This is a genomic window from Streptomyces sp. NPDC104831, from assembly GCF_055583025.1.
This window is the reverse complement of sequence record NZ_JBVJOT010000017.1, coordinates 23,372-77,803: the sequence shown is the minus strand read 5'-3', so window position 1 is coordinate 77,803 and position 54,432 is coordinate 23,372. Positions and strand designations below refer to the sequence as shown.

At 75.9% G+C, this 54,432-nt stretch carries 51 protein-coding genes (1 of these 51 running past the window's edge); 17 read left to right on the top strand and 34 right to left on the bottom strand.

Annotation, left to right across the window (positions count from 1 at the left end):
* Positions 1-850, bottom strand: the 5' portion of a protein-coding gene (locus tag ACZ63H_RS14505) for a DNA-binding protein NsdB (RefSeq protein ID WP_469864791.1). The gene continues 647 nt to the left of window position 1, outside the view; the window shows 850 of its 1,497 coding nt (coding positions 1-850); its start codon is at positions 848-850; the stop codon falls past the left edge of the window.
* A gap of 333 nt (positions 851-1,183) precedes the next feature.
* On the opposite strand from ACZ63H_RS14505, the gene ACZ63H_RS14500 reads away from it, so the two are divergent.
* Both ACZ63H_RS14500 and ACZ63H_RS14495 read left to right on the top strand, forming a co-directional pair.
* A complete protein-coding gene (locus ACZ63H_RS14500) occupies positions 1,184-2,332 on the top strand; it encodes an aminoglycoside phosphotransferase family protein (protein ID WP_469864789.1) in 1,149 nt (382 codons plus the stop codon).
* A 250-nt stretch (positions 2,333-2,582) separates the two neighbouring features.
* Positions 2,583-4,553, top strand: a complete 1,971-nt coding sequence (locus tag ACZ63H_RS14495; RefSeq protein ID WP_469864787.1) for an N-acetylmuramoyl-L-alanine amidase — start codon at positions 2,583-2,585, stop codon at positions 4,551-4,553.
* A 15-nt stretch (positions 4,554-4,568) separates the two neighbouring features.
* Here the strand turns inward: ACZ63H_RS14495 and ACZ63H_RS14490 are convergent, their stop codons facing one another.
* From ACZ63H_RS14490 to ACZ63H_RS14470, 5 genes are all read right to left on the bottom strand, one after another.
* A complete protein-coding gene (locus tag ACZ63H_RS14490) occupies positions 4,569-5,066 on the bottom strand; it encodes a hypothetical protein (protein ID WP_467941571.1) in 498 nt (165 codons plus the stop codon).
* A 58-nt stretch (positions 5,067-5,124) separates the two neighbouring features.
* Positions 5,125-6,555 carry a 3-hydroxybutyrate oligomer hydrolase family protein gene (locus ACZ63H_RS14485; RefSeq protein ID WP_469864785.1) on the bottom strand — a complete coding sequence of 477 codons (1,431 nt, stop codon included), beginning with the start codon at positions 6,553-6,555 and terminating at the stop codon, positions 5,125-5,127.
* Between the two features lie 139 nt (positions 6,556-6,694).
* Complete coding sequence (locus ACZ63H_RS14480; RefSeq protein ID WP_469864783.1) at positions 6,695-7,951, bottom strand: extracellular catalytic domain type 1 short-chain-length polyhydroxyalkanoate depolymerase; 1,257 nt, start codon at positions 7,949-7,951, stop codon at positions 6,695-6,697.
* Positions 7,952-8,126: 175 nt separating this feature from the next.
* Complete coding sequence (locus tag ACZ63H_RS14475; RefSeq protein ID WP_469864781.1) at positions 8,127-9,050, bottom strand: universal stress protein; 924 nt, start codon at positions 9,048-9,050, stop codon at positions 8,127-8,129.
* A 116-nt stretch (positions 9,051-9,166) separates the two neighbouring features.
* Positions 9,167-9,409 carry a DUF397 domain-containing protein gene (locus tag ACZ63H_RS14470; protein ID WP_030783943.1) on the bottom strand — a complete coding sequence of 81 codons (243 nt, stop codon included), beginning with the start codon at positions 9,407-9,409 and terminating at the stop codon, positions 9,167-9,169.
* A 706-nt stretch (positions 9,410-10,115) separates the two neighbouring features.
* Here ACZ63H_RS14470 and paaK point away from each other — a divergent pair.
* Complete coding sequence (gene paaK / locus ACZ63H_RS14465; RefSeq protein WP_469864779.1) at positions 10,116-11,420, top strand: phenylacetate--CoA ligase PaaK; 1,305 nt, start codon at positions 10,116-10,118, stop codon at positions 11,418-11,420.
* Positions 11,421-11,454: 34 nt separating this feature from the next.
* Here paaK and ACZ63H_RS14460 read toward each other — a convergent pair whose 3' ends face one another.
* Complete coding sequence (locus ACZ63H_RS14460) at positions 11,455-12,687, bottom strand: MFS transporter (protein ID WP_469864777.1); 1,233 nt, start codon at positions 12,685-12,687, stop codon at positions 11,455-11,457.
* 80 nt (positions 12,688-12,767) lie between these two features.
* Between ACZ63H_RS14460 and ACZ63H_RS14455 the strand changes: the two genes are divergently transcribed.
* Positions 12,768-13,331 (top strand): CGNR zinc finger domain-containing protein, encoded by a 564-nt coding sequence (locus ACZ63H_RS14455; protein WP_469864775.1) that lies wholly within the window; start codon positions 12,768-12,770, stop codon positions 13,329-13,331.
* Between the two features lie 55 nt (positions 13,332-13,386).
* Positions 13,387-13,719 (top strand): ArsR/SmtB family transcription factor, encoded by a 333-nt coding sequence (locus ACZ63H_RS14450; protein WP_469864773.1) that lies wholly within the window; start codon positions 13,387-13,389, stop codon positions 13,717-13,719.
* Positions 13,720-13,745: 26 nt separating this feature from the next.
* Here the strand turns inward: ACZ63H_RS14450 and ACZ63H_RS14445 are convergent, their stop codons facing one another.
* A complete protein-coding gene (locus ACZ63H_RS14445) occupies positions 13,746-15,242 on the bottom strand; it encodes an acyl-CoA synthetase (protein ID WP_469864771.1) in 1,497 nt (498 codons plus the stop codon).
* A gap of 240 nt (positions 15,243-15,482) precedes the next feature.
* Between ACZ63H_RS14445 and ACZ63H_RS14440 the strand changes: the two genes are divergently transcribed.
* The gene (locus tag ACZ63H_RS14440; protein ID WP_469864769.1) at positions 15,483-17,273 is read left to right on the top strand and encodes a serine hydrolase domain-containing protein; all 1,791 of its coding nucleotides are present in this window, start codon (positions 15,483-15,485) and stop codon (positions 17,271-17,273) included.
* Here the strand turns inward: ACZ63H_RS14440 and ACZ63H_RS14435 are convergent.
* The 3 genes from ACZ63H_RS14435 to ACZ63H_RS14425 form a co-directional block, all read right to left on the bottom strand.
* Positions 17,239-18,855 (bottom strand): phytoene desaturase family protein, encoded by a 1,617-nt coding sequence (locus ACZ63H_RS14435; protein WP_469864767.1) that lies wholly within the window; start codon positions 18,853-18,855, stop codon positions 17,239-17,241. The two genes, ACZ63H_RS14440 and ACZ63H_RS14435, sit on opposite strands and share 35 nt — an antisense overlap.
* 67 nt (positions 18,856-18,922) lie before the next feature.
* On the bottom strand, positions 18,923-19,762 hold the full coding sequence (locus tag ACZ63H_RS14430; protein WP_469864765.1) for an oxygenase MpaB family protein: 840 nt from the start codon (positions 19,760-19,762) through the stop codon (positions 18,923-18,925).
* Between the two features lie 202 nt (positions 19,763-19,964).
* Positions 19,965-20,336 (bottom strand): four-helix bundle copper-binding protein, encoded by a 372-nt coding sequence (locus ACZ63H_RS14425; protein ID WP_467935528.1) that lies wholly within the window; start codon positions 20,334-20,336, stop codon positions 19,965-19,967.
* Between the two features lie 151 nt (positions 20,337-20,487).
* Here ACZ63H_RS14425 and ACZ63H_RS14420 point away from each other — a divergent pair, with 151 nt between their 5' ends.
* A complete protein-coding gene (locus tag ACZ63H_RS14420; protein ID WP_469864763.1) occupies positions 20,488-20,853 on the top strand; it encodes a DUF6479 family protein in 366 nt (121 codons plus the stop codon).
* 144 nt (positions 20,854-20,997) lie between these two features.
* Here the strand turns inward: ACZ63H_RS14420 and ACZ63H_RS14415 are convergent, their stop codons facing one another.
* The 14 genes from ACZ63H_RS14415 to ACZ63H_RS14350 form a co-directional block, all read right to left on the bottom strand.
* Complete coding sequence (locus ACZ63H_RS14415) at positions 20,998-21,189, bottom strand: hypothetical protein (protein WP_469864761.1); 192 nt, start codon at positions 21,187-21,189, stop codon at positions 20,998-21,000.
* 84 nt (positions 21,190-21,273) lie between these two features.
* Complete coding sequence (locus ACZ63H_RS14410) at positions 21,274-22,524, bottom strand: ANTAR domain-containing protein (protein ID WP_469864759.1); 1,251 nt, start codon at positions 22,522-22,524, stop codon at positions 21,274-21,276.
* 268 nt (positions 22,525-22,792) lie between these two features.
* Entirely contained in the window at positions 22,793-23,704 is a 912-nt protein-coding gene (locus tag ACZ63H_RS14405; RefSeq protein ID WP_469864757.1) for a glycosyltransferase family 2 protein, read from the bottom strand.
* A complete protein-coding gene (locus ACZ63H_RS14400) occupies positions 23,701-24,642 on the bottom strand; it encodes a glycosyltransferase family 2 protein (protein ID WP_469864755.1) in 942 nt (313 codons plus the stop codon). The genes ACZ63H_RS14405 and ACZ63H_RS14400 overlap by 4 nt, the downstream gene beginning before the upstream one ends.
* Positions 24,632-25,621, bottom strand: a complete 990-nt coding sequence (locus ACZ63H_RS14395; RefSeq protein ID WP_469864753.1) for a glycosyltransferase family 9 protein — start codon at positions 25,619-25,621, stop codon at positions 24,632-24,634. Before ACZ63H_RS14395 ends, ACZ63H_RS14400 begins: the two co-directional genes overlap by 11 nt.
* A gap of 188 nt (positions 25,622-25,809) precedes the next feature.
* Positions 25,810-27,237 carry a PfkB family carbohydrate kinase gene (locus ACZ63H_RS14390; protein WP_469864751.1) on the bottom strand — a complete coding sequence of 476 codons (1,428 nt, stop codon included), beginning with the start codon at positions 27,235-27,237 and terminating at the stop codon, positions 25,810-25,812.
* On the bottom strand, positions 27,234-27,950 hold the full coding sequence (locus tag ACZ63H_RS14385) for a D-sedoheptulose-7-phosphate isomerase (protein WP_469864749.1): 717 nt from the start codon (positions 27,948-27,950) through the stop codon (positions 27,234-27,236). Before ACZ63H_RS14385 ends, ACZ63H_RS14390 begins: the two co-directional genes overlap by 4 nt.
* On the bottom strand, positions 27,947-29,179 hold the full coding sequence (locus tag ACZ63H_RS14380; RefSeq protein WP_469864747.1) for a glycosyltransferase: 1,233 nt from the start codon (positions 29,177-29,179) through the stop codon (positions 27,947-27,949). The genes ACZ63H_RS14385 and ACZ63H_RS14380 overlap by 4 nt, the downstream gene beginning before the upstream one ends.
* A complete protein-coding gene (locus ACZ63H_RS14375; protein ID WP_469864746.1) occupies positions 29,176-30,138 on the bottom strand; it encodes a glycosyltransferase in 963 nt (320 codons plus the stop codon). The genes ACZ63H_RS14380 and ACZ63H_RS14375 overlap by 4 nt, the downstream gene beginning before the upstream one ends.
* On the bottom strand, positions 30,135-31,145 hold the full coding sequence (locus ACZ63H_RS14370) for a glycosyltransferase family 9 protein (RefSeq protein ID WP_469864744.1): 1,011 nt from the start codon (positions 31,143-31,145) through the stop codon (positions 30,135-30,137). Before ACZ63H_RS14370 ends, ACZ63H_RS14375 begins: the two co-directional genes overlap by 4 nt.
* Positions 31,142-31,684 carry a D-glycero-alpha-D-manno-heptose-1,7-bisphosphate 7-phosphatase gene (locus ACZ63H_RS14365; RefSeq protein ID WP_469864742.1) on the bottom strand — a complete coding sequence of 181 codons (543 nt, stop codon included), beginning with the start codon at positions 31,682-31,684 and terminating at the stop codon, positions 31,142-31,144. Before ACZ63H_RS14365 ends, ACZ63H_RS14370 begins: the two co-directional genes overlap by 4 nt.
* Positions 31,681-32,679 (bottom strand): glycosyltransferase family 2 protein, encoded by a 999-nt coding sequence (locus tag ACZ63H_RS14360; protein ID WP_469864740.1) that lies wholly within the window; start codon positions 32,677-32,679, stop codon positions 31,681-31,683. The genes ACZ63H_RS14365 and ACZ63H_RS14360 overlap by 4 nt, the downstream gene beginning before the upstream one ends.
* Positions 32,676-34,310: a carbamoyltransferase family protein gene (locus ACZ63H_RS14355; protein ID WP_469864738.1), complete on the bottom strand. Its 1,635-nt coding sequence runs from the start codon at positions 34,308-34,310 to the stop codon at positions 32,676-32,678. Before ACZ63H_RS14355 ends, ACZ63H_RS14360 begins: the two co-directional genes overlap by 4 nt.
* 28 nt (positions 34,311-34,338) lie before the next feature.
* The gene (locus ACZ63H_RS14350; RefSeq protein ID WP_469864736.1) at positions 34,339-35,346 is read right to left on the bottom strand and encodes an NAD-dependent epimerase/dehydratase family protein; all 1,008 of its coding nucleotides are present in this window, start codon (positions 35,344-35,346) and stop codon (positions 34,339-34,341) included.
* Positions 35,347-35,675: 329 nt separating this feature from the next.
* Here ACZ63H_RS14350 and ACZ63H_RS14345 point away from each other — a divergent pair, with 329 nt between their 5' ends.
* Together ACZ63H_RS14345 and ACZ63H_RS14340 are read left to right on the top strand one after the other, a co-directional pair.
* The gene (locus tag ACZ63H_RS14345) at positions 35,676-36,569 is read left to right on the top strand and encodes a polysaccharide pyruvyl transferase family protein (protein WP_469864734.1); all 894 of its coding nucleotides are present in this window, start codon (positions 35,676-35,678) and stop codon (positions 36,567-36,569) included.
* A 128-nt stretch (positions 36,570-36,697) separates the two neighbouring features.
* Positions 36,698-37,261 (top strand): hemerythrin domain-containing protein, encoded by a 564-nt coding sequence (locus ACZ63H_RS14340; RefSeq protein ID WP_469864732.1) that lies wholly within the window; start codon positions 36,698-36,700, stop codon positions 37,259-37,261.
* Positions 37,262-37,444: 183 nt separating this feature from the next.
* Here the strand turns inward: ACZ63H_RS14340 and ACZ63H_RS14335 are convergent, their stop codons facing one another.
* Both ACZ63H_RS14335 and ACZ63H_RS14330 read right to left on the bottom strand, forming a co-directional pair.
* Positions 37,445-37,789: a DUF3040 domain-containing protein gene (locus tag ACZ63H_RS14335; RefSeq protein WP_469864730.1), complete on the bottom strand. Its 345-nt coding sequence runs from the start codon at positions 37,787-37,789 to the stop codon at positions 37,445-37,447.
* A gap of 377 nt (positions 37,790-38,166) precedes the next feature.
* A complete protein-coding gene (locus ACZ63H_RS14330; protein WP_467935503.1) occupies positions 38,167-38,619 on the bottom strand; it encodes a phospholipase in 453 nt (150 codons plus the stop codon).
* A 341-nt stretch (positions 38,620-38,960) separates the two neighbouring features.
* Here ACZ63H_RS14330 and dhaK point away from each other — a divergent pair, with 341 nt between their 5' ends.
* From dhaK to ACZ63H_RS14315, 3 genes are all read left to right on the top strand, one after another.
* Positions 38,961-39,953: a dihydroxyacetone kinase subunit DhaK gene (dhaK, locus tag ACZ63H_RS14325; RefSeq protein WP_469864728.1), complete on the top strand. Its 993-nt coding sequence runs from the start codon at positions 38,961-38,963 to the stop codon at positions 39,951-39,953.
* A gap of 67 nt (positions 39,954-40,020) precedes the next feature.
* The gene (gene dhaL, locus ACZ63H_RS14320) at positions 40,021-40,629 is read left to right on the top strand and encodes a dihydroxyacetone kinase subunit DhaL (RefSeq protein ID WP_469864727.1); all 609 of its coding nucleotides are present in this window, start codon (positions 40,021-40,023) and stop codon (positions 40,627-40,629) included.
* On the top strand, positions 40,622-41,032 hold the full coding sequence (locus ACZ63H_RS14315) for a PTS sugar transporter subunit IIA domain-containing protein (protein WP_469864726.1): 411 nt from the start codon (positions 40,622-40,624) through the stop codon (positions 41,030-41,032). The genes dhaL and ACZ63H_RS14315 overlap by 8 nt, the downstream gene beginning before the upstream one ends.
* 241 nt (positions 41,033-41,273) lie before the next feature.
* Here ACZ63H_RS14315 and ACZ63H_RS14310 read toward each other — a convergent pair whose 3' ends face one another.
* Positions 41,274-42,134 carry a glycoside hydrolase family 75 protein gene (locus ACZ63H_RS14310; protein ID WP_469864724.1) on the bottom strand — a complete coding sequence of 287 codons (861 nt, stop codon included), beginning with the start codon at positions 42,132-42,134 and terminating at the stop codon, positions 41,274-41,276.
* A gap of 458 nt (positions 42,135-42,592) precedes the next feature.
* Here ACZ63H_RS14310 and ACZ63H_RS14305 point away from each other — a divergent pair, with 458 nt between their 5' ends.
* Both ACZ63H_RS14305 and ACZ63H_RS14300 read left to right on the top strand, forming a co-directional pair.
* On the top strand, positions 42,593-43,564 hold the full coding sequence (locus tag ACZ63H_RS14305; protein WP_469864722.1) for a fibronectin type III domain-containing protein: 972 nt from the start codon (positions 42,593-42,595) through the stop codon (positions 43,562-43,564).
* 222 nt (positions 43,565-43,786) lie between these two features.
* Positions 43,787-44,359 carry a hypothetical protein gene (locus ACZ63H_RS14300; RefSeq protein ID WP_469864720.1) on the top strand — a complete coding sequence of 191 codons (573 nt, stop codon included), beginning with the start codon at positions 43,787-43,789 and terminating at the stop codon, positions 44,357-44,359.
* Positions 44,360-44,453: 94 nt separating this feature from the next.
* On the opposite strand, the gene ACZ63H_RS14295 is transcribed toward ACZ63H_RS14300, so the two are convergent.
* Entirely contained in the window at positions 44,454-45,032 is a 579-nt protein-coding gene (locus tag ACZ63H_RS14295; protein WP_469864718.1) for a PadR family transcriptional regulator, read from the bottom strand.
* A 31-nt stretch (positions 45,033-45,063) separates the two neighbouring features.
* Positions 45,064-47,079, bottom strand: coding sequence for an oxidoreductase (locus tag ACZ63H_RS14290; protein ID WP_469864716.1), 2,016 nt, complete (start codon positions 47,077-47,079; stop codon positions 45,064-45,066).
* Positions 47,080-47,225: 146 nt separating this feature from the next.
* Here ACZ63H_RS14290 and ACZ63H_RS14285 point away from each other — a divergent pair, with 146 nt between their 5' ends.
* On the top strand, positions 47,226-47,642 hold the full coding sequence (locus ACZ63H_RS14285; RefSeq protein WP_469864714.1) for a tautomerase family protein: 417 nt from the start codon (positions 47,226-47,228) through the stop codon (positions 47,640-47,642).
* A 1-nt stretch (position 47,643) separates the two neighbouring features.
* On the opposite strand, the gene ACZ63H_RS14280 is transcribed toward ACZ63H_RS14285, so the two are convergent.
* Both ACZ63H_RS14280 and ACZ63H_RS14275 read right to left on the bottom strand, forming a co-directional pair.
* Positions 47,644-48,015, bottom strand: a complete 372-nt coding sequence (locus tag ACZ63H_RS14280; protein WP_469864712.1) for a hypothetical protein — start codon at positions 48,013-48,015, stop codon at positions 47,644-47,646.
* A 119-nt stretch (positions 48,016-48,134) separates the two neighbouring features.
* A complete protein-coding gene (locus tag ACZ63H_RS14275) occupies positions 48,135-49,016 on the bottom strand; it encodes a hypothetical protein (RefSeq protein WP_469864710.1) in 882 nt (293 codons plus the stop codon).
* A 319-nt stretch (positions 49,017-49,335) separates the two neighbouring features.
* Here ACZ63H_RS14275 and ACZ63H_RS14270 point away from each other — a divergent pair, with 319 nt between their 5' ends.
* Positions 49,336-51,414 carry a SpoIIE family protein phosphatase gene (locus ACZ63H_RS14270; RefSeq protein WP_469864709.1) on the top strand — a complete coding sequence of 693 codons (2,079 nt, stop codon included), beginning with the start codon at positions 49,336-49,338 and terminating at the stop codon, positions 51,412-51,414.
* Positions 51,415-51,456: 42 nt separating this feature from the next.
* Here the strand turns inward: ACZ63H_RS14270 and ACZ63H_RS14265 are convergent, their stop codons facing one another.
* Together ACZ63H_RS14265 and ACZ63H_RS14260 are read right to left on the bottom strand one after the other, a co-directional pair.
* Positions 51,457-52,284 carry a putative protein N(5)-glutamine methyltransferase gene (locus ACZ63H_RS14265; protein ID WP_469864707.1) on the bottom strand — a complete coding sequence of 276 codons (828 nt, stop codon included), beginning with the start codon at positions 52,282-52,284 and terminating at the stop codon, positions 51,457-51,459.
* A gap of 209 nt (positions 52,285-52,493) precedes the next feature.
* Positions 52,494-53,630 (bottom strand): ABC-2 transporter permease, encoded by a 1,137-nt coding sequence (locus ACZ63H_RS14260; RefSeq protein WP_469864705.1) that lies wholly within the window; start codon positions 53,628-53,630, stop codon positions 52,494-52,496.
* Between the two features lie 126 nt (positions 53,631-53,756).
* On the opposite strand from ACZ63H_RS14260, the gene ACZ63H_RS14255 reads away from it, so the two are divergent.
* Positions 53,757-54,155, top strand: coding sequence for a MarR family winged helix-turn-helix transcriptional regulator (locus tag ACZ63H_RS14255; protein WP_469864898.1), 399 nt, complete (start codon positions 53,757-53,759; stop codon positions 54,153-54,155).
* Positions 54,156-54,432: the final 277 nt, after the last annotated feature.

Genomic DNA, 54,432 nt, shown 5'->3' with positions numbered 1-54,432 from the left:
CCTCCCCGGCACGCGGCCGGTCACCGCCCTCCCGGGCGGCGTGCGCGGCGATCATGAAGTACTTCTGCGCCGTGGGCTCCAGGCCGACGTCGTGCGACATCCAGCCCGCCAGGACGGCGAGGTTGGCGGCGACGCCCCACAGGCGCCGCTGGAGGTGGGGCGGATGGTGGTAGGCGAGCATGCCGCCCACCTCGTTGAGCTGGCCCACCACCGCCTTGCGCTGGAGTCCGCCGCCGCGGGCCGCGTCCCAGGCCCGGAACACCTCGACCGAGCGCTCCAGCGCCTCGATCTCCTGGGATCCGACGGGAGCGGCCTCGTACCGGTCGAACCCGGCCGGGTCGGCGTGCAAAGGGTCGTCGAGAACAGGGGCATCGGCCCTCAGGGCCGGATCGGTGTGCAGCCAGTCGTGCATGGCACCGCTGAGTGTGGATCCCGTGGCGAGCGCGGCACCCGCGCCCACCAAGCCGCGTCGGTTGAGCATGAGGTCCATTCCCGTGAATTCGGTGAGGACCGCGGCGGTCCGCTCGGGCGGCCAGGACAGGCCGTCGGGATGTTCCTCGATCCCGTCGCCCTGCCGTCTCCCCGCACGCCCCTGCCGTACCAGACCGAGGTCCTCGATGGTCACGACACGGCCGAGACGCTCGGTGAACAGGGCCGCCAGCACCCGCGGCACGGGATCGCGCGGGATCTCTCCCATGTCGATCCACCGCCGCACCCGGGAGGTGTCGGTCGCCAGCTGGAGGTGGCCCATGGCCGCCGCCTGCCGGTTGACCTGCCTCGCGAGTTCGCCCTTCGTCCAGCCGGCCAGGCCGAACAGGTCCGCAAGGCGGGTGTTGGGTCGTCCGCTCACGTCAAGCCCCCAGGTTCTCGGCTGAGTTGACACTAGCCGGGTGCTGGTTGCCGGGCGACTATTCGCCACGGTTCGCCAGGGTCCGCCAGATGGTGTGCCACCGGCCATCGGGTGTCAGGTAGGAAAGCGCCACCCCGGCCCGGTCCGCCACCTCCCGGTGACGGCCGTCCGGTCGCACAGGCCGGGCACATTCCCCAGGGTGTGCCCCAAGGACCGGGCCGGGTGGGCGCACGCTCCCGAACCACGCTCACGGGGCACGCCCCCGCGAGCACGCGTTCGGCGTGCGGACGTACAGGCAGGCACAGCAGGCACACGAAGGGATCTGTCTCTCCCATGTACGCAGCATCGTCCTCCGTGTCCGCCCCGGTCCGGCCGCTGCGCTCCCGTCCCGCGGGCGGCGGGCCGTACCTGGACCCGGTGGCGCGTCCGGGCGTCCCCGTGCCGGGGGTGGTCCGGCCCCGGCGGGTCCCGGGCCGGCCGGGGACCCAGCCGCTCAGCGGGCGGCTGGACCTGTCCGGCCCGCAGGGCGCACGGCTGCGGACCGCGCTCGCCTCGGTGCACCGGATCTGCCCGGAGTTCGCCCCGGTGCAGGTGCTGCGGCAGGGCGGGCGGTCGGTCCTCCTGGTGGGGACGACGGGACGCGGGACGGCGGTCGCCAAGTGCCTCCTGGACCACTCGCCCGCCTGGGTGGAGCGGAGCCGTCAGGAAATAGCCGCTTACCGCTCGTTCGTCCGGCACCGGCCGCCGGTGCGGGTGCCGAGGCTGATCGCGGCGGATCCGGACAACTGCACGCTGGTGATCGAACGGCTGCCGGGCCGCCCGGTGGCGTCGCAGCGGCATCCGGTGGAGGCGCCGCCGCGCGCGGACGTCCGGGCCGCGCTCGGCACGATCTGCCGGGTGAACGCCTGGCGGCCCCCGGCGGGCACCTTCGACATGCCGCTGGACTACGCCGCCCGGATCTCCCGGTACCACGAGCTGGGTCTGCTCACCGACCGGGACCTCGGCGACCTGCAGAAGCTGCTGCACGGCATCGCCCACGAGGTGGGCCGGCACGGCATGCTCCAGTTCTGCCACGGCGACGCCCAGCTGTCCAACATCCTGCTGTCCCCGGCCGGTCCGGCGCTGGTGGACTGGGAGCACGCGGGCTGGTACCTGCCGGGCTACGACCTGGCGACGCTGTGGCTGGCCCTCGGGGACGCCGCTCCGGTGGCCCGGCGGCACATCAGCCAGCTCGCCCAGTCGGCGGGCCCGGCCTCCCGGGACGCCTTCCTGGTGAACCTGATGCTGCTGCTGACCCGGGAGATCCGCACCGTGGAGACGGCCGTGCAGCGTTCGATGCGGGAGGCGGCCCCGCCCGCCCCCGGTGTGACACAGCCGGGTGCCATGTCGTCGGGCGAGGAACAGCGGCTGCTGCTGCGGCGGTTGCACGACGACTGTCAGCTGGCCCGCAAGGCGGTGCGCGCGGCGGTCGGCACCCGCTGACGGCACGAAAGGTCCGCGGTGCGCCCCGAGCGGTGGCGCACCGCGGACCTTTCGTGCCGGCCGGGGCGGTGGCCAGTGGTGTACGCCAGTGACGCCCCGCAGGCCCAAACCGCGCTCTCGCGAAACCCGTCGCGAACCCACCACTACGTGGGAAGTCACCTAGCTGTCGGCCTCATTGACGGAACGTCGGCCAGCCGGTACCACTGACCCAGCCCGGCGCCGCACGTCCCGCCCCTCACTGGAGGCCGCCTTGCGAGGACCCGCCACCGCTCCCCCGGCCCCGGCCGGCCCCGGACGCCCGCTGCGGGCCGTCGTCCCGCTCGCCTCCGCCGCCCTGCTGCTGTCCCTGCTCGGCGCGGCCCCCGCCCATCCCGCCCCGGACGCCTCCGCGCACCGCCTGCAACAGGCCTTCGCCACCGCGGCGGCCGACTACGGCGTACCGCAGAGCGTGCTGCTGGCCGTCTCCTACCTCCAGTCCCGCTGGGACCGGCACGGCGGCGCGCCCAGCGTGACCGGCGGCTACGGCCCGATGCACCTCACCGACACCCGCACCGCGCTCGCCGCCGCGGAGCACTTCGCCCACGGCACGGAGGACGCCCGCGGCGACACCGCCCGTCCCGCGCCGCACCCCACGGCCGGGGCGCCGGCGTCCTCGGCGGTCCCGGCGCGGCTGCGGACGCTGCCGCGGGCCGCGGAGCTGACCGGTATCCCGGCCGCGCGGCTGCGCCAGGACCCGGCGGCGAACGTGGCCGGCGGCGCCGCACTGCTCGCCGCCGCGCAGAAGGAGCTGGGCGCACCGGCGAGCGCCGACCCGGCCGACTGGTACGGCGCGGTGGCCCGGTTCTCCGGTGCCGACGACACGGCCACCGCCGCCGCGTACGCCGACGACGTGTACGACGTGCTGCGCGGCGGCGAGGAACGGGTCACGGACGACGGCCAGCTGGTCACCCTGGCCGCCCGGCCCCGGGTGCGCCCGGACACCGGGCGGCTGCGGGCGGCGGGCCTGCGCACCCTGCCCGCGGACGGGACCGAGTGCCCCCGGTCGGTCGCGTGCACCTCGGTCCCGGCGCCCTACGAGCAGTTCGGGAACGACGACTACGGCAACCACGACCTCGGCGACCGCCCGGCGTCCCAGCGGATCAAGTACATCGTCATCCATGACACGGAGGGTTCCTGGGAAGGGGTCATGAACCTGATCCAGGACCCCACCTATGTGTCGTGGAACTACACGATTCGCTCCACCGACGGGTTGATCGCCCAGCATGTGAAGGCGAAGGACGTGGCGTGGCACGCCGGCAACTGGGATGTCAACGCCCGGTCCATCGGCATCGAGCACGAGGGGTTCCTCGCCGCTCCGGACGCCTGGTACACGGAGGAGATGTACCGCTCCTCGGCGCGGCTGGTGCGGTACCTGGCCAGGACGTACGGCATCCCGCTGGACCGGCAGCACGTCCTGGGCCACGACAACGTGCCCGGGCCGACCGCCTCCACCGTTCCGGGGATGCACACGGACCCCGGCCCGTACTGGGACTGGCGGCACTACTTCCGGCTGCTGGGCCGGCCGCTGCGGCCCACGGCCGGGCCGCGCTCGGGCGTGCTGACGGTGCTGCCGGACTACGACGCGAACCGGCCCGTGTACACCGGCTGCGCCGCCAAGGGCGAGCCCTGCCCCGCGCACGGCTCCGGCGAGGTGCGGCTGTACACGGACCACGACGAGAACGCGCCGCTGGTCAGGGACATCGGTCTGAGGACGGAGCCGACCGACGGGGTGAACGACCTGTCCTCGCGGGTCTCCACCGGCCAGCAGTACGCGCTGGCCGGCCGCTGGGGCGACTGGACGGCCATCTGGTACCTCGGGCAGAGGGCCTGGTTCCGCAACCCGGCGGGCGAGCGCACGGCGGTGCCCGCGAGGGGCCTGGTGGTGACCCCGCGCGAGGGTCTGGCGAGCGTTCCGGTGTACGGCCGTGCCTACCCGGAGAAGGCGGCCTATCCGGCGGGTGTCCCCGCCCAGTCGGTGGTGCCGCTGCCGTACACGGTCCCGGCCGGGCAGCGGTACGTGATCGGTGACGAGGTGCCGGGCGAGTACTACTACGCGGTCACCTTCACCCCGGACGGGCACCGGGTGGTGACGGGCGAGGACCGGTACTACGAGATCCAGTACGGCCACCGGGTCGCCTTCGTCCGGGCCGCGGACGTGACGGTGGAGGACGGGGCCCGCTAGGCCGGCCGGTGGGTGTCAGCCCTGCTGGAACAGTTCCGCCGGGAGCGGCTTCAGCAGGGCGTACAGGTCGTCGGTGATGGGCCGGTCCCAGGCGGCGATGGTCACGAGGACGCCGTCGCTGCGGTCGAACTGCACGCAGGAGATCCGGCTCTCCGAGAGCTTCAGCCGCCGCACGATGAGGAGGTTGTCGCCCTGGAGGACCGGGGTGTCCTCGGTGCCGACCACGGTGACGTCCTCGTCGTTCTCCAGCGCCAGCAGCAGCTGGCCGACCTCGAAGGGGATCTCGTCCTCGGCGACGTCGCGGGCCGGGGAGCCCTCCGGGAGATTGCCGATGATCATGGCGGGGCCGCGTCCGCCGAACAGGTCGTAGCGCAGGAAGACGCCCTGGCAGGTGCCGTCGGGGGCGGGCAGCAGGCCCGCGCCGAGATTGCCGGGCCAGTCGCCCGGGTCCATGGCCAGCACGTCGAAGTCGGGTCCGGCAGGGGTCGCGCTGCGGCGGCGGAGGAACGACATGCGGCCATGGTACGTGCCCATGCTCCGGTGGGTGACCCGTGGGCGGCCGGGTGACCGGCTAGCGCAGGGGGCAGTTGCCGAGCAGGGCGGCGGGGTCCGCGCCGGCCGGGCGGGCTACCGTGCGGTCGGCGGGCGGGCGGCCCGTTCCGGCGAGCCAGCGCTCCAGGGCGGTGAAGGCGGCGCGGTGGCAGGGCACCATCGGGCGGAGCCGGCCGGGGAAGGCGTCGACGAGGGAGTCGGTGTGGGTGCCGTCCTCGATGCGGTAGTAGCGCAGCAGGGCGCCGCGGCCGGCCTCGTGGACCATGCGGGCGTAGACGTCGGAGTCCCGGCTGATCGGCAGCAGGACGTCGAGGGTGCCCTGGAGGGTGATCAGGGGCTTGCCGATGCGGCCGGTGAGGGCGATGCGGCCGACCGCGCGGTGGACGGCGGCGGGCCGGCCGGCGTAGGCGTAGTCGGCGTCGCAGGCGGGGGTGCCGGAGGCGCAGTACGGGGTGCCCGCCTCGGTGGTGCCGTCGTAGCCGGGATCGAGTTCCTCCCGGTAGAGGCGCTGGGTGAGGTCCCAGTAGACCTGGTGGTGGTACGGCCACAGGAACTCGGAGCCGGCCGGGAACCCGGCCCGGTGCAGGGCGGCCGTGGCCTCGGCGGCCCGGGGACCGCCGGCGGCGACGTCGGGGTAGTGGCGCAGGGCGGCCGGCAGGAAGGTGAGCGGATGGGGGCCGTCGGCGCGCCAGAGGGTGCCTTCCCAGTCGACGCCGCCGTCGTACAGCTCGGGGTGGTTCTCCAGCTGCCAGCGCACCAGGTAGCCGCCGTTGGACAGGCCGGTGGCGAGGGTGCGGGCGGGGGGCCGGTGGTAGCGCTGGGTGACGACGGCGCGGGCGGCGCGGGTGAGCTGGGTGAGGCGGGTGTTCCATTCGGCGATGGCGTCGCCGGGCCGGCGGCCGTCGCGGAAGAAGGCCGTGCCGGTGTTGCCCTTGTCGGTGGCGGCGTAGGCGTAGCCGCGGGCGAGGACCCAGTCGGCGATGGCCCGGTCGTTCGCGTACTGCTCGCGGTTGCCGGGGGTGCCCGCGACCACCAGGCCGCCGTTCCAGTGGTCGGGCAGCCGGATCACGAACTGGGAGTCGTGGTGCCAGCCGTGGTTGGTGTTGGTGGTGGAGGTGTCCGGGAAGTAGCCGTCGATCTGGAGGCCGGGGACGCCGGTGGGCGTGGGCAGGTCCTTGGGGGTGAGGCCGGCGTAGTCGGCGGGGTCGGTGTGGCCGGAGGCGACGGTCCCGGCGGTGGTCAGCTCGTCCAGGCAGTCGGTCCGCTGGCGGGCGGCGCCGGGGACGCGCACCGGGGCGTGCCCGGCGCAGTGGGTGTCCGGGCCGCCGGGGCGGGCGGGCGCCGCGCCGGCCGGGGTGGCCGGGCCGGCCAGGAGCGCGCAGACGGCGGCGAGCGACAGGGCGCCGAGCGGCACGCGCCGGGCGCGGTGTTGTGTGCGGTGCGGAAACATACGGCTCCTCCGGCGGGTTGGGGACGCGCTGGAGGCTAGGGGTGGTGTGGGGGCTGCGGACATGTGCGGGGCCGCCATGATGACGGCCCGTTCGCCGGTGCCGGCCACCATGGCGGTGGTGGTGGAGGGTGACGTGTGGTCAGGGGCAGCCGGTGTCGGCGAGGGTGAAGTAGCCCGCGGGTGATTCCTTCAGCGTGTGGGTGACGAAGGTGTTGTACAGGCCCATGTTCTGGCCGGAGCCGACGGCGTGGGTGTAGCCGCCGGTGGTGGTGGCCCGTCCCGCCAGGACGTGGGCGTAGTTGCTCGCTGTCCAGCAGGCGGCGGTGCCGGGGTCGCCCGGGTCGGGGTCGCCGGGGTCGGGGTCGCCCGGTCCGGTGGTGTCCAGGCCGAAGAAGCGGGCGATCCAGCGGCTGGAGCAGATGGAGTCGAGGAAGTAGGGGGCGCCGGTGCCGCCGCACTGCTCGCCGCCGGTGCCGGGGTCGACCGGGGTGCCGTGGCCGATGCCGGGGACCCGGTCGACCTCGACGGCCACGGTGCCGTCGGCGGCCAGGTACTGGTCCTGCCGGGTGGCGTCCGGTCCGATGGCCGTGGTCCGGGTGGGCGTCTGGGACAGTCCGTGCAGGGCCGTCCACTGGTCGCGCAGTTCGGTGGCGTTGCGCGGTACGACGGTGGTGTCCCGGTCGCCGTACCAGATGGCCGTGCGCGGCCAGGGCCCGGTGTACGAGGGGTGGGCGTCGCGCACCCGCTGGGCCCAGTCGGCGGGGCTCCGGTCGACGCCGGGGTTCATGCAGGTGTAGGGGCTGTTGTCCCTGGTGCAGTCGTAGGGCAGGCCGGCGACGATCGCGCCCGCGGCGAAGACGTCGGGGTAGGTGGCGAGCATGACGGCGGTCATGGCGCCGCCGGCGGACAGGCCGGTGACGTGGACGCGGCCCGGGTCGGCGCCGTAGGCGGTGACGGCGTGGCTCACCATCTGCCGGACGGACAGCGCCTCGCCCTGGCCGCGCCGGTTGTCGCCGGACTGGAACCAGTTGAAGCACTTGTTCACGTTGTTGGCGGTGCCGGTCTCGGCGAGCACCAGCAGGAAGCCGTCCTGGTCGGCCAGGTGGGGCAGTCCGGAGTTGTCGGCGTAGACCTGGGCGTTCTGGGTGCAGCCGTGCAGGGCCACCACCACGGGCGGGTGGGCCGGCAGGGTGGCGGGCCGGTACACGTACATGGTGAGGGCGCCGGGGTTGGATCCGAAGTCGCCCACCCTGGTGAGGGTGACGGCGGCGCCGGCCCGGGGCGCGGGGGCGGCGAGCACGGTGCCGAGGACGACGGCGAGGACGGCGAGCAGGCGGGGCAGCAGGCGGGCGCGGGGGCCCGCTCCGGGTGCCCCGGGCTGCGGGGGCAGGGGCATGGCGGCTCCTTCGGTGGACACACGGGCCCCGGCCGGTCCCGGGCGCGGGCCGCGCCGGGAACGGCGGGGTGGCGGAACCCTAGGTTCGGGTGTGTCCGGGCACCATGGCGTCGCGCCCCACAGCCGGCGGAGCGGCAGTCGGCACCGGGGGGATTGCGGAGCGCGATGTGGTCTGTTAAGGCGCCGTTTCCCGGTCTTCTTCCGGGTGCGGGGCCGGTGGTACGACCGCGACGGGGCTCGCCGCGTGCAGGAGTACGGCCTGGGTGACCGAGCCCATCATGCGGGCCGGGGCGAGCAGCCGCCGGCGGTGCCGGCCGACGACGACCAGTTCGGCGTCCTTGGAGGCGGCGACCAGATGGCCGGCCGCGTCGCCGGGCAGCGCCTCGGCGTCGGCCCGGACTTCGGGGTGCCGTTCGCGGTGCGGGGCGAGGAAGCCGTCGGCGAGGGCGAGGGTCTCGTGCGCCACGGCCTCCTCGTCGACCAGGGGCGGCACCGGCTGGCCGGGCGCGGACCAGGTCTGCACGGGCCACGGGTAGGCGGCGATCACCTGGAGTCGGGCGCCGCGCAGGGCGGCCTCGGCGAAGGCGAAGGCGAGGGTGCCGTCGTCGGGGCTGTCGGCGTGCAGTCCGACGACCACCCGGGGCCCGGGTTCGGCGGGTCCCTGCCCGTGCACCTCGCGGCCGGGTGGGGGCACGACGACCACGGGGCACCGGGCGTCCCGGGCGGCGGCGAGCCCGTTGGAGCCGAGCAGCAGGCTGGCGAAGCCGCCGCGTCCCCGGGAGCCGAGCACCAGCAGCCGGGCGTCGTCGCCCAGTTCGGGCAGGACGGCACCGGGTACGCCCTCCAGTGCGACGTATTCCACGGCCGGCTGCCCGGCGTGGTCCCCGAGGCGGGCGCGCACCTCGTCGAGCACCGGGTCGTCCTCGGTGTCGGGCGGTCCGGCGACCAGGACGCCGGCCTGGCCCCAGGCGGCGTACTGGCGGACGTGGACCACGCGCAGCGGTGCCGCGCGGCGGCGGGCGGCGTCCAGGGCCCAGTCCAGGGCACGCAGGCTGTCCTCGGAACCGTCGACCGCGGCGATGACCGGCGCAGCGTTCATCCTTCTCACCTCCGGAACACGACCTTCCCCGTGCGGGGGCCAGCCTGGCTCAGGTCCGGCCCCCGGTGGGGCGCTGCTGGTCGCGTGTCCGCGAATCCGGGCGGAACACCCCCGGTTCAGGTGAGATCGAACTCGCCTTCGCGCGCGCCGGAGACGAAGGCGCCCCATTCGGCGGGGGTGAAGATCAGGGACGGGCTCTCCGGCCGGTCGCTGTTGCGCATCGCGATGAAGCCCTCGACGAAGGCGATCTGGACATCGCCCAGCCCTCGGCTGCTGGACTGCCACTCGGCCTTGCTGAGGTCCAGCTCCGGCTTGTCCCAGCCCGCGAGCGGCTTGTGCTGGGTGGTGCTCTCGGCCACGTCCGTGCTCCTCCCGGTTCGTCGTCCGCGGGTCAGCCTAGCGACCGGCCGCCACGGCGGACAGGGCACACGGGGGCGATCTCGGCGGCGGTCCGGCCGGACGTGCCCCGCCGGGCCGTCAGGAGGCGGGGGGTCCGGCGTCCGCGAGTCCCATGGCGAACGACCGCGTCCCATGGCGAACGACCGCGAGCCGCCGCCGTGGGCGGCCGGGCACCGGCGGAACGGCCTCCGGAGCGGAGCGTGCCGAAGCGCCGCCGGGCCTGTGGCCGGCCGCGCGAGGCGCCGCCGTGCGGCCGGGCGGGGGGGCCGGGGCGGGCGGGCCGCTCCCGCGAGCGGCGGCGGCCGGGAAGGGCAGGGGTGAGGGCAGGTCCCGGACCGTGTCGGCCTCGGTCTGGTTTTCGAGGGCGAGGGCGCGGACCGCGCGGTGGACGCGGGCGGAGACGACTGCGGCGGAGCCGGCGGCGCGCGCCCGCGGCACGCCCAGGGCGTCGAGGCGGGCGGGCCGGGCGCGGCGGGGCCGGCAGGTGGGGACGGCGTTGCCCGAGGGCGCCGGGCCGGGGCCGCCCCGTGTCCGTCGTCCGTTCGGGGCCGGGAAATCCTCGCGGGCCTCTTGCCCGGAGCCCGGGTGGCCTGAATTACTGGCCGCAGCAGTAACGACCGAATGATCGGTCGTCCGGAATGTGTGGCTGGCTAGGGAGACGTCCCCATGACGGATGTGGCGGATCTGCTGGACGCGGGCGAGCGGCTCGGGACCGAGGAGCTGCGGGCACTCCAGTTGGAGCGGCTGCGTGCCTCGCTGCGGCACGCGTACGAGCACGTGCCGTTCTACCGGGAGTCCTTCGACCGGGCCGGTGTCCGCCCGGAGGACTGCCGCACGCTCGCCGACCTGGCCCGTTTCCCCTTCACGACCAAGGCCGACCTGCGGGCGAACCATCCGTACGGCATGTTCGCCGTCCCCCGGGACAGGATCCGCCGGCTGCACGCCTCCAGCGGCACCACGGGCGTGCCCACGGTGGTCGGCTACACGGACGGCGACCTTTCCCTGTGGGCCGGCCTGGTGGCCCGTTCGATCCGGGCGGCCGGCGGCCGGCCCGGCGACGTCGTGCACGTGGCGTACGGCTACGGACTGTTCACCGGCGGTCTGGGCGCCCACTACGGCGCCGAGCGCCTCGGCTGTACGGTCGTCCCCGCGTCCGGCGGCATGACGGCCCGGCAGGTACGGCTGATCCTGGACCTGGAACCGTCCGTCATCATGGTGACCCCGTCCTACATGCTCACCCTGCTGGACGAGTTCGAACGGCAGGGCGTGGACCCGCGGAGCACATCGCTGCGGGTGGGCGTCTTCGGGGCCGAGCCCTGGACCGAGCGGATGCGGCGGGAGATCGAGGAGCGGTGCGCGATCGACGCCGTCGACATCTACGGGCTGTCCGAGGTGATCGGTCCGGGCGTCGCGCAGGAGTGCGCGGAGACCAAGGACGGCCTCCACGTGTGGGAGGACCACTTCTACCCGGAGATCGTGGACCCGGTCACGGGCGAGGTGCTGCCGGAGGGCGAGCGGGGCGAACTGGTGTTCACCTCGCTGACCAAGGAGGCCATGCCGATCGTCCGGTACCGCACGCGGGACCTGACCCGGCTGCTGCCGGGCACGGCCCGGGTGTTCCGGCGGCTGGAGCGGATCACCGGGCGCAGCGACGACATGGTGATCCTGCGCGGGGTGAACCTCTTCCCGACCCAGATCGAGGAGATCGTGCTGCGCACGCCCGGGGTGGCGCCGCACTTCCAGCTGCGCCTGACCCGCCGGGGCCGCCTCGACGCCCTGACGGTCCGGGCCGAGGCCCGCCCGGACGCGTCGGCGCGGGTGCGGGAGGCGGCGGCCCGGGCCATCGTCGCGGCGGTCAGGGACGGCATCGGGGTGTCGGTGGACGTGGAGATCGTGGAACCGGAGTCGCTGGAACGGTCGGTGGGCAAGATCCGCCGGATCGTGGACCTGCGTCCCCGGGGCGACGAGTAGGGCGGGGACGGCGGGAGGTCTCCCGGATCCCGCCTCACCGCACCTTGCCCGGCACCGCCGCGCCCCGGGCCCGGACGGCCGCCGCTCGGTCCCTGGTCAGGTGCCGGGTGAGCGCGAGCGCGGCCAGCAGGGCCACCAGTGCCGTCACCGCGGGCCAGCCCAGCCCGTCGTACGCCCGCACCCCGAGCCAGGACCCGGCGCTGCCGCCGAGGAACGCGCACGTCATGTAGGCGGTGTTGATCCGGGCCCGGGCGTCCGGGCGGAGGGCGAAGTTGCGGGCCTGGTTGGCGACCTGGCCGCCCTGCACGGCCACGTCGAGGAGCAGCATGCCGCCGGCCAGCGCCACCAGCCCGGCGGTGCCGCCCGTGCCGCCGAGGACCAGCACCCCCGCCGAGCCGATCGCCCCGAGCAGGCACCACAGGCTCACCGCGTCCGGTCCCCGGCGGTCCGCCGCGCGCCCGGCGACGGGCGTGCAGAACATGCTCGCGGCACCCACGAGTCCGAGCACGCCCACGGTCTGGGCACCCATGCCGTAGACCGGTCCGGTCACCAGGAGGGTGAGCGCGGTCCAGGCGGCGCTGAAGCCGGCGAAGACGGTGGCCTGGTACAGGCAGGAGCGCCGCAGGTCGCCCTCCTCGCGCAGCAGGCGCAGCGGGGCGGATATCAGCGCGGGATACGGCTGCCGGGACGTGGGTGTGGCGTCCGGCACCACCCGGGCGAGCAGCAGCGCGAGGACGACGATCAGGGCGGCGGCGACGAGGTAGGGCGCGCGCCAGCCCAGCCACTCGCCGAGGGTGCCGCCGAAGGTCCGGGCCAGCAGTATGCCGCCGATGAGTCCGCTGAGCAGGGTGCCGGTGACGGCGCCGCGCCGTTCGGCGGGCACGAGCCCGGCGGTCATCGGGATGATGATCTGCGGGACGACCGTGGTGATGCCGGTGGCGGCGCTCGCGGCGACGAGGACGGGCAGGGTCGGCGCGGCCCCGGCGGCGAGCAGGCCCGCCGCGGTCAGCGCGAGCAGGGTGACGATCAGCCGGCGGTGCGGCAGCCGGTCGCCGAGCGGGACCAGCAGGAAGATGCCGGCCGCGTAACCGAACTGGGCGGCGGTCACGACGAGGGCCGCCTCGCCCGCCGAGACGCGCAGGTCGGTGGCGATCAGCGCGCTGATGGCCTGGGGGAAGTAGATGGTGGCGACGCTCACTCCGCAGGCGAGCGCCAGCGCGAGGATCACCCGGCGGGGCGGGGCGGACGGTGCGGGGGACGCGGACACGCGGACACCTCTCCAGGAACCGGTTTGAACGGTTCCCGCACGGTACCAGTCAAACCGGTTCACCTGTGTAGGGTGAAGGGGTGCCGACGACCATCCGCTTCCGCCGGGGTTCGGGACGCCTGTGCCTGGACTTCGCCCGGACCCTGCGCTTCCGGGGCACGGCCGGGGCCGTGGAGGAGTTGCCCGACGCCGGGGCCCTGGCGGCCTGGGTGCGGCAGTGCGGCCCCTGCCCCGCCGAGCCCGGCGACGCGACGCCCGCCCTGGTGCGTGAGGCCCAGGAGCTGCGCGAGGCGGTCCACCGGCTGATCGGCGCCGCCCGTACCGGCGGGATGCCGGACGCGGACACGCGCGTCCTCGTCAACGAGGCCGCCGCCCACCCCGTGCCCGTCCCGGCGCTCACCGCCTCGGGCGGGCTGGCCTGGCACGCCGGGGACCCGGTGCGCGCCACGCTCGCCCTCGTCGCCCGGGACGCGCTGGACCTGGTCGCCTCCCCGGCCGTGGACCGGGTGCGCGACTGCGCGGGGCCCGCGTGCGGGGCACTGTTCCTGGACACCTCGCGGCCGGGCACCCGGCGCTGGTGCTCGATGGACACCTGCGGCAACCGGGCGAAGAAGGCGGCGCTGCGCCGCCGGTCCGGCGGCTGACCGGGGTCGCGGCGGCGCGCCCCGGCGCGTCGGACGCGCCCTATACTCCGACATCATGACGGACACCGCAGCCACCCCGGACCCCGATCTGGTCACCGCGCTGCGGGCGCTGTCCAACCCGATGCGGCTGCAGATGCTGGGCTGGCTGCGCGATCCCGAGCGGCACTTCCCGAGGGACGCGGCCACCGCCGGCCCGTTCCCGGCCGGTGTGTCCGTGAGCCACATACAGGCGAAGGCGGGCCTGGCCCAGTCCACCGTGTCCGCCTACATGGCCGAACTCCAGCGCGCGGGCCTGGTCCGGGCGACCCGCGTGGGCAGGTGGACCCACTACCAGCGCGACGAGCACCACATCGCCGCCCTCGTCGCGAAGCTGGGGCGGAGCCTGTAAGGGCTTTGGGCCGGCCGTCGCGGCGGTCAGCCCCCGAAGCGGTCGCGGAGTTCGCGCTTGAGGATCTTTCCGCTGGCGTTGCGCGGCAGCTCCGGGACGAACAGCACCCGCTTGGGGGCCTTGAACGGGGCGATCCTGTCCCTCACGTGGGTGATCAGCTGATCCTCCGTCACCTCGGCGCGCGGGACGACGACCGCGGTGACGGCCTCGATCCACCGGTCGTCGGGCAGGCCGATCACGGCGGCCTCGGCGACCGCCTCGTGGGTGTAGAGCGCGTCCTCCACCTGGCGCGAGGCCACCAGTACGCCACCGGAGTTGATGACGTCCTTCACCCGGTCCACGATGGTCAGGTAGCCCTCGGCGTCCCGCACCGCGAGGTCCCCGGAGTGGAACCAGCCGCCGCGGAACGCCTCGGCGGTCTCCTCGGGCCGTTCCCAGTAGCCCTCGCACAACTGCGGGGAGCGGTAGACGATCTCGCCGGGGACCCCGGCGGGGACGTCGGTGCCGTCGGCGTCGACCACCCGGGCCTCGACGAACAGGACGGGACGTCCGCAGGAGTCCGGCCGCGCGTCGTGCTCGTCCGGGCCGAGGACCGTGGCCAGCGGGCCGATCTCGCTCTGGCCGAAGCAGTTGTAGAAGGCAAGCCCGGGCAGGCGCTCACGCAGGCGGCGCAGCACCGGCACCGGCATGACCGACGCGCCGTAGTAGGCCTTGCGCAGCCCGGACAGATCACGGGTCGCGAAGTCCGGGCGGCCCGCCAGGGCGATCCAGACGGTCGGCGGGGCGAACAGGCTGTCCACGCGGCCGGTTTCGACCAGGTCGAACAGGAGGTCCCCGGCGGGCGCGTCGAGGATGAGGTTCGTCGCGCCGACCGCCAGGTACGGCAGCAGGAACACATGCGTCTGCGCCGAGTGGTACAGCGGCAGCGCGTGCGCCGGCCGGTCGCCGGCCCGGAGGTCGAGGGCGGTGACGGCGCTCAGGTAGGCGTGCACCAGGGCCCGGTGGGTCATCATCGCGCCCTTGGGCAGGGCGGTCGTCCCGGATGTGTACAGCAGCTGCACCAGGTCCTCCGAGCCCGGTTCGGGGCCGTCGTACGGCGGGGCCCCGGGGAGCCGGGCGAGCAGCGAGTCCCCGGTGTCGCGCAGCGGCAGCGCCGGCGTCCCGGCCGGCAGCCGCCCGGCGAGGCCGGGGTCGGCGAGGACCAGGGCGCTGCCGGACTGGCCGAGGATGTGGGCGAGGTCGCCGCCGGTGAGGTGGTGGTTGACCGGCACGTGGACCAGGCCGGCCCGGGCGCAGGCGAGGAAGGCGATCAGATAGGCGTCGGAGTTGTGGCCGTAGGCGGCGATCCGGTCGCCGGGGGCGGTGCCCTCGGCGAGCAGCAGCGAGGCCGCGCGGGAGACGGCGTCGTCCAGTTCGCCGTACGTCCACGCCCGGTCGCCGTACTCGACGGCGACCCGTGCCGGGGTGCGCCGGGCGCTGCGCCGCAGCATCCCGTCCACGGTGCTGCCCTGTGCCTGCGTCATGCCTCAGGATCCTCGGCATCCCGGCCGGGGCGGGTCAAGTGCCCGGACGCGTGGCCCGGGGGCGGTCCGGCCACGGCCTCGGCCTCTGGGGCGACGGATCCCCCTGTCCGGCCCTCGTGATGAACCGCCGTGTTTTTCCGGAGGCTGCCGCGCCCCGTTGACACGCCCCCGGCCCGACAGGAAAGTTTCACGGTGCGGGGCGGGTCCGGAAAGTTTCCTTCAGGCGGGAGGCCGCGGGCGATGACGGACGACCTGGCAGGCGAAGCACGGGGCGGGCCGACCCGGCGGCGGCTGGTCGCGGGCTCCCTGGCGGCGGGCGGCGCGCTGGCCCTCGGCGCGTTCCCGGCCGGGCCGGCCGCCGCCGCGCCCGCCTCCCCCGGCCGCCGCACCACCCTGCGGCACGGTTCCGCCGAGCGCGCCGGGCTGCTCCCCGGGCACCTGCGGCGACTCGTCGCGGACGCCGAGGCGTTCCTCGGCCCCTCCCCCCGCCGGCCCTGGTACGCGGGCGCCGTCCTGCTCGCCGGGCGCGGCACCACCGTGGCCCTGCACGAGCCGATCGGGATGGCGGTGCGCTACTCGGGCTACGACGAGAAGACCGACACGGGCATCGAGCTGCCGCCCGGCCGGCAGCTGCCGATGACCCGGGACACCGTGTTCGACCTGGCCTCGCTCTCCAAGCTGTTCACCTCGCTCCTCGCCGTGCAGCAGATCGAGCGGGGCGCCCTCGGCCTGGAGGGCACGGTCGCCTCCTACCTGCCGGACTTCGGCCGCGCGGGCAAGGCGGAGGTGACGGTCCGCCAGCTTTTGACGCACACCAGCGGCCTGCGCGCGTGGCTGCCGCTGTACACGGCGCCGACGCACGAGGCGAAGCTGCGGCTCGTCTGGGACGCGGCCCCCGTCAGCCCGCCCGGCACCGCCTACCTGTACTCGGACCTGAACCTGATCACGCTGGGCCTCGTCCTGGAGACGGTCACCGGCCGTCCGCTGGACGCGCTGCTGCGCGAGGAGATCACCGGCCCGCTCGGCATGGACGGCACCCGCTACCGCCCGCCCGCCTCCTGGAAGCCGCGGATCGCGGCCACCGAGGACGCCCGCACGCCCTGGTCGGGGCTGGACCGCGGGCTGGTGTGGGGCGAGGTGCACGACGAGAACGCGTACACCCTGGGCGGTGTCGCCGGTCACGCCGGGGTGTTCTCCCGTGCCTGGGACCTCGCGGTGCTCGGCCGGACACTGCTCGACGGCGGGCGCCACGGCCGGACGCGGATCCTGCGGCCGGAGTCGGTGGAGCTGATGTTCACCGACTTCAACACGGCCTTCCCCGGCAACGCGCACGGCCTCGGCTTCGAGCTGTACCAGCACTGGTACATGGGGGCGACGGCCACCCCGCGCACGGCCGGCCACACCGGCTTCACCGGCACCTCGCTGGTGCTCGATCCCTCGACCGACTCGTTCCTCGTCGTGCTCGGCAACTCCGTGCACCCGGTGCGCACCTGGCGCTCCGGTTCCGCTCCCCGGGTGGCGGCCGGCGACCGGCTCGCCCGCGCGGTGCCGGTCCGCCCGGCGCGGGGCCGTTCGGCCTGGTTCGCGGGCATGGCGAACGCCACGGCCGCGACGCTCACGCTCCCGGAGCTGAACACCTCCCCGGGCGCGGCCCGGCTGCGCTGCGCCCTGTGGTGGGACACCGAGCCCGGCGCCGATCAGGTGGTGCTGGAGTCCACCACGGACGGCGGCGTCACCTGGCGGCCGGTGCCCTTCACCACCGTCCGGCCCGGCGCCGGCCCCGAGGACCACCCGGCGGGCGCGGTGTCCGGCTGGTCGGGCCGGGTCTGGCACCGGGTGGCCGCCGAGCTGCCGGCCGGGCCGCGCCTGGTGCTGCGCTGGCGGTACACCACCGGCCCGCGGTACGTCGGCCGGGGCGCGTACGTGGACGCGCTGCGCGTGGAGGCGGGCGGGGCCGTGCTGTTCGAGGGGGCGCGCCCGGCGGACGCGGCGCGGCTCACGGCGGTGGGGTGGCGGGAGTCGGCCGACTGACCGGACCGGGGCGCGGGGACGGGTCCGCTTCCAGTACCGCCATCGCCGCGTTGTGGCCCGGCACCCCGCTCACCCCGCCGCCGCGCACCGCTCCCGCCCCGCACAGCAGGACGTTCGCGTGCCGGGTCTCCACTCCCCAACGGCCCTGCCCCGGCTCGGCGTAGGGCCAGGACAGGGCCCCGTGGAAGATGTGGCCGCCGGGCAGCCGCAGGTCCCGTTCCAGGTCGAGCGGGGTCTTCGCCTCGATGCAGGGGCGGCCGTCGGCGTCGGTGGCCAGGCAGTCGGCGAGCGGCTCGGCGAGGTGGGCGTCGAGCTGGGCGAGGGTGGCGGTGAGCAGTTCCTCGCGGGTGGCGTCGTTGTCCCGGTCGAAGAGCCGGGCGGGGGTGTGCAGGCCGAACAGGGTGAGCGTGTGGTGGCCGCGTTCGGCGAGGCCGGGGCCGAGGATGGTGGGGTCGGTCAGGGAGTGGCAGTAGATCTCCGAGGGCGGGGCGGCGGGGAGCCGGCCGGCGGCGGCCTCGGCGTGGGCGGTGGCCAGTTGCCGGTAGCCCTCGGCGATGTGGAAGGTGCCGGCGAACGCCTCGCGGGGGTCGGTGCCGGGGTCGCGCAGCCGGGGCAGCCGGGTGAGCAGCATGTTCACCTTGAGCTGGGCGCCCTCGGCGGGCTCGGGCGCCGGGTCGCCGGTGAGGGCGGCCAGTTCGTGCGGGGAGGCGCCCACCAGGACGTGCCGGGCGGCGGCGGTGCCGACGCCGTCGACCGTGCGGTAGGCGACCTCGGCGGTGTGTCCGTCGGTGTCGATCCGGACCGCCTCGTGTCCGGTGGCGATGCGCGCCCCCGCCGAGCGGGCCGCCGCGGCCAGCGCGTCGGTCAGCGCGCCCATCCCGCCGACGGGCACCTCCCAGGCGCCGGTGCCGCCGCCGATGACGTGGTAGAGGAAGCAGCGGTTCTGGACCAGGGTGGGGTCGTGGGCGTCGGCGAAGGTGCCGATGAGCGCGTCGGTCAGGACGATGCCGCGCACCAGGTCGTCGGCGAACGCCTCCTCGATGGCGACGCCGACCGGCTCCTCGAACAGGGCCCGCCAGGCGGCCTCGTCGTCGATGCGGCGGCGCAGGTCGTCCCGGGCGGGCAGCGGTTCGGTGAGGGTGGGGAACACGCGCCGGGCGACGTGGCCCGTCATGCCGTAGAAGCGCCGCCAGGCCGTGTACTCGCGCTCGCCGCCGGTCAGCCGGGCGAACGCCTCCCGGGTGCGCCGCTCGCCCCCGCCGACCAGGAGTCCCGTGGGCCGGCCGGCCCGCTCCGCCGGGGTGTACGAGGAGATGGTGCGCGGGCGGACGCGGAAGTCCAGCCCGAGGTCGCGCACGATCTTCCCGGGCAGCAGGCCGACCAGGTAGGAGTAGCGGGACAGGCGGGCGTCGACGCCGGTGAAGGGGCGGGTGGAGACGGCGGCGCCACCGGTGTGCTCCAGCCGTTCCAGCACCAGCACGGAGCGGCCGGCGCGGGCCAGGTAGGCGGCGGCGACCAGGCCGTTGTGGCCACCGCCGACGATCACGGCGTCGTACGCGCGGGTCGGCTCGTTCGCGGACATGGTCCTTCGTAGCACGCGCTGATCCACGACGGCCAGAGCCCGGGGCGGCCCGGCGGCGGGGGGCGGATCACGGCCGGATCCTCCGCGGTGCCGGACGCGTGCCGGGACCGAGGCGGGCCGTGGCGCGCAGGATGTGCTTCGGCGGGAGCTGCCAGCGCACCCGGGCGGGGATCGCGCGCAGGACGGCGCCCGTGGCGCGCAGCCGCCGGGTGACGTGTGCGGGCGCGGGTCTGCCGTACAGCTCGTGGGCGTACGCGGGCAGGGAGGCGTACGCCAGGCTCGCCACCCACCGCCAGAGCACCTCGCGCGCCGGTACGAGCAGCGGGTGGATCGGCGGGCGGCGCAGGAAGTCGTCCACCTCGCGGGCCTCGGGACCGGCGGCGAGGCGCGGCCGCACCGTCTCGAAGTACGCGGCCAGCTCCGTCCGGCTCGCCGGCACGGTGTCCGGGTCGAGCCCCACCAGCCGGGCACTGGTCCGGTGTTCCGCCACGTACCGGTCGGCCTGGGCGTCGGTGAGCGGGAAGCCGGAGCGGCGCAGGACGTGCAGATAGGAGTCGATCTCCGCGCAGTGCACCCACAGCAGCAGCGCGGGCTCGTCGAGGCCGTAGCGTTCGCCGGTGCGCGGGTCGGTCGCCGTCAGCCGGGCGTGGATGCCGCGCACCCGCGCCCCGGCCCGTTCGGCGGCCTCGGTGGTGCCGTACGTCGTCGTGCCCACGAAGTCCGCGGTCCGCCGCAGCCGGCCCCAGGCGTCCCGCCGGAAGTCGGAGTTCTGCGTCACCCCCCGCACCGCCCGCGGATGCAGCGCCTGGAGGTACAGCGCCCGCACCCCCGCGACCCACATCATGGGATCGCCGTGCGCCTGCCAGGTCACCGAGTCGGGCGTGAAGAGCCCGGGGTCCGCCGCCATGCCCGAAGGCTAACGCCGCGCCCCCGGCGAGCCCGGGCCGGGCCGGGCGGTGCCGACGCGGGGGACGTCGTGGCGGCCGCGTCGCGGTTCGCCGTGCCGGACGGCACCGGCAGGGGTCTCCGGGAGCCGGGACGCGTTCGGGGAAGGGGAGGCGCCGGGGCGCGGTCGGGTTCCCGTCCGGCCCGGCCGGCGGGGCGCGTGCTCAGGCCAGCAGTTCCAGGAAGTGCGCGCACGCCTCGGCACAGGCCCGGCAGGTGGCCGCGGCCGACTCGGCGCCGGGATGCTCGTCGAAGGCGCGGGCGCACTCCAGGCAGACCGAGCGGCACCAGTCCACCCGGGCCCGGATGCCCTCCTCGTCCTGCTGGTTCTCCTCGCCCAGCACCCTGCACGTGGCGTCGCACGCCTCGGCGCACATGATGCCCAGCCGGCGCACACGCTCCTGGTGCTCGGTGCCGTCCGGGTCGACCAGGCTCGCCCGCACCGCACACGCCCGGGCGCACTCCGTGCACGCCTGGGCACAGGTGAAACGGTCCTCCAGGAACCGGTAGAGCTGCTGAGAAGTCGGCGTTGTCACACCGGGCGGGTAGCCGGGGCGGGCGGCCGCAAACCACCGCCCCCGGCGTGCGCGGGAGACGTCCGGATACACCCCTCGCGCCACCCCGCCATCCAACCATTCACCCCTGATGTCCGGATTCACCCACTTATGGGAGGGGTATTCCTGTTCTATGAACACCGCATCGATGCAGCTGGCCGCGGCGAGCGGCCTCATGAGCCTCGTACTGTTCCTGGTGGCCGTGGCGGTCCTCGCGCTGCTCGGCGGCGGCTTCTGGATGACCTCCCGCGTCCGCTACCGCGAGTCCCCGCGCCCGCGCCCGGAGGAGCAGCCCAAGATGCCGCCGGGCGGGCCGGTGCACGAGGTCCGGCAGAACCGGGAGTCCGCGGAGATACCGCGGATCGCGAAGGGCGAACGGCCGCTCACACCGTACGACCTGACCAACATGGACAGCCGGCCGAGCGAGTCGAAGGACCGGCCGCGCTGGAGCAAGGGCTCCAGCGGCTCCTTCGGCGGGGGCGGGCTCGGCGCCCACTGAGCGGGGCACCGTCCAGCGCGCCCCCCACCCTGGCATCGGCCCGCGCCGGACCGCCCGGCGCGGGCCGTGTCGTGCCCGAGCCCTGTCGCACGGCCCTCGGCGGGCCGTGCGACAGGGCTCGGGGCGAACTCGCAAGGGGTGCGGTCAGGGGTGGTCCGGCTGCTGCGCCGGAGGCACCCCGCCGCCCTCTCCCCCGCCCTTGCCGCCCTTGTCCGAGCCGTGCGGGCGGGCGCCGCCGGGCTCGGCCTGCTGGCGGGCCTTCAGCTCGCCGCTGTCCTGCGGGGTGCCGCCCCCCTTGTCACTGCGCCGCTGTTCGGGCTGCTGCGGATTGGACATGCGCCGGACTCCCTCCGGATGGTGCGGGTGCGTGCGGACCCCGGGTTCCCAGCGCCGCGCGGGTGACGCACACGGCGGCCCGGATCACGGCGTGCCGCGCGTCAGTGCCCGGTGCAGGTGTTCCAGGGCGTCCAGGAGGACCGAGCGGTGGTACCAGCTCAGCCAGGCCGAGGTGTCGGCGGCCAGCAGGGCGAGCGCCTCGGCCTGCGCGGCGGTGGGCCGGTGGCCGGCGTCGGCCCAGTGCAGGCCGATCACGCCGGTGCAGGAGCCGGCCGAGGAGAGCACCGGGACGCTGTGCAGCGCCCGGGCGCCGCCGGCCAGCAGGGCGCACCGGCAGTCCTCGGAGAGCAGCGCGTCCGTCGCGACGTCGGGGACGCTCACCTGGCGGCCCCGGGTGCGGGCCGCCGCGTCGGCGGTGCCGTCGCCCCGGACGCGCGCCAGGTGGTCGAGAACCGGTTCCGCGCAGCCGTGGTGGGTCTCCAGCGCCAGGGCGTTCACCGCCGGGTCCACGAGCTGTACGTGTCCGGCGGACGCGCGGCCGATGGCCAGCGCCTCGTACAGGACGGCGTCGATCATCTGCCGGCGGTAGCGGGGGTCCCGGCCGCCGCGGGCCAGGATCCGCAGCTGCGGCACGGGCAGGGGGCGGCGGCCGGGGAACCACGCCTCGCCGTTCGGGGCGCGGGCCACCACCACGGCGGACACCAGGACCCGCAGCGGCACGTTGAACCGCTGCGACGCCTCCCGCAGCGCCCGGAAGGCGGCGCCGGAGTCCGGCAGGCCGTAGCGGACCATGAGCACGCCCTGCGCCATGCCGATCACCGGGGCGGTGCGGACCCGGGCGCGCAGCGCGCGGACCTCCTGGTGCAGGTCCTCGTACGAGGGCCGGACCGGGTCGGCCAGCTGCGACCGCCAGGCGGGCAGCTCCTCCACCCGGGCGGTGGCGCGGGCCAGCTCGCGCAGCGCCTCGTCCAGGGTGGCGTAGAGCCGTACGCCGGTCAGCCGGGCCAGGTGCACCGCCTCGCGCACCCCGGGGCGGGCACGGACGATGATCAGGTCCGGGCGGCCGGTGCGGGTCCGGGTGGTCTCGCTGAGCGTGCGCAGCACGGCGGCGCCGCCGAGCTGGACGTGGGCCATGTCCAGGACGGGGCGCAGTCCGGCGCGGTCGGCCTGTTCCAGGTGGCCGCGCAGTTCCTCCGACCAGACCTCGGCGCCGTGCGCGTCCAGGCTGCCCGACATGCGCAGCAGCAGGGCGCCCTCGGCGGGGAGCCCCTCGACGACGGAGGACTCGATGAGGAGGGGGGCCGGCGCGGCCGGCCGGCCGGAGGAAGGTTTCATCGCATCACCCAGACAGGACGTCGCAGAGGTCTCGCCCGGCCTCTTCCCGGCCCCGGCATCACTTCGCACGGTAGGCCCCGGCGACCGGGGCCGCCATCCACCGCGCCGGGCGGGGGACGCGTGCCGCACGGCCGCCGGCCGAGGCCGCCGGGGGGCCGGCGCGGGGCCTCCCGGGCCGCGCCGGGCGCCGTGGAATCCGCGCGCACGGCCTGCCGGGGGCGCGCACGCCCGGCGCGCCCAGGGGAGCCCGCAGGCGGCCCGGGGCCGGTCAGCCGACGTAGCGCCGTGCGGGTGAGTCCCGGCGGGCGTGTTCGAGCACGGCGATCCGGTGCTCCAGATCCGGCGGTACGGGGTCGCGCTGGCGCAGCACCCACGGCAGCCCGGCGGTGGCGTGGGCGAAGGCGCGGGCGGAGGCGGCGTCCCGGGGCACGGTGCGGATCAGGTGGCCGGTGCGGCGCAGCGCCGGCAGCAGCGGGCGGCGCAGCCAGGTGAACCAGAGGGTGTTGCGCAGGCCGAGGACGCGCCGGGCCGTGCTGTCGCGCAGCGTGGAGGCGTGGTGGTGGACGGTGAGTTCCCCGGCGTAGGCGAGCCACCAGCCGCGGCGCTGGAGGTCGCAGGCGAGCAGTTCCTCCTCGCCGCCGAGCCACAGGCCGGGGTGGAAGCCGCCGGCGGCCCGGAACGCCTCGGTGCGCAGCACGGTGGCGGCGGCGAGGAAGGAGCCGAGCGCGGGGCCGGGCAGCCAGTCGGGGCCGGTCAGCGGGGAGTCGCGCAGTTCGGGTACGACCGGGTCCTCGGTGCCGCCGGGCTCGACGAGGATCCGGGCGGTGACGGCGGCCAGCCGGGGCCGGGGGTCCAGCAGGTCGGCGGCCCGGCGCAGGCTGCCGGGCTCCCACCAGGTGTCGTCGTCGCAGAAGGCGACGTAGGGCGTGCGCACGCGCTGGACGGCCAGGTTGCGGCCGATGGCGCCGAGGTTGCGGCCGGGGCGCAGCAGGGTCATCCCGGGGAAGTCGCGGGCGACCGCTTCGGCGGTGCCGTCGGTGGAGGCGTTGTCGGTGACGATCACGGGCGGCCGTTCGGGCAGCCGGCGCAGCAGGCCGAGGGTGCGCAGCAGTTCCTCGCGGCGGTTGTGGGTGATCACGACGACGGTCGTGCGGTCGTCGGGGCCGGTCCGGGCGGTCATGGCGCGCCGCCTTCCCCGGAAGGCCCGGCCGCTTCCCGGTCGAGCAGGCGGGCGGCGTGCTCGACGTGCGGGGGCAGGGGGCGGCGGCGGGCGAGCGCGGCCGGGAACCGGGCGACGGCCTCCTTCAGGGCGCGGGGGGCGCCGGGCCGGCCGGTCGCGGCGGCCAGCGCGAGACCGGTGCCGGCGCGCAGGGCGACGGGCCAGGGGCGGCGCAGGCAGGCGGTGAGGACGTGGTTGCGGCGGACGAGGGCGGAGCGGCCGGCGCGGGTGTGGCCGCCGGGGTGGTGGCGGGCGCGCAGGGCGGGTTCGTAGGCGACGCCCCAGCCGGCGGCGGCCAGGTCGTAGGCGAGCAGGGTCTCCTCGCCGCCGAAGAAGAGCAGCGGGTGGTAGCCGCCGACGCCGAGGAAGGCCGCCTTGCGGACGACGCAGGCGCAGCCGAGGAAGCCGAGCACCGGGCGGCCGGGCAGGTCCGGTTCGGCCGGCAGGGGGGAGGCGGCGAGAACGGCGTTGAGGGGGTCCTCGGCGGCCTCGTCGCCGACGAGGGTGCGGGCGGCGAGCAGGCCGAGCCGCGGGTGGCGGTCGAGGAGGTCGGCGGCGCGGGCCAGGCTGCCGGGCTCCCACCAGGAGTCGTCGTCGCTGAAGGCGACGTAGGGGGTGCGGGCGTGGCGTGCGGCCAGGTTGCGGCCGAGGGCGCCGGTGTTGCCGGCCGGGCGCAGCAGGCGGGTGATGGCCGGGTGGCCGGCGACGGCCCGGCGGGTGGTGTCGTCACGGGAGTTGTCGACGACCACGACGGGCGGCCGTTCGGGCAGCGCGGCCAGGGCGTCGAGGGTGCGCAGCAGGCTGGCGGCGCGGTCGCGGGTGATGACGGCGACGGTGACCCGCGGGTCGCCGGGGGCGGTGGGCGGCCGGGGGCGGGCGGGGGCGTGTTCAGTGGACATGCGCGACCTCCGGTCCGGTGGGCCGGCGCCGGCCGCGGGCGTCCCGCAGGAGGGTCAGGCAGGCCGCGGCGACCTCGCCGGTGCCGATGCGCAGCAGGCGGGCGTCGGGGGCGTGGCCGTGCGGGTCGCCGGGCGGGCCGGGTTTCCACAGGGCGAGGTGGTCCGGGCCCGGGGGCGGCCCCCACAGGCGGGGGGAGACGGGGCCGAACAGGGTGACGGAGCGGGTGCCGTGGGCGACCGCGAGGTGGGCGAGGCCGGTGTCGCCGCTGAGCAGCAGGGACGCCCCGGCGACGAGGGCGGACAGCCGGGCGGGCGGCAGGCCGCCGGTGAGCACGTCGGTGCCGGGCCGGCCGCTGCGTTCGGCGACCTCGCGGACCAGGGACTCCTCGCCCGGGCCGCCGGTGAGGACCACGCGGTGGCCGGCGGCGCGCAGGCACCGTACGACGGCGGCGAAGCGCTCCGGCGGCCAGCGGCGGGAGCCGGAGGCCGCGCCGGGGTGCACGACGACCGCGCCGGGGGCCGGGGAGGGGGTGGTGGGCCGGGGCAGCCGCAGGTCGCGGGGGTCGGCGGGGATGCCGTAGCCGCGCAGGAAGGCGCACCAGCGGTCGCGTTCGTTGACGTGGGCGGGCCAGGGCGGGCCGTCCGGGCAGGCGTGGGCGAGCAGCCGGCGCGGGCGCAGGGCGGCCAGGGCGTCGCGGCTCTCGGGTCCGCTGCCGTGCAGGTCCACGGCCACCTCGGGGGGCGGTCCCGGCCAGTGGCCGAGGTCGGGCACCGCGCGGCCCGGCGCCTCGGCCGGGAACACGGTGTCGACCGCCCCGGTGGCCAGGGCGAGTTCGGTGAGGCCCGGTGGCTGGGCGAGGACGACCTGGTGCCCGGGGAAGGCCCGCCGGATCCCGCGCAACGCGGGCACGCCGGCCAGCAGGTCGCCCAGTCCCAGCGCACGCAGGACCAGGACACGCGGGGTCTGCTCAGTGGTCACCGGGTGGGTCCTCCGGGGTGCGTGGGGATGTCGGGGCGGGGCCGGGCCGGGCGGCGGGGACCGGGCCGGCTCGTACACGTCCGGATAACCGGGAAGCCGGGACCGCATGCGCCGGGTGGCCCGGGAGCGGTCCGGCCGCCGTGGGGTCGCGGGGCGTGCGGGGCGGTCGTGGGCCCGTGGTGCGGGTGTCATGTGCCCTCTCCCGTCGCGGGGGCCAGGGCCGCCCGGCGGGCGAGGACGGTGGTGGAGCGGCCGTCGAGGTAGGGCAGCAGCAGGACCTGCCCGCCCCAGCTCTCCACCAGGGGCTGTTCGGGCAGCCGGGTCCGCGCGTAGTCGCCGCCCTTGGCCCAGATGTGCGGGCGCAGTTCGCCGAGGATGCGTTCGGGGGTGTCCTCGTCGAAGACGGCGACGGCGTCCACGCACTCCAGGGCGCGCAGCACCCGTACCCGGTCGGCGGCCGGCACGAGGGGGCGGCCGCCGCCCTTGCGGCGGCGGACGGAGTCGTCGGAGTTGAGGCAGACGATCAGGCAGTCGCCGGCCCGGCGGGCGGCCTGGAGCAGGGCGACGTGCCCGGCGTGCAGCAGGTCGAAGCAGCCGCCCGCGGCGACGACGGTGCCGCCCGCGGCGCGGACGCGGGCGGCGGTGCGCACGGCGTCGGCGGTGGTGTCGCCGTCGGCCGGGGCCCGCCGCGTGTCCTCCTCCGCGCGGTCCGGGGTGGCGAGGGCGCGGGCGCCGCCCTCGGCGACGTAGCGGGTGGCGGCGTGGACGGCCGCCTGGACGGCGGCCTCGGTGAGGGCGCCGTCGGCGAGCAGGCCGGCCGCGGCGGCGGCGAACCGGTCGCCGGCGCCGCAGGGGTCGCCGGTGGCGGCGGCCGGGGTCGGCACCAGCAGCGGGGTCTCGCCGTGGGAGAGCAGGGCGCCGCGTTCGCCGAGGGTCACCGCGACGGCCTGGGCCCGCCAGGCCCGGACCAGGGCGCGGGCGTCCCCGGCCGCGGTGCGCAGCCCCGCCGTCTCGCCGGCCGCCGCCTCGTCGTCCCCGGCGGCCCGCCGGGCGAAGGCGCGGGCCTCCTGGGCGGAGGGGGTGGCGAGGCGGACGCCGGGCACGGGGGGCCGGCCGCGCACGTGGGGGTCCCAGACGAGGGGGGCCGCGGTGTGGGCGAGCGCGTCCCGCAGGACGTCGGCGGTGCCGCGGCCGTAGTCGGCGACGAGGACTCCCCCGGCCTCCGCGACCGCCGTCACCGCCTGCCCGGTGGCCTCCCGGGCGCGGCCCTCGCCGTCGTCCAGGCGCAGCAGCGGCCGGTCCCCGGCCAGGACGCGGGTCTTGCTGGCGAGGGTGCCGTCCAGGGGCACCTCGACCAGGCGGACCCGGCCCCTCAGCAGTTCGCGCAGGGTGTCGCTGGCGGGGTCGGTGCCGAGCGCGGTGACCAGCGTGACGGGGCGGCCGTCGGCCGCCGCGAGGCAGGCGGCGAGGGCCGCGCCGCCGGGACGGGAGCTGCGCCGGGTGCCGTGCACGACGGGCACCGGGGCGTCCGGGGCCAGCCGTTCGGCCCGGCCGCACAGGTCGTGGTCGAGCAGGGCGTCGCCGACGACGACCAGGGGGGTGCGCGGGTCGCTCATGCCTGCCCCTCCCGCGGGGCGACGGGCGCGCCGGGCGGGGTCCGGCCGACGGTGCGGGCCCGGCCGACGAGCCGTCCCACGACCCCCGGTCTGGCGTCGGCGTCCGGTTTGCCGTCGGCGCCCGTGTCCGCGCGCCCGGTCTGCGCGCGCTCGACCGCCCGGTCGAAGGTCTCGCAGAGCATGTGCACCGCGACCAGGTGGAGTTCCTGGACGGTGGCGGTGCACGGGGCGTCGACGCACAGGGCGTCGTCCGCGCCGAGTCGCAGCGGGTTGGGGGACCGTCCGGTCAGCGCCCACACGGTCATGCCGAGCCGGTGCGCGCGGTCGGCGGCGGACAGCAGGTTGGCGCTGGCGCCGCTGGTGGACAGCAGCAGGAGCACGTCGCCGGGGCGGCCGTGGGCGGCGGTCTGGCGGGCGAACACCTCCTGGACGCCGTAGTCGTTGGCGATCGCGGTGGTGGAGGAGGTGTCGGCGTGCAGGGCGAGGGCGGAGAACGGCGGGCGGTCCTCGCGGTAGCGGCCGACGATCTCGGCGGTGAGGTGCTGGGCCTGGGCGGCGCTGCCGCCGTTGCCGGCGACGAGCAGCCGGGCTCCGGAGCCGAGCCGCCGGGCGAGTTCGGTGCCCCAGCGCTCCAGGAGGGGGGCGTGGTCGCGGAACGCCTCCAGGGCCTTGGCGAGGTCGTCGCAGTGCGTGGTGCCGGTGTCGGTCTTCATCGGACGACTCCCGAGAGCGAGCGGATCGGGGACACGGCGCCGTACACCCCGGCCACGCCGTCGGCCACCCGGTCCCAGGTGTAGTGGGCGAGGACCCGGGCGCGGCCGGCGGTGCCGTACCGGGCGAGCCGGCCGGGGTCGGCGAGCAGGGCGCGCAGGGCCGCGCCGAGGTCGTGGTCGTCGTCGGCCGGGACCAGCAGGCCGGTGGTGCCGTCCACGACCGTGTCGAGCTGGCCGCCGACGGCGGTGGCGACGACGGGTGTGGCGCAGGCCATGGCCTCCAGCGGGACGATGCCGAAGGGTTCGTAGCGCGGCAGGGACAGCACCAGGTCGGCGCTGGACATCAGCCGGGGCATGCGGGCCCGGCCGACGCCGCCGAGCAGGGTGACGCGGTCCAGGACGCCGTACTCGCGGGCGATGCCGTACAAGCGGGCGGCCTCGGGGTCGGTGCGCAGCAGGTCGGCCTCCGGGCCGCCGGCGATGAGGAGTTCGGCGTCGGGGACGCCGGCCAGGGCGCGGATGGCGCGGTCGAAGCCCTTGCGGGGCACGAGCCGGCCGACGGCCAGCAGCCGCTTGCGGGCGCCGGGCGGGCGGGTGCGCGCGAGGGGGGTGAACTGTTCGGGGTCGACGCCGCAGGGCACGACGCTGATCCGGTCCTCGGGCAGGCCCATGGCCTTCAGTTCGGCCACCTCGTCGCTGCACGTGGCGATGATCCGGGCGCACTCGTGGCCGATGGCCTCCTCGACGGCGAGGCGCTGCGGGGGGCTGGTGTCGGCGGTGCCCTGGTAGCGCTTCTTGACCGTGCCCAGGGCGTGGTAGGTCTGCACGACCGGGATGCCCAGGTCGCGGGCGCCGGCCAGGGCGGCCAGGCCGGACATCCAGAAGTGCGCGTGCACCACCTGGGGCGGGTGCTGCGCCCACTGCCGGGCCAGGAAGTTCCCGAACTCGTCCATGTGGGGCAGGAGTTCGTCCTTGGGGACGGGTGCGGGCGGCCCGGCGGGCACGTGCACCACCCGGACGCCGTCGATGAGGGTGACCCGGTCCGGCAGGCCCGCCGAGTCCCGCCGGGTGTACACCGTGACCCGGTACCCCTTCCTGGCGAGCTGCCGGGCGACCTGCGCCACGTACACGTTCTGGCCGCCCGCGTCCGGTCCGCCGAGCGCGGCCAGGGGGCTGGCGTGCTCGGAGACCATGGCGACGCGCCCGGCCGGGTGCGGAATGCGGCTCATCGGGTGACCTCCTTGATCAGGCGCTCCCAGTCGTCCAGGAAGCGCCGCTCTCCGTAGCGGGCGCGGGCGGCGGTCCGGGCCGCCGCTCCGGTCGCGCGGGCGTGCTCGGGGTCGGCGAGGAAGGCCCGTACGGCGTCCTCCAGCACGTCGAGTCGGTTGGAGACCACCCCGGCGCCCTCGGGCACGGCCTCGCGGACCTCGGTGGTGTCGAGGGCGACCACGGGCATGCCGAGGAACATGGCCTCCAGCAGGGACAGGCCGAGCGAGGTCCAGCGCACGGGGTGCAGGTACAGGCGGCACCGGGCCATCTCCCGGTGCAGCTCGTGCTGCGGCAGGTCCCGGGTGCGGCAGCGTCCGGGCGGCAGGCCGAGGTGGCCGGCGAGGCCGGCGGTGCGCATGCCGAAGACGTCCAGGGGGGCCGCGCGGGCGAACCGGGGCAGCAGGTCGGTGCCGGTGGTGCGGCCCCTGCGGACGGGCTCGTTGACGACGACGGCCGCGCGCCGCTCGGTGCCGGTCCACAGCGGGCCGGGGTCGACGATGCCGTGTTCCACGACCTCGGTGGGGGCCCGGCCGCTGTCCCACATCAGCCGGTTGAAGTGGGTGACGTGCACGACGGGGATCGCCGACTGCCCGGCGAGCGGGTGGAGTTGGCGTTCGGGTGAGGTGTCGGGGCTGTTGTGCTCGACGTAGACGGCGGGGACGTCCAGGCCGGGCCGGCGGCCGGTCCAGCGCCGGGCGAGGCCGGGCTCGTGCGGGCGTTGCAGCACCATCAGGTCGATGTCGGCGTCCCGCAGCGCGGCGGGGGTCACCTCCCGGACGGAGGGGGGCCAGTCCCAGGTCACCGCCCGGCCGAGGCCGTCGGGTCCGCGGTCCTCGGTGACCGGGACCAGGTAGGTGTGCGGGCCCTGCACGAAGGCGGTGAGCCAGGATCCGTGCACATGCCAGACGAGGATGTTCATGAGGGCCGCTCCTGGATGAGTTTGTGCACCGCGCGCACCACGTCCTGGCCGGTGACCTCGTCCAGGCAGGGGTGGCCGGGCACCGGGCAGGTCAGGGCCCGGGTGTCCGCGCACGGCGCCGACTGGTCGCCGAGCAGGATGACGGGGACGCCGTAGGGCGCCCAGCGTTCGGCCGGCACGACGGGCGCGAACAGGGAGACGACCGGGGTGCCGACGGCGGCGGCGAGGTGGGCGGGTCCGGTGTTGGCGCTGATCACGGCGTCGGCCATGCGCAGCACCCCGGCCAGGGTGCGCGGGGAGGTCCGGCCGCCGAGGTCTACGCCCGCGTCGCCGCTGACCCGCCGGGTGAGGTCCCGCTCGCCGGGGCCGCCGGTGACGACGACCCGGTGCCCGGCGTCGGCGAGCAGGGTGACCGCCTCGGCGCAGCGGTGCGGGCTCCAGGCGCGGGCGGGCGCGCTGGCGCCGGGGTGCAGGACGACGTACGGGCCGTTGCCGGTCAGGCGGCCGGTGTCCGGGGGCGGCAGGACGCGCAGCCGCCCGTCGTCGCCCGGGGGCGGGGTGAAGCCCATGGCGGCGGCGGTGTCGAGGGCGGCCTCGGCCTCGTGCCGGCCGGGCCGCCGGTGGTGGCGCACGTCGAGCAGCCGGCCGGCGTGGTCGGTGCTGTCGGCGCCGATCCGGCCGATGCCGGCGAGGCGCAGCAGCAGGGCGGTGGGCAGCGGGCTCTGGTGGAAGGAGGTGAGGACGAGCGCGCTGTCGTGGCGGCCGGCGCGCAGCCGTCCGAGGAGGGCGTCGATGCCGGCCGGGCGGACCGGGGGCGGGTCGAAGCCCTCCCAGGGCGCCTCCCAGACCAGGACGTCGTCCACGCCGGGCAGCAGCCGGGCGGCGTCCGCGCCGCGCGGGCCGCACAGCAGGGTGACACGGGTGCTGTGGGCGGCGACGGCGCGGACGGCGGGCCCGGCGAGGAGCACGTCACCGAAGCTGTCGAGGCGGACGACGAGGGATCTCATGCCGGGGCCCTCCCCCCGGCGACGCCGAGGGCGCCGCGTACGGCGGTGAGCAGGTCGGGGGCGCTGTGCCCGGCGAACCGCCGGGTCTCCTCGGGTGCGGTGGCCGCGTTGGGCACGAGCACGCCCCGGGCGCCGGCGGCGCGGGCGGCCAGCACGTCGGCGGCGATGTCGCCGACGACCAGGCAGGCGGCGGGCGGGACCCCCAGCCGGAGGGCGGCGGCGCGGACCAGGCCGGGCCGGGGCTTGCGGCAGGGGCAGCCGTCCTCGGGGGTGTGCGGGCAGAACAGCCACAGGTCCAGCCCGCCCAGCAGCGTGTCGGCGCGTTCGTCGACCCGCCGGACCTGCCCGGCGGTGAGCAGGCCGCGGCCGATGCCGGACTGGTTGCTGACCACGCCGGTGGCCAGGCCGTGGGACCGGGCGAGCGCGACGGCCTCCCGGGCGCCGGGCAGCAGCCGGACCCGCTCCGGGTCGCCGTTGTACGGCACGTCCGCGACGAGGGTGCCGTCGCGGTCGAACAGGATCGCGGACACGGTCGTCATCCGGCGCCTCCCAGCGGGCGGGCGTTGCGGTGCCGCACGAGGCCGCGCACCCAGTGCCGCACGGCGAGCGGGGGGATGAGCACGCTGGTGCCGAGCATCCCGGCGATCTCCCGGGCGTCGCGCGGGCCGGGCAGGATGCGGGCGAGGGCGAACTCGGCGGTGCCGAGGGTCCACAGCGCCGCGCAGGCGGTCGCGGTGCGGCGCCGCCCGGCCAGCGCGCACGCGGCGGCGGCGAAGGCCGCGCCGGTGACCACCAGGTGGCGGGGCAGCCGGCCGCGGGGCGCCTGGGCGCGGTCCCACCAGTCGCGGCCGTGCAGCCGGTTCATCAGGGCGTCGTCGGCGTTGCCGCGCTGGGCGGGCAGCGACGCCCACCAGTGGGCGGGGCGGACCGGGTGCCGGGTGACGCGGGTGCCCCGGGCGAGGCCCCAGCCGGCCCGCTCGACGCGCAGGGCGAGGTCGGCGTCCTCGCGGAAGGCGCGCGGGAAGCGTTCGTCGAAGCCGCCGGTCCGCTTGAGGGCCTCGGTGCGGTAGGCCATGTCGGCGGTGGCCCAGGCGGCGTTCTCCAGGCCCTTGGTGGTGCGTTCCCAGTCGGTGGGCCGGCGGTCCGGGGGCAGCGGGACGTGCAGCCGTCCCTGGACGCCGCCGATGTCGGGGCCGGCCGCGCGCAGGTCCTCGGCGAGGCGCCGGGACCAGTCCGGCAGCACCTGGACGTCGTCGTCCAGGAAGACCGTCCAGGGGGTGCGGACGGTGCGCCAGCCGGCGTTGCGGGCGGCGGCCGGGCCCTTGCCGCCGGTGCGCAGGGTGCGTACCCGGTCCAGGAGCTGTCCGGCGGTCCCCACGGGCAGCTCGCCCTCGGGCGCCGGCCGGTCGTCGACGACGACCACCTCGTGCGGGCTGTGCTCGACGGCGCCCTCGGCGAGCGCGCGCAGGCACTCGGCGAGGCAGGGCCGGCCGATCGTGGGGACGACGACGGTGTAGGCGGGCGCGTCGCTCATGCGAACGCCTTTCCCCGGCGGATCGCGAACGGGCCGAGGACCAGCAGGTCCACCGGGGCCGAGCCGAAGCACTCCAGGGCGTCCCGGGGGTCGTCCACCATGGGCCGGCCGGCGGTGTTGAGGCTGGTGTTGACCACCACCGGCAGTCCGGTGCGCCGTTCGAAGCCGTCGATCATCCGGGCCACCAGGGGTTCCCGGGCGCGGTCGACGGTCTGGATGCGGGCGGTGCCGTCGACGTGCACCACGGCCGGGATGCGGGCCTTCCACTCGGCGGCCACGTCGTGCACGAACAGCATGTGCGGGCTGGGCAGCGGCCCGTCGAAGATCTCGGCGGCGCGTTCGGCGAGCACCATCGGCGCGACGGGCCGGAACTCCTCGCGTCCCTTGACCGCGTTGAGCCGCTCCAGGTTCGCCGGCCTGCCGGGGTGGGCGAGCAGGGAGCGGTGTCCGAGCGCGCGCGGCCCGTACTCGCTGCGCCCCTGGAACCAGGCCACGATCCCGTCGGCGGCCAGTGCCTCGGCGGCGGTCTCGGCGATGTCGGCGGGCTCCTCGTACGGCACGGCGGCCCGTTCCAGCCAGGCCCGCAGCTCGGCGTCGCTCCAGCCGCGGCCCAGGGCGGCCGTCTCCATCGGCTCCAGGGCGTCCTTCTGCCCGGCGATGTGCGCGGCGGCGCCGAGCGCGGTGCCGGCGTCGCCCGCGGCGGGCTGCACCCATACGTGGGTGAAGCCGCTCTCCCGCCACAGCCGGGTGTTGGCGACGCAGTTCAGGGCGACGCCGCCGGCCAGGGTGAGCGCGTCCTCGCCGGTGCGTTCGCGCAGGTGGCGGGCGAGCGCCAGCGCGACCTCCTCCAGGCAGAGCTGGGCGCTGGCGGCGAGGTCGGCGTGGTCCTGGTGCCAGGCGCCGCCGGCCGGGCGGGGCGAGACGAGGCCGGCCCAGGGCACCGGGCGGGCGAGGAAGCCGCCCTGGTCGTCGGCGCGGACGTACTCGCGCAGCCGGGCGGCGAAGCGGGGGGTGCCGTAGGAGGCGAGCGCCATGACCTTGAACTCGTCGCTGCTGCGCAGGAATCCGAGGTGCTGCGTGAGGTCCTCGTAGAACAGGCCGAGGGAGTGGGGCAGTTGCTGGGTGGCGAGGACGGTCAGCTCGCGGTTGGTGTACCGGCCGGCCAGGTGGGAGCCGCACTCGCCGCGGCCGTCCAGGACGAGCACGGCGCAGTCGGGGTACGGGGAGACGGGTCCGGCGGAGGCGGCGTGCGCCACGTGGTGCGGGACGAACCGCACCTTGGCCGGGTCGAGTCCGGGCAGCGCCTCGGCGAGGAAGCCGGGGGCCTGCCGGGCGTACTCCTGGCGCAGGTGGTCCCAGGGATCGTGAAGGCCCATCTCCTCGGCGGGGCGGGCGAGGACGGGGTCGTAGGAGTAGGCGACGGCGTCCAGGTCGGAGGGGGTGAGGCCGGCCTGCTCCAGGCACCAGCGGGCCGACCGCTCGGGCAGCTCCCAGGCGGAGAAGGGGAGGGGCCGCTTGCCGTGCTTGCGGCGGGAGAACCGCTCCTCCTCCGCCGCCGCCACGACGTGGCCGTCGGTGATCAGGGCGGCGGCGGGGTCGTGGAAGAGTGCGTTGATTCCGAGGACGTGCATGCGCTGTCTCCAGGGCCGGGGACGGGGGTCAGGACTGCGGGGCCGGGTCCTGCTCGCGCGGCACCGGTTGCGGGGGCAGGGCGGCGAAGTAGGCGATGGTCTGCTTCAGGCCCTCCTCCCAGGGGACCTGCGGCGACCAGCCGAGCAGTTCGCGCGCGAGGGTGGTGTCGGGGCGGCGCCGGCCGGGGTCGTCCACGGGCCGGTCGACGAACGCGATCGGGGAGCGGGAGCCGGTGAGGGCGACCACCCGGCGGGCCAGGTCGGCGACGGTGATCTCGTCGCTGCCGCCGATGTTGACCGGCCGCAGGGACCTGCTCGCGGCGACCCGCAGGATGCCGTCCACGGTGTCGTCGACGTAAGCCAGCGAGCGGGTCTGGCTGCCGTCGCCGGTCACGGTGAGCGGTTCGCCGGCCAGGGCCTGGCGGATGAAGGTGGGCACGGCCCGCCCGTCGTCGGCGCGCATCCGCGGCCCGTAGGTGTTGAACAGCCGCACGATCCCTGCGTCGGTGCCCCGGGTGCCGGCGTGCGCGGTGACCAGCGCCTCGCCGAACCGTTTGGCCTCGTCGTACACGCTGCGCGGCCCGACCGGGTTGACGTTGCCCCAGTAGCCCTCGTGCTGCGGGTGCACCTGGGGGTCGCCGTACACCTCGGAGGTGGAGGCGAGCAGGAAACGGGCGCCGTCGCGCTCGGCGATCGTCAGCGCGTTGCGGGTGCCGGTGCTGCCGGCCTCCAGGGTCTGCAGCGGCAGGCGCAGGTAGTCGGCGGGCGAGGCGGGACAGGCGAAGTGCAGGACCAGGTCGTAGGGGCCCGGGAGGCGGGCGGCGCAGTCGGCCGCACAGACGTCGCAGCACACGTACCGGAAGCCGGGCCGGGCCTCGAGGTGGGCGATGTTCTCGCGCCGCCCGCAGACCAGGTTGTCGGCGCAGTCGACTTCGACGCCTGAATCCAGCAGCCGCTCGCACAGGTGGGAGCCGAGGAAGCCGGCGCCGCCGGTCACGAGGGCGCGCCGCCAGGAGAAGGGTGTGTCACCAGTCATGGGGGCTACTCCTTCGTCGTCCTTCGTCCACGTCGTCCGCGCCCCTCGAGCGGCGCTGTGGAGCGCGCCGCCGCGTGCTGTGGGGAGGTGAGCGGGGGCTTCGGAGCGCGCCGGGTCACCGGCTCGGCGTCACCGGCCCGTCGGGGAGGAAGAGGACAGGGCCCGGGCCCCGGAAGACGTCCGGGACCGCCCTGGTCGGCCGCCGCTTGCTGGACGGCACTGGCAGCTGGGTTCCCCTGCCAGTTGGGTTCACACGTTGGATTCTTATTCTCCGGAATCACGGGTACTCGCGCGACTCAGGCGGCTCGGTCACCCCGCGGGAGACCCTCATGCGCGACGACGTCCCCACAGCCGTGCTGCGCGCCCTGCGCAGGCCCGGCGGCCCCCGGGGCAGACTGCTGCTCACCGGCTGGTTCAGCTTCCGTGACGGGGAGGCGACGGCCGGGGACGTGCTCGCCCAGCGGCACATGTCGGCGGCGCTGACCGGGGCCGGAATCCCGCACGACACGGCGTGGAGCCCGGGGTTCCGGCCCGGAGCGCTGTCCCTGGAGACGGCCGACCCCCACGCCTACGGCACGCTGCTGTTCGTGTGCGGCCCGGTGCACGGTCCCCAAGTCGCCGCCCTGCATGACAGGTTCGGTTCCTGCACACGGCTGGCGGCCGGCGTCTCGGTGGTCGACCCGGCGCATCCCGCGGCCACCGGCTTCCACGCGATCGTCGCTCGGGACGGCACCTCCGCGCCGGCCCGCCGGGACCTCGCGGCCGACGCCCCGCTCGGCCCGCTGCCGCCGGTGGTGGGGGTGGTGCTCTCCGCGGGGCAGGGCGAGTACGGGGCGCGCCGGCGGCACGCGGCGGTGAACGGGGCGATCACCGGCTGGCTGGCCGGGAAGGACTGCGCGCGGGTGCCGGCCGAGACCCGGCTGGCCGTGGACGACTGGCGGCTGTGCGCCACCGCCGAACAGTTCTGCGCCCTCGTCGCCCGCTGCGACGTGGTCGTCACCACCCGGCTGCACGGCCTGGTGCTCGCGCTGCGCACCGGCACCCCGGCGCTCGCGGTCGATCCGGTGGCGGGCGGCGCCAAGGTCACCGCACAGGCGCGCGCGGTGGGCTGGCCGGCGCTGGTGGCGGCGGACGCGCTGACCCCGGGGGCGCTGGACCACTGGTGGCACTGGGCACTGTCCGGGGCGGGCCGGACGGCCGCCGCCCACCACTCGACGCGCTGACGGCGGCCGCCCGCGACCCGGTGTGCTGACGGCCGTGGCACTCCGTGTGACGCGCGGTGGCCGGGGCACCCGGCACGGCGACGGCCGGCCCTCCCGGGCCGCCGCGTCGCACGCAGGAGGTAACGACCATGGGGCACGGCGGAAACGTCATCCAGGAGCTGACCACCGACCACCGTGAGGTCGAGGAGATCTTCGGCCGCTTCGAGGCGTTGCCGTCCGGCTCGCCGCAGCGCAAGGAACTGTGCGACCAGGCCACCATCGAGCTGGTCCGGCACTCGGTCGCCGAGGAGGCCTACCTCTACCCGGCGGTGCGCGAGCACCTGGCGGGCGGTGACGCGCTGGCGGACAAGGAGCTGGAGGACCACGCCGAGGCCGAGCGGATCATGAAGGACCTGGAGGGCTGCCAGGCGGACGATCCGCGCATCGACACGCTGATGGCGCGGTTGATGAGCGAGATCCGGTCACATGTGACCGACGAGGAACAGAACCTGTTCGCGAGGCTGGAGCAGGCCTGTCCCCCGGACGCGCTGATGGAGCTGGGCGACAAGGTCCGCCGGGCGAAGCGGACGGCGCCGACCCGCCCGCACCCGTCGGCACCGGACACTCCCCCGGCCAACAAGCTGCTGGCCCCGGGAGCCGGCCTGGTCGACCGGTTGCGGGACGCGCTGTCGGGGCGGGGCAAGGAGAGCTGACGGGCACCTGCGGGTTTCCCCGGCAGCGGGGGGGGGGGGGGGGGGGGGGGGGGGGGGGGGGCGGGGGGGGGGGGGGGGGGGTTTCTGTTCTCGGGGGGGGAGGAGGAAAGCAAGAACCCCCCCCCCCCCCCCCCAGCCCCCCCCCCCACCGGCCCCCCCCCCCCCCCCCCCCCCCCGCGACGTTCACGGCCGGGGGGTGGCCCGGGCGCGGGTGCGGCGGCGGGGACGGGGGCGGGACGCCCGGCACAGCAGCCGGAACGCCTGGGCGAGGGTGAGCGGCCACAGCAGCGCGAAGCACCACAGCAGCGCGGGGTCCGAGGTGCGGATGCCCATGACGGCGACGAACACCGACGCGACCGCCAGCAGCCCCACCGCCACCGGCAGCGACGTCCCGTGCCCCGCCTCTCCCATACGACGCGCGAACCGCCGGTCCTGCCGCAGGCCCGCCTCGATCCGCAGCAGCGTGATCCGCTCGCGCGGTGTCAGCCGTATCCCCTCGTGCATGTCCCACTTCTCCCAGTCGTCCACGGCAACGGCACCTCCTCCGCCGGTCGGCGGCTCCGGGCCCCGCGCCACCGGGTTCCCCGCCGAGGCCCGCCCGATGCGGGACCGGCCGGGGAACGGCGAGCGCGGGAGGGGCGGGCGCACGAGGCACGGGAACGGGAACGGGACGGGGCCGCGTCCGGAGCGGTGGCGTACGCCCGGGCCCGGCGGCGGGCACGCCGCCGGGAGACGGCCCCGCCGTGCGCGACCGGCGGGGCCGAGGCGGGGCGCACCGGGCGGCAGGCGGCGCGGTCGGGCCCCGCGCGGTCGTCCGGGCGCGGGTCGCCGTCCCCTCGCCGCCGGTCCCCGGGGACGCGGCCGTCCACGCGGTCCTTGGGGGCGCCGGCGTCCTCCTGCGCGCGTCAGCCGAGCGCCTTCACCGCCTGGTAGTAGGTCCACGCCGTGCTGTCGCACGCGGTCTTCGTGGCGCCGGAGTAGTTGACGCAGACGCGCTTGAGGTCCTCGTAAAGGGCGCTGTCGAGCCGCGACTTGTTGGCGCTGAAGGTGCCGGCGGCCTTGTAGTTGCGGTAGCCGAAGTCATGGCGGGCGCAGGACGTGGCGAAGGGGAAGCCGAAGGGGTTGTCCGGCGAGGAGGAACAGTAGTCGGTCGACCAGTCGAACCCGTACGCGGACCACGCGGCCTGGTTGGCCCGGGCGGCCACCCAGAGGTTGTAGCTCGACGCGCTGGTCTGGGTCCAGCTCGCGAGGACCTGGGACTTGTCGGCGGGAGCGGCGTCGGCGGCGGTGGCACCGCCGATGGTGGTGATCACGGCGAGGGCCGAGGCGGACAGGCCGACGGACAGTCTTCGGTGCATCCCACACCTCCATGAGGCTGCGACCCGCCCTGGGCCGCAGGTACATGACAAAGAAGTTGACGCCTGAACACTACGGGGACGCAACGGAGTTGACCTGAACCGCTGAATCTTGGCTGAATTCGCATGGTCGGCCGGCACCGGCCGCCCCAGCACGCCGCACGCGGGAAAGCCGCGGTGCCGCACGCGTCGCGGCGCGCACCTTCGGTGAACGGTCCGCCACGCGCCGTGAGGCCGCGCGGCCGCACGTGACCTGCACCACCGCAAGGCCGATACTTCCAACAGGCAGGACAGGCGAGTGGCCTCGCCACCGCACGACCACGAGAGCTCGCGAGGAGACACCCATGAGGATGCTCATCAACGTACCGGAAACGGTCGTGGCGGACGCGCTGCGAGGTCTGGCCGCCGCGCACCCCGATCTGAACGTGGACGTGGAGAAGCGGGTGATCGTCCGCCGGGACGCCCCCGTGGCCGGGCAGGTCGCCCTGGTGTCGGGCGGCGGCTCCGGGCACGAGCCGCTGCACGGCGGCTTCGTCGGCCCGGGGATGCTCTCCGCCGCCTGCCCCGGAGAGGTCTTCACGTCGCCGGTGCCGGACCAGATGGCACGCGCCGCCGCGGCCGTGGACAGCGGCGCGGGCGTCCTGTTCGTCGTGAAGAACTACACCGGTGACGTGCTGAACTTCGACATGGCGGCCGAACTGGCCGAGGACGAGGGCATCCAGGTGGCCAAGGTGCTCGTCAACGACGACGTGGCGGTCACCGACAGCCTCTACACGGCCGGCCGGCGGGGCACGGGCGCGACCCTGTTCGTGGAGAAGATAGCGGGCGCCGCCGCGGCCGAGGGGCAGCCGCTGGAGCGCGTGGAGTCCATCGGCCGCCGGGTCAACGACAACTCCCGCAGCTTCGGCGTGGCCCTCAGCGCCTGTACGACCCCGGCGAAGGGCAGCCCCACCTTCGATCTGCCGGACGGCGAGCTGGAGTTGGGCATCGGCATCCACGGCGAGCCGGGCCGGGAACGGCGGCCGATGATGACCTCCGGGGAGATCGCCGACTTCGCGGTCGACGCCGTCCTGACGGACCTGCCGCCGCGCGGCCCCGTCCTGGTGCTGGTCAACGGCATGGGCGCGACCCCGCTGCTGGAGCTGTACGGATTCAACGCCGAGGTGCAGCGGGTGCTGCGCGAGCGCGGCGTCGCCGTGGCCCGCACCCTCGTCGGCAACTACGTCACCTCGCTGGACATGGCGGGCGCCTCGGTGACGCTGTGTCAGGTGGACGAGGAACTGCTGCGGTTGTGGGACGCACCGGTGAAGACCCCGGCCCTGCGCTGGGGCATGTGAGAGCGTGGTGCGCCCGCACCACCGACCCGGCCGCATGGCCAACGGCCCTGCCACCCAAGGAGTCACAGTGCTCGACGCCGATTTCTTCCGCCGTTGGATGACGACGGTGGCCGCGTCCGTCGGCCGGGAGGCCGAGCGGCTCACCGCCCTCGACTCCGCCATCGGGGACGCCGACCACGGCAGCAATCTGCAACGCGGGTTCACGGCCGTGGCGACGGCCCTGGAGAAGGAGACGCCGGACACCCCGGGCGGCGTCCTGATACTCGCCGGGGGGCAGTTGATCTCGACGGTCGGGGGTGCGTCCGGTCCGCTGTACGGCACCCTGCTGCGCCGGACCGGCAAGGCGCTCGGCGACGCCGCCGAGGTCGGCGAGGCCCAGCTGGCGGAGGCGCTGCGGGCGGGCGTGGAGGGGGTGCGGGCGCTCGGCGGGGCGGCGCCCGGCGACAAGACCATGATCGACGCCCTGGTGCCGGCCGTGGACGCGCTCGGGACGGGGTTCGCCGCCGCGCGGGCCGCCGCGGAGGAGGGCGCGGCGGCCACCATACCGTTGCGGGCCCGCAAGGGCCGGGCGAGTTACCTGGGCGAGCGCAGCATCGGCCACCAGGACCCGGGGGCGACCTCGTCGGCGCTGCTGATCGCCGCGCTGGCCGAGACGGCGGAGGCAGACGGTGAGTGAGGGCAATCCGGTCGGGATCGTGCTGGTGTCGCACAGCGCCCAGGTGGCCGCGTCCGTCGCCGAGCTGGCGAAGGGCCTGGCGGGCGGGGCGTCCGGAGTGCCGGTGGCGGCGGCGGGCGGCACCGAGGGCGGCGGGCTCGGCACCAGCGCCGCGCTGATCTCCGCCGCGGCGGCCTCGGTGGACCGGGGGGCCGGCGTGGCGGTGCTGACCGACCTGGGCAGCGCGGTGCTCACGGTGAAGGCGCTGCTCGCCGAGGGCGACGAACTGCCGGACGGCACCCGCCTGGTGGACGCGCCGTTCGTCGAGGGCGCGGTGGCCGCGGTGGTCACCGCCGCCGCGGGCGCCGACCTCGACGCGGTGGAGGCCGCGGCGGAGGAGGCCTACGACTATCGCAAGGTGTGACCGCCATCGGGAGAGGTGACGGGTCGAACGGTGTGACCGCCGCCGGGAGAGGTGACGGCATCGTGGGGGACGCGGCAACCGGACGGTGGTGACGGCCGCCGGAAGGGCCACCGGAAGGGCCGCCGGGAGCCGGCGGGTGCGACGAGGGCGACGAGGGCCTGCGCGCGTGCGACGGCGGCCGGCGGGTGTGACGGGGCCCGCCCGGCAGGGAGGGCGGCGGCCTCCGTGCGGTGCGGGCCCGTCAGCGGCGGGCGAGGAAGCGTCTGGCCAGCCGCTCCCCCTCCGTCACCGCCGCCGCGCGGTCCTCCGCGGCGCTGATCCGGGAGTCCCGGAAGACGATGTAGGTCACCCCGGAGGACACCCCGCCGGAGCGCGGGTCGGGCCGGATGCCGAGGGCGCGCGCGGTGGCGTAGGAGGCCTCGCCGATGAGGTCGCGCGGCCCGGTGTCGCCCACGACGGCGTAGCGCACCCGGTCCCGGTAGACGACGGCGGCGACCGAGCCGCCGCGCACGCCGGACCTGCGGTGGTCCCAGCGGCGGCTGGGCGCCGGGACGACGATGTAGGGCAGGGTCTCGGCGTTCAGCCGCCGGCCGTCGGACCCGAGGACCGCGGTGGCGGGGGCGAACACCGGGTCGGTGCGGCGGTTGCAGCGGGCGGTGGGCCGGCCGTCGCAGTCGACGTCCAGGTCGGCCTTCCAGAAGACGGCGTCCCGGGTGCCGCAGACGGGGACGGTCGCGGGGCGGCCCGCGTCGGTGCGGTACCGGCCCCGGGACACCCGGGCGCACGCGTCGGTCCGGGCCAGCAGGCGGGCGGCGGTCACCTCGTCCTCGTCGCGGGTCGCCTTCCGGTGACGGGCCGCGCCCCCGTCGGGGGCCGCGCCGCGGTCGCGGACCACCACGTCGTCGCGGACCACACCGCCGCCGCGGGTCGCACGGCTCGCACGGCCCGTGTCCCGCCCGGGAAACGCGGCCGCACCGGGGGCCGCGCCCTCGCCGCGGGCCGCGGGCCGCCCGGCGGGCGGGACGGCGGTGGCCGGGGCGGGCAGCGCCGGGGCGAGCAGGGCGGCGCCGGCCGCGGCCAGCGTCAGCGACGGGACACGCACGATGGGGGAACCTTTCGCCGGGGACACAAAGGCGCGCGCCCAACCCACTGTCCGTGGCGCTGGACGCCGACCCCACTGTGATGTGATCTTGGGCCCTCGGCCACGGGGTGCGCCGCGAAGGGGCCGGATGGAGCACGCGGCTGACACCCTGTGAGGGGACGGGCGGGCGGCGCCGTCCGGGAGTTCGGGAGGGACAACAGGGGCCGGGGATCCGGACCGGGTGGAGGTTCCGGATCCCCCGGCCACCCGCGCCGGCGCGGGATCGGCGACGACAGCGTGTCCGCGCCACAGGCGTGAACTCCCCTGCCATCGCGGGCAGTTCAGCCGTAGGGAGCTTCAGCATACGTAATCCGGGCGGAGGGTCGCCAACGCGGCCCCCTTGCTGCGGCCACACCGGTCGGGCCAATATTGGTCCGGACCTTTACGTGATGCCGAGGACGTCCGGGGAGGGCGGTGCCGTGCGACGCGTTCCCTTTCCGCTTGCGGTGGTCTGCGGGGCCGTGCTGCTGGTCGCGTCCTGCGGCTGGAACGGGGCGGACGACGGCGACGGCCGGATACCGGGCGCTCCCGTCGGGATCACCGCCGCGGCGGGCAGCGCCACGAGCGTGCACGTGATGTGGAACGCGGCCCCCGCCAGTGCGGGGGTCCGCACCTACGAGGTATATCGGGGCACCACGAAGGTGGCCGAGGTTCCGGGCGCACAGCACATGGTGGACGTCACCAGGCTCAGGCCGTCCACCATGTACGCCTTCACCGTGCGGGCCCGGGACACCGATGGCCGGCTCGGTCCGCCGAGCCGATCGGTGCGGGCACGGACTCCGGCCGTGACGGCCGCGGACCGCTCGGCTCCGAGCCGGCCGGGGCCGACCGCCGGACGGGCCGTGGGCAGCCGGGCCGTCCAGCTGTCCTGGGGCGCCTCCCGGGACGACCGGGGCGTGTCGTCGTACGACGTCTACCAGGGCGGTGTGAAGATCCACAGCGTCGGCGGGAACCAGACCGCCGCCGTCGTCACGGGCCTGCGGCCCGGCACCGCCTACGTCTTCACGGTGCGGGCCCGGGACGCCGCCGACAACCTCTCCCCCGCCGGCCCACCGGCCCGTCTGACCACGCCGGGCGAGGACGACGGCCGGGACACCGCGCCCACCGCCTTCACCGCCGCGACCCACCGCGCGGACGGCGCCTACTACCTCGACCTCGCCTGGGACCCGCCGCGCACGGACGGGGTGATCACCGAGTACCAGATCCGGCTGGACGGCACCGCGGCCACCTCGCTGGTCTGGGGCGGCACCCCGCCGCGCGGCCGGGCGCACCACAGCTTCTACGTCGGCACCGCCGCCGGCGAGGAACACCGGGTGCGGCTGCGGGCCCGGCTGCCCGACGGCACCTGGGGCGGCTGGTCGCCGGAGCGGACGGTGACCACGGGCGCCTGACGAGCCCCCGGACCGGCACCTCGGGCCGACACCCGCCACGCCCCCGGCCACCCCCGGTGCCCCCGGAACTCCGCGACGGCCATACGGCCGTCACCTGATCGGGCCGCCCCGGGTGCGGGCGTGCCCGGCGGGGCGTTGGCTGCGGTTGAGGCAGCACGGGCGCTTCCCGACCCCCGGCGGCGCATGGGACGTACCGCCGACCGTGCCGCCGGAGGCCCGTCCATGGACATCTCGCGACTCCTGCTCCGCTCCGGCCCGACCCTGGCGGCCGCCGCCGCGCTCCCGGCCGCGCTCGCCGGACCGACCGCCGCGGCCTCGGGCATCTCGGTCAGCACCACCGGCTCCACGGTCTCGGTGGTCACCAGCGCGTGCACCCAGATCAACGGCAGCTGGGGCACCGCGGCCCTGCTCACCAGCCGCCAGGCGAACTTCTCGCAGGGCCGGCAGGTGGCCCTGTCCGGCACGTCCGTCAGCCAGTCCGCGGCCTGGACGGGGGTCAGCCCCGGGACCTACACCGTGGTCGTGCTCTGCTCCAGCGGCGCCACCGCGGGCAGCCAGTCGGTGATCGTCTCCGCGGCGGCCGTCCCGACCCGGCCCGCGCCGGCCGTCCCGACCCGGCCGACGATCTCGGCGACCACCAGCCCGGCACCGTCCCGGGGCGTGATGGGCGGCCTCGGCGGCGCCGCCCGCGACTACGGCCCGCTGACCCTCGGCGTCGGCGCGGCCCTGGTCGGCGCCGGGGTCGTCGCCACCGGCTGGGTCCTGCGCCGCCGCTCCGGGCCGTACCGGCTCTGAGGGGGCGGCGCCGGGAGGCGTTCCCGCACCAGGGCACCGCCCGCACCGCTCCACCGGCCGTCCGGACAGCCGTGCCCGGCGCCGCGCGGAGCCGTCACCGCGCCCCGTCGGCTCCCCCGGCCCGCTCCCGCCCCTCCCCCGGCAGTTCGGCGAACTCCGCCAGGGCGTGGGTGAGCCACCGGGTCCAGAAGGTCTCCAGGTCGATCCCGGCCCGCAGGACCAGATGGCGCAGCCGGTCCTGCGGGGCGTTCCGGCCCGGCGGGAAGTCGCGCTCCTCGATCTCCCGGTACTCCGCCAGCTGCCGCCGGTGCAGCTCCAGGTGGCGGCGCAGGTCGGCCTCCAGGCCCGCGGTGCCGACCACGGCCGCCGCGCGCAGCCGCAGCAGCAGCACGTCCCGCTGCGGCTTGGGGTCCTGCGCGGCGGCGGTCCAGCGGGCCAGTTCGGACCGGCCCGCGGGCAGCACCTCGTAGCGCTTCTTCTGCCCGCGGGCCGGCTGCTCGGCCGGCAGCGCGCGGATGAGCCCCTCGGCCTCCAGTTTTCCCAGCTCGCGATAGATCTGCTGGTGCGTCGCGGACCAGAAGTAGCCGATCGACTTGTCGAACCGGCGGGTCAGGTCCAGTCCCGACGACGGCTTTTCCAGCAGGGCGGTGAGGATCGCGTGCGGGAGTGACATGGGCTCATCCTAGGGAGGGACGCCCCGGCCCCTACAGGGCCGCCGCCAGCTCCGTGCCCTGCTTGATCGCCCGCTTGGCGTCCAGCTCGGCGGCCACGTCGGCGCCCCCGATCAGATGCGCGCTGCGGCCGGCGGCGAGCAGCGCCTCGTACAGGTCGCGGCGCGGCTCCTGGCCGGTGCACAGCACCACCGTGTCGACCTCCAGGACCGTGCTCTCCTCGCCGACGGTGATGTGCAGGCCGGCGTCGTCGATCCGGTCGTAGCGCACCCCCGGCACCATGGTCACGCCCCGGTGCTTCAGCTCCGTGCGGTGGATCCAGCCGGTGGTCTTGCCGAGGCCGGCGCCGACCTTGGTGGTCTTGCGCTGGAGCAGGTGGACCTGGCGGGGCGGGGCGGGCCGCTCGGGGGCGGCGAGGCCGCCGGGCTCCTGGTAGTCCGTGTCGACGCCCCAGTGGCGGAAGTAGGTCTCCGGGTCCTCGCTCGCCTTGTCGCCGCCGTCGGTGAGGTACTCGGCGACGTCGAAGCCGATGCCGCCGGCGCCGAGGACGGCGACGCGGTCGCCGACGGGGGCGCCGTCGCGGAGGACGTCGAGGTAGCCGAGGACGCGGGGGTGGTCGACGCCGGGTATCTCCGGGGTGCGCGGGGTGACGCCGGTGGCGACGACGACCTCGTCGAAGCCGTCCAGGTCGGCGGCCTCCACCCAGGTGTCCAGGCGGACGTCGACGCCGTGCGCGTCGAGCTGGTGGCGGAAATAGCGCAGCGTCTCGTCGAACTCCTGCTTGCCGGGGACCTTGCGGGCGACGTTGAGCTGTCCGCCGATCTCGCCGGCCGCGTCGAAGAGGGTCACGTGGTGGCCGCGTTCGGCGGCGGAGACCGCGCAGGCGAGGCCGGCCGGACCGGCGCCGACGACGGCGACGCGCTTCTTCAGCCGGGTCGGCGCGAGGACCAGCTCGGTCTCGTGGCAGGCGCGCGGGTTGACCAGGCAGGAGGTGATCTGCCCGCTGAAGGTGTGGTCGAGGCAGGCCTGGTTGCAGCCGATGCAGGTGTTGATGGCCTCCGGGGTGCCGGCGGCGGCCTTGGCGACGAAGTCGGGGTCGGCGAGCATCGGGCGGGCCATGGAGACCATGTCCGCGCAGCCGCCGGCCAGCAGTTCCTCGGCGAGTTCGGGGGTGTTGATGCGGTTGGTGGTCACCAGGGGTACGGAGACCTCGCCCATGAGCCTCTTGGTGACCCAGGTGTAGGCGCCGCGCGGCACGGAGGTGGCGATGGTGGGGATGCGGGCCTCGTGCCAGCCGATGCCGGTGTTGATGATCGTCGCCCCGGCCGCCTCGACGGCCTTGCCGAGCGTGATCACCTCCGCCAGGGAGGAGCCGCCCGGGACCAGGTCCAGCATGGACAGCCGGTAGATGACGATGAAGTCCTCGCCCACGGCCTCGCGGACCCGCTTGACGATCTCGACGGGGAAGCGCGTCCGGTTCTCGTAGGATCCGCCCCAGCGGTCGGTGCGCCGGTTGGTCCGCGCGGCGATGAACTCGTTGACGAGGTAGCCCTCGGAGCCCATGATCTCGACGCCGTCGTAGCCGGCCCGCCGGGCGAGGCGGGCGGCGCGGGCGTAGTCGTCGATGGTGCGCTCGATGTCGGCGTCGGTCAGCTCGCGCGGCGGGAAGGGGCTGATCGGCGCCTGGAGGGGGCTGGGCGCGACGAGGTCGCGGTGGTAGGCGTACCGGCCGAAGTGCAGGATCTGCATCGCGATCCGGCCGCCCTCGCGGTGCACGGCCTCGGTGACGACCCGGTGCCGCTCGGCCTCCTCCTCGGTGGTGAGCTTGGCCCCGCCCTCGTACGGCCGCCCCTCCTCGTTGGGCGCGATGCCGCCGGTGACGATGAGCCCCACGCCGCCGCGCGCGCGGGCCGCGTAGAACGCCGCCATCCGCTCGAAGCCGCCCTCCGCCTCCTCCAGGCCGACGTGCATGGAGCCCATCAGCACGCGGTTGGGCAGGGTGGTGAAGCCCAGGTCGAGCGGGGTCAGCAGATGCGGGTAACGGCTCATCGGGCCCTCCGTACGCGGTGTCGTCGTCTCTTGTTGTAGAGGAACCCGGAGGCTTTTTGCAACTAGTTGCATAACCGGCCACTCGTGTACCTACTAGTATGTACACGCAGGTGTGACCGATCCACCGCCCGAAAGGACGCCCCGCCATGCCCTTCGTCCGCATCGACACGCTCGGCACCGACCCCGCCCGCCTCGACGCGCTCGGCCAGGCCGTCCAGGACGCCCTGGTGGAGACGCTCGGGGTGCCGCCGGAGGACCGCTTCCAGGTGCTGTGCGGCCACGACGGGGTCGGCAGCACCCTGCGCTACGGCGACTACCCGGGCGTCCCGCGGGACGACTCGGCCGTCTTCGTCGCGATCACCCTGCGGGCCGGCCGGGACGCGGACCGCAAGCGCGCGGTGTACCGGCGGATCGCCGAACTGGTGCACGAGCGCACCGGCACCGACCCGCGCAACGTGCTGATCTCCCTGACCGAGAACGGCGACGCCGACTGGTCCTTCGGGTACGGCCTGGCACAGTACGCCCCGGCCGGGCAAGGACCGGCCGGGGCGTCACCGCGCTGACTCAGCGGCTCTCCAGGCGCAGGTGCAGGTCCCGCTCCTGGTCGCCGGAGGCCGTGCAGGTCTCCTGCACGGTGAACATCGCGTCGAGGGTGGTGCGGAACCGGTCGACGGCCCAGTAGCCGCCCTGGACGTCCGCCTGGACGGGCTCACCGAGCCGGACCGGCGGGCAACCGCCGCTACGCGCCTCCGTGACGTCGTAGGTGCCGAGCCACACCATCGGCCGGGTCTCGTGGAGCTGCTGGGGCTCCTCGTCCTCCCCCCGGTCCGAGGCGAAGCAGGACCTGAGCGCGTCGAATACGAGGCGGGCGTCCTCCTTGGATCCGCTGAGTTCCACCGTGACGGTTTCGGAATGCGACCGCTCCGTGTCTGCCATGAGCGCTCCTTTCGTGGCCGTGCCGCGATGGAACGGAGTACCCCGCCGAACCGCGTCCATTACCAGCAAAGCACCCCTGAGCGTCGCGCACACCTCGGCCGGAGCGGGGAAACCCCGCGTCAGCCGCGGGTGAACCTGTACGTCTTGCTGTCCGTGAGCGCGCAGAAGCCGGGCGAGACGACGATCACGCGCAGGATGCCGCTGCGGCGGTCGTAGTCGATGCCCTCCGCCTCGAAGGAGCCCCGGCAGGAGCTGCGCAGCGGCAGCTGCCGCTCCGCCGTGACGTGCCCGGTGACGTCGGCGGTCCCGTCCGGCGGGGCGGAGAGGTCGATCCGCAGGAGGGGCTTGGTGAGGCCGAAGAGGCTGCCCTCGGGGTCGTCGGAGGAGCACAGCAGGGTGGTGGGACCGGCGAAGTCGCAGCCCTGGACGTCCCGGACGGCGTGGTCCAGGCGGACGGCGGAGACCTGCGGGAGGTCCGCGGCGGGCGAGGTGGCCGGGTTGGCCCCCGGGGCCGGGAAGACCAGCAGGCGGGTCATGGTGCCCCACTCGCCGGACAGCATCCACCGCCCGTCGGGCGAGACGGCGGCCCAGGAGTTGTTCAGCGCCTCGCCCGGGCCGAGCGTGTGCACGTACTCCGCCCAGGCGCCGCCGGGCGCCCGCACCCGGAACATCTTCGAGTTGCCGGTGTCCCGCTGGTAGGGCTCGATGTAGAAGCCGTCGTACGAGGCGTCGGGGTCGCCGACGTGGTTCCAGCCGCGTGCGGCGACGTCGAGCGGGACGGTGCCGACGCCGGTGTAGCGGTTCGGGCTGTTCGCCGGGACCTCGACCGAGGTCAGGCCCTGGCTCTCGGTCAGCGGGTCGGCGCGGTCGGAGCCGGTCTCGACCCAGCCGCCGGCCGCGGCGGCGGACCCGGGCGCGGCGAGGGACACGACGGCGGCGGTGGCGAGGGTGACGAGTCCGGCGAGGACTGCGTGACGGCGTTGCCGGGCGGACGCGGGCATGTCCGGCTCCTCGGGCGGGCGGCGGGGGCACTCGGTCGGCGGACAGTCTGGCGTGGCGCGTAAGTCATGTACAGACCAACAACGGAACATGAGCGTGAACTCTCACGGCCCGCGGGACCGCGCGGTACGGTCCCGGCGGGGGTTCCGCGTCGCGCGCACCACCGGCGCGACGGCTCGGGCGGACGTCCGGCGCCGTGTTGAGGGATGGTGGAGGGAGTAACGGCATCGGCGGCGGAGAGTCGGGTGTGAGCGCGGTAGAACGAGGGCAGTCGGCACGGGGCACGGCGGGCCGTGCGGACGGGCGAAGGCGGTGCGTGGCATGAGTGCAGCCGAGGCTCCGGTGACGCGAAGCGGCGAGCCCGCGCGCGGGCCGGTCCCGCCGGGCGGCCTGCTGGACGTGCTGGGCGTGGCGTCGGTGGTGCTGGACACCGACGGCCGGATCGTGCTGTGGAGCCCGCAGGCGGCGGAGCTGTTCGGGTACACGGCCGAGGAGGCCCTCGGCCAGTACGCCGCCCGGCTGATGGTCCACGAACAGCACAGCCGGCTGGTAGGCCAGCTGTTCGCCGACGTGATGCGCACCGGGCAGAGCTGGGCGGGCGGCTTCCCGGTCCGGCACAAGGACGGCAGCACCCGGCTGGTGGAGTTCCGCAACATGCGGCTGCTGGACGACCGCGGGGACGTCTACGCGCTCGGGCTGGCCGCCGACCAGTCGACGGTACGGCGGCTGGAGCAGGACGTGGCGCTGTCCGAGCGGATGGTGAAGCAGTCCCCGATCGGTTACGCCGTGCTGGACACCGATCTGCGGTTCGTCTCCGTCAACCCGGCCCTGGAGCGGATCAACGGCATGCCGGCCGCCGAGCACGTGGGCCGGACACTGCCGGAGGTGCTGCCGCTGCTGAACGCCCGCGAGCTGGAGGCCGTGGCCCGGCGGGTGCTGGAGACGGGTGTGCCGCTGATCGACGACACGCTGGTCGGCCGCACCCCGGCCGACCCGGACGAGGACCACACCTGGTCGCACTCGCTGTACCGGCTGGAGGACACCCTGGGGCACGTGCTCGGGGTGGCCGTCTCGCTGGTCGACATCACCGAGCAGCACCGGGCCGAGGTGGAGGCGGAGACCGCGCGGCGCCGGCTCGCGGTCATCGCCGACGCCTCCGCCCGGATCGGCACCACGCTGGAGCTGGAGCGCACCGCCTGCGAGCTGGCCGAGGTCGCGGTGCCCGAGCTGGCGGACGTGGCGGCGGTGGACCTGCTGGACGCGGTGGTCGAGGGCCGGCCCAGCGCGCTGGGGCCCTCGGAGTCCGCGGTGATCCGGGCGCTGGCCGTGCGCCCCGCGGAGGGCAGCGACGCGGTCCGGGCCGCCGACCCGCCCGGCCAGATCGCCCGGTACGGGCCGGACCGGCTGGTCACCGAGTGCGTGCGCACCGGCGAGGCGGTGCTGGTGCCGCGGGTCAAGGACGAGGACCTGCCGCTGATCGCCCGCTCCGCCGAGGCGGCCGTGCTGCTCGGCCGGGCGGGCCTGCACTCGTACCTGGCGGTGCCGCTGATCGCGCGCGGCGAGGTGCTGGGCGCGCTGGACCTCAAGCGGACCCGCAATCCGGCGCCGTTCGACGAGGACGACGTCCTGCTGGCACGGGAGCTGGCGGCCCGCGCGGCCGTGCAGATCGACAACGCCCGCTGGTACCAGAACGCCCGCAACACCGCGCTCACCCTCCAGCGCAGCCTGCTGCCCAGCCATCCGCCGGTCACCACCGCCCTGGAGGTGGCCTCCCGCTACCAGCCGGCCGGCGCCACCAGCGAGGTGGGCGGCGACTGGTTCGACGTCATCCCGCTGGAGGGCGGCGAGACCGCGCTGGTCGTGGGCGATGTGATGGGCAGCGGGGTCAGCGCCGCCGCCACGATGGGCCGGCTGCGCACCGCGACCACCACCCTGGCCGCGCTCGACCTCGACCCGGCCCGGCTGCTGGAGCACCTGGACAAGACGACGTCGGGCCTGGACCACTCCATCGCGACCTGTGTCTACGCCGTCCACGACCCGCGGCTGCGCCAGTGCCGGATCGCCAACGCGGGCCATCTGCCGCCGGTCCGGATCCGGCCCGGCCGCCCGCCGGAGCTGCTCGACCTGCCGACCGGGGTGCCGCTCGGGGTGGGCGGGGTCGGCTTCTCCACCGTCATCGTCGATTTCGAGCCCGGCGACGAGCTGGTGTTCTACACCGACGGGCTGGTGGAGACCCGCTCCCACTCGCTGGACGAACGGCTCGCCCTGCTGCTGACCCTGCTCGACGACCCCGCCCGCCCGCTGGAGGAGACCTGCGACCACCTCCTGCGCGCCCTCCGCCACCCGGACAACCACGACGACGTGGCCCTGCTCATCGCCCGGGCACAGGAGCTGCCGTAGCAGGGGGGTTCGGGACCCGGCCGCTCGGGCGGGGGTGCGCCGCTAGGGCCTGTGGGGCATTCCCCGGGCGGCCTCGGGGACCCGCGTTCCGACGACCACATGCGCGAACCGGTCCTCGTCGACCGCCAGACGGGCGGTCAGGCCCGCGTCGGCGAGGACCCGCACGGCGGCCGGTGCCTGCCGTTCGCTGGTCTCGGTCAGCAGGCAGCCGCCGGGGGCGAGCCATGCGCAGGCCCCGGCGGCCACCCGGCGCAGCACGTCGAGCCCGTCGGTTCCGCCGTCCAGGGCGACCAGCGGTTCGTGGTCGCGGGCCTCCGCGGGCAGCAGGGCCACCTCGGAGGTGGGGACGTAGGGCACGTTGGCCGTCAGCAGGCCCACCCGGCCCCGCAGGCCGGCGGGCAGGGCGTCGTAGAGGTCGCCCTGATGGGCCCGGCCGCCGAAGGGGGCGAGGTTGCGGCGGGCGCAGCGCACGGCGGCCGGGTCGATGTCGGCGGCGTGCACCTCCGCCCCGCCCAGGGCCCGGGCGAGGACGGCGCCGAGCGCGCCGGAGCCACAGCACAGGTCCACGACGACGGTCGCGTCCGGCGCGGCGGCCAGGGCCTGGTCGGCCAGGAACTCGGTACGGCGGCGGGGCACGAACACCCCCGGTTCCACGGCGATGCGCAGCCCGTGGAACCCGGCCCAGCCGAGGACCTGTTCGAGCGGCAGCCCGGTGGCGCGCCGGTCCACCATGCGGGCCGCCTCCTCGGGGGTGCGGGCGGTGGCGAGGATCAACTCGGCCTCGTCCTCGGCGAAGACGCAGCCGGCGGCGCGCAGCGCGGCCGCGACGGCGGACGGGGTGGAGGGGACGAACGGAGCGGGTACGGGCATGGGAGCCGAAAGCCTTTCGGGAGCGCGAGACTCGAGGGCGCTCCCGCGGTCACCGCTACCGGCGTACCGCGCCGTCACGAGGAGAGAGCACCCCAGCCGACACAGCGGTAATGGGTCTCACCTCCTCGCGCTCGGGGCCGCGGGACTCCGCGGCCGGACGGCCACCTTACCCCACGGCCCTCGACGGCCCCCGGCCCACGGGGAGTTCGTCAGACGCCGACCGACTCCTCGACCTCTTCCTCGGCCTCTTCGTCGGCTTCCCGACCGGCTTCCCGCCCGGCCTCGTCCCGGGCGTGCCGCGGGCCCGTGCGCCCGGTCTCGGACCCGGCGTGCGCGGCACCGGCCTCGCCCCCGGTCCCGGCCCCGGGGCCGGCGGTTTCCCGGCGGGTCCGGACGGAGCGCTCGTACAGGGCGGCGACCGCGGTCACCACGATGCCGGCCAGCAGCCAGAGCACCAGGGTCCACACGTTCCGGGCGAGGCCGTCGTTCCCGAAGTACAGCAGGCCGCGGACGCCCTCGACGAAGCCGGCGCCGTTCCAGAAGGCGTGCAGGGTGCCGAAGAAGCCGTTCTGCAGCTCGGGCCGGAACAGGCCGCCGGAACTGGTGAAGTTCAGCATCACGAACAGCACCATCATGGCCAGCGTGGTCCACCGCTTCAGGAACGTGTGCAGGCCGACGCCGATGAGCAGGATGCCCGCCGAGTACACCCAGGCCATGCCCCACACGCCGGCGAGGTCGTGGTGGGCGAGGTGGAACACCGGCCCGGCGAGCAGCGCGCCGATGCCGCCGACCACCGCCGAGACGCCGAGGGCGAGCAGGGCGCGGACGCGCATGGCGAGGGCGGCGCCCGCGGCGCCGAGTGCGGCGACCGAGGCGTAGGAGCCGATGCTGACCGCGATCAGCAGGAAGAACAGGCCCTGCCCGGTGGGGTCGTCGGCGACCGGCCGGGCCACGTCGGTGACCTTCAGCGGCACGCCCTGCCGGGCGGCGACCGGGGTGAAGACCTTCTCCACGGCCGTGGCGCCCATGTCGGAGGCGGCGCTCGCCACCAGCAGCTCGGGGGCCTTGGCACTCGGCACGTAGGCGCCGGTCACGTCGCGGGACTCCAGCAGGCCGACCGCGGCGGCGCGGGTGGCGACCGTGCGCACGTCGAGCTTGTCCCCGGAGGTGTCCTTGACCGTCTGCGCGAAGACCTTGGCCTCGGGGGTGGTGCCGACGACGGCGACCGGCAGGTGGTGCGGTTCGGGGGTGACGAACGCCCCCATGTAGGCGAGCCCCATGCCTATGCACATCAGCAGCGGGGTGATCAGGTGCGTGAGCACGTGGCGCAGTGCCGGTGACCTCATCGCGCGCGAACCTCCAAAGGTTGGCTTATACAACTTTCACTCCAAGTTGTACTATACAACTAGAACTCAGGAGGAGGTATTTCCGTGAGCGCAGCGGAGTCGGCCGTCGAGACGATCCAGCGCGAGATGACCATCTTCGCCCGCCGGGCCCGCGCCTCGGCGGGCCGTATGCACCCCGAGCTGTCCCTGGTGTCGTACACCCTGCTCGGCCACCTGGAGGAGCGCGACGGCTGCCGGGCGACGGACCTGGCGGCCCATTACGCGCTGGACAAGTCCACGGTGAGCCGGCAGGTGGCGGCGCTGGAGCGGGCCGCGCTGATCGAGCGCCGGCTGGACCCGGAGGACCACCGGGTCCAGGTGCTGCACCTGACGGGGGCCGGCCGGGAGATCCTGGCCCAGGTCACCCGCAGCCGCCGGGCGGCCTTCCGGGCACGCCTCGCCGAGTGGCCGGAGGAGGACCTGGTGCGGTTCGCGGCGTACCTGGAGCGCTACAACTCGGGGCCGGCCGGCGCCGACGGGGAGTGAGGAGCGAGCGGGGCCCGGACGCCGGGCGGGCGCGACCGGTCCCGGACCGGCGGGACCCGGACGCCGGGCGAGGCGCCGCCGTCCCACCCCGACGGGACCCTCAGGCCCGCCGGGGTGCGCCCCGGCACCGGCCGGCGCCCTGACGCGCGCCGGGAAGGCCCGGCCGTACCGGGGAGGCGGGGGGGTGGAGGCCTCCCCCTGGCCCCCGGCCCCCCCCCGGCAGGAAGGAGGCTGGTTAGCCCTCTGGTGTCACTCGTCCTCCCCCCAGGGGATGAGC

What these genes read in the sequence shown, in the direction of transcription:
- ACZ63H_RS14500 (WP_469864789.1), top strand. Translation starts at nt 1,184, where the DNA reads ATGTACGCAGCATCGTCCTCCGTGTCCGCCCCGGTCCGGCCGCTGCGC.
- ACZ63H_RS14490 (WP_467941571.1), bottom strand. Translation starts at nt 5,066, where the DNA reads ATGTCGTTCCTCCGCCGCCGCAGCGCGACCCCTGCCGGACCCGACTTC.
- ACZ63H_RS14485 (WP_469864785.1), bottom strand. Translation starts at nt 6,555, where the DNA reads ATGTTTCCGCACCGCACACAACACCGCGCCCGGCGCGTGCCGCTCGGC.
- ACZ63H_RS14480 (WP_469864783.1), bottom strand. Translation starts at nt 7,951, where the DNA reads ATGCCCCTGCCCCCGCAGCCCGGGGCACCCGGAGCGGGCCCCCGCGCC.
- ACZ63H_RS14475 (WP_469864781.1), bottom strand. Translation starts at nt 9,050, where the DNA reads ATGAACGCTGCGCCGGTCATCGCCGCGGTCGACGGTTCCGAGGACAGC.
- paaK (WP_469864779.1), top strand. Translation starts at nt 10,116, where the DNA reads ATGACGGATGTGGCGGATCTGCTGGACGCGGGCGAGCGGCTCGGGACC.
- ACZ63H_RS14450 (WP_469864773.1), top strand. Translation starts at nt 13,387, where the DNA reads ATGACGGACACCGCAGCCACCCCGGACCCCGATCTGGTCACCGCGCTG.
- ACZ63H_RS14445 (WP_469864771.1), bottom strand. Translation starts at nt 15,242, where the DNA reads ATGACGCAGGCACAGGGCAGCACCGTGGACGGGATGCTGCGGCGCAGC.
- ACZ63H_RS14440 (WP_469864769.1), top strand. Translation starts at nt 15,483, where the DNA reads ATGACGGACGACCTGGCAGGCGAAGCACGGGGCGGGCCGACCCGGCGG.
- ACZ63H_RS14435 (WP_469864767.1), bottom strand. Translation starts at nt 18,855, where the DNA reads ATGTCCGCGAACGAGCCGACCCGCGCGTACGACGCCGTGATCGTCGGC.
- ACZ63H_RS14430 (WP_469864765.1), bottom strand. Translation starts at nt 19,762, where the DNA reads ATGGCGGCGGACCCCGGGCTCTTCACGCCCGACTCGGTGACCTGGCAG.
- ACZ63H_RS14420 (WP_469864763.1), top strand. Translation starts at nt 20,488, where the DNA reads ATGAACACCGCATCGATGCAGCTGGCCGCGGCGAGCGGCCTCATGAGC.
- ACZ63H_RS14415 (WP_469864761.1), bottom strand. Translation starts at nt 21,189, where the DNA reads ATGTCCAATCCGCAGCAGCCCGAACAGCGGCGCAGTGACAAGGGGGGC.
- ACZ63H_RS14410 (WP_469864759.1), bottom strand. Translation starts at nt 22,524, where the DNA reads ATGAAACCTTCCTCCGGCCGGCCGGCCGCGCCGGCCCCCCTCCTCATC.
- ACZ63H_RS14405 (WP_469864757.1), bottom strand. Translation starts at nt 23,704, where the DNA reads ATGACCGCCCGGACCGGCCCCGACGACCGCACGACCGTCGTCGTGATC.
- ACZ63H_RS14400 (WP_469864755.1), bottom strand. Translation starts at nt 24,642, where the DNA reads ATGTCCACTGAACACGCCCCCGCCCGCCCCCGGCCGCCCACCGCCCCC.
- ACZ63H_RS14390 (WP_469864751.1), bottom strand. Translation starts at nt 27,237, where the DNA reads ATGAGCGACCCGCGCACCCCCCTGGTCGTCGTCGGCGACGCCCTGCTC.
- ACZ63H_RS14385 (WP_469864749.1), bottom strand. Translation starts at nt 27,950, where the DNA reads ATGAAGACCGACACCGGCACCACGCACTGCGACGACCTCGCCAAGGCC.
- ACZ63H_RS14380 (WP_469864747.1), bottom strand. Translation starts at nt 29,179, where the DNA reads ATGAGCCGCATTCCGCACCCGGCCGGGCGCGTCGCCATGGTCTCCGAG.
- ACZ63H_RS14375 (WP_469864746.1), bottom strand. Translation starts at nt 30,138, where the DNA reads ATGAACATCCTCGTCTGGCATGTGCACGGATCCTGGCTCACCGCCTTC.
- ACZ63H_RS14370 (WP_469864744.1), bottom strand. Translation starts at nt 31,145, where the DNA reads ATGAGATCCCTCGTCGTCCGCCTCGACAGCTTCGGTGACGTGCTCCTC.
- ACZ63H_RS14365 (WP_469864742.1), bottom strand. Translation starts at nt 31,684, where the DNA reads ATGACGACCGTGTCCGCGATCCTGTTCGACCGCGACGGCACCCTCGTC.
- ACZ63H_RS14360 (WP_469864740.1), bottom strand. Translation starts at nt 32,679, where the DNA reads ATGAGCGACGCGCCCGCCTACACCGTCGTCGTCCCCACGATCGGCCGG.
- ACZ63H_RS14355 (WP_469864738.1), bottom strand. Translation starts at nt 34,310, where the DNA reads ATGCACGTCCTCGGAATCAACGCACTCTTCCACGACCCCGCCGCCGCC.
- ACZ63H_RS14350 (WP_469864736.1), bottom strand. Translation starts at nt 35,346, where the DNA reads ATGACTGGTGACACACCCTTCTCCTGGCGGCGCGCCCTCGTGACCGGC.
- ACZ63H_RS14345 (WP_469864734.1), top strand. Translation starts at nt 35,676, where the DNA reads ATGCGCGACGACGTCCCCACAGCCGTGCTGCGCGCCCTGCGCAGGCCC.
- ACZ63H_RS14340 (WP_469864732.1), top strand. Translation starts at nt 36,698, where the DNA reads ATGGGGCACGGCGGAAACGTCATCCAGGAGCTGACCACCGACCACCGT.
- ACZ63H_RS14330 (WP_467935503.1), bottom strand. Translation starts at nt 38,619, where the DNA reads ATGCACCGAAGACTGTCCGTCGGCCTGTCCGCCTCGGCCCTCGCCGTG.
- dhaK (WP_469864728.1), top strand. Translation starts at nt 38,961, where the DNA reads ATGAGGATGCTCATCAACGTACCGGAAACGGTCGTGGCGGACGCGCTG.
- ACZ63H_RS14300 (WP_469864720.1), top strand. Translation starts at nt 43,787, where the DNA reads ATGGACATCTCGCGACTCCTGCTCCGCTCCGGCCCGACCCTGGCGGCC.
- ACZ63H_RS14295 (WP_469864718.1), bottom strand. Translation starts at nt 45,032, where the DNA reads ATGTCACTCCCGCACGCGATCCTCACCGCCCTGCTGGAAAAGCCGTCG.
- ACZ63H_RS14290 (WP_469864716.1), bottom strand. Translation starts at nt 47,079, where the DNA reads ATGAGCCGTTACCCGCATCTGCTGACCCCGCTCGACCTGGGCTTCACC.
- ACZ63H_RS14285 (WP_469864714.1), top strand. Translation starts at nt 47,226, where the DNA reads ATGCCCTTCGTCCGCATCGACACGCTCGGCACCGACCCCGCCCGCCTC.
- ACZ63H_RS14280 (WP_469864712.1), bottom strand. Translation starts at nt 48,015, where the DNA reads ATGGCAGACACGGAGCGGTCGCATTCCGAAACCGTCACGGTGGAACTC.
- ACZ63H_RS14275 (WP_469864710.1), bottom strand. Translation starts at nt 49,016, where the DNA reads ATGCCCGCGTCCGCCCGGCAACGCCGTCACGCAGTCCTCGCCGGACTC.
- ACZ63H_RS14270 (WP_469864709.1), top strand. Translation starts at nt 49,336, where the DNA reads ATGAGTGCAGCCGAGGCTCCGGTGACGCGAAGCGGCGAGCCCGCGCGC.
- ACZ63H_RS14265 (WP_469864707.1), bottom strand. Translation starts at nt 52,284, where the DNA reads ATGCCCGTACCCGCTCCGTTCGTCCCCTCCACCCCGTCCGCCGTCGCG.
- ACZ63H_RS14260 (WP_469864705.1), bottom strand. Translation starts at nt 53,630, where the DNA reads ATGAGGTCACCGGCACTGCGCCACGTGCTCACGCACCTGATCACCCCG.
- ACZ63H_RS14255 (WP_469864898.1), top strand. Translation starts at nt 53,757, where the DNA reads ATGACCATCTTCGCCCGCCGGGCCCGCGCCTCGGCGGGCCGTATGCAC.